The sequence below is a fragment of the Mahella australiensis 50-1 BON genome (genome assembly GCF_000213255.1).
Lineage (GTDB): Bacteria > Bacillota > Clostridia > Mahellales > Mahellaceae > Mahella > Mahella australiensis.
In genome coordinates, this window is sequence record NC_015520.1 from 2,705,851 (window position 1) to 2,763,521 (window position 57,671).

Genomic DNA, 57,671 nt, shown 5'->3' on the forward strand with positions numbered 1-57,671 from the left:
CCTTTATTATCTCATTAACGGCATTTTTCACGCTAAAAACAGCCAACTCTTTATCTATATCCTCCATACACTCTATATCATCGATCTCGATTGCCATCACTACAAAATTACTGAAATCCGCCTTTATGCCGTAGGAACGCAGGCTATTGTTTATATCTGTTATCATAGTATTTTTACCCTTCAATATATCCAATAGCATCTTTTCTTTTACCACAGGCCAAACATTTTTCCATTGTTGTTCCAAATCATTGTTGCGTTGCTGCAACTCACTAAGATAATTTCCTATAGCCGAATATTCATCAGAATGGGAATCTATCGCTCTTATACCCTGCCAAGACGACACTATAGACTTTACTGGTCTATATAGTCTCCGACTTATCAACACCGAGGCAGCAATACCTACCAATATAAGAAATATACTCATAGCTATAATACCGCGCTGTATGGCTGTACTGCCGGCCATTAACGATTGCATGGGCGTTATAACAACGTACTTCCAATTCTGAACACTAGATGGTAAAAAAGAGACAAGACTGGCCTGCCCGTTTATATCATCTCTGAATTCATAGCCTTGTTTATTATTTAACACCTGCGATATATAAGGGTATATGCTCAAATCCTTGCCTATAAATTCTTTATCGGCATCGGCTATAACTATGCCTTCTGAATCCAGCAAATATATTTTCTGCCTCTCATATCCACTGCTGTAAGATGCCATAACAGAACTCAGACTATGCAAATTTATGTTAACCACAAAAGCAGCCCTTTTATAGCTTGGCAAAACGGGCAATTGCCTTACATATGACATGACAGGTATCGTTCCGCCTGAACGAGTACTTTTGACTTGCCTGGGACCGAGCCACAGAACATTGTCATTAACACCCTTCAAATGCCGCGCTATCGGTTCATCCTTAAAGCCCTCTTCGCTGAATCTTCCATTAGGTGTAACGAATACCCCGGCTTGTTTATAGTATATCATGGCGTCGTCCACAACATCGCTATTTGTATTTAAATGGGTAACAAAATCATTGATGTTCATAAGTTTCCTTTGGGATAAATAGTCACCATATGACTCTGGTAGATTTATACCATCGAAAGTCTCTATAACCAAACCATTCTGTATAAAGGAAGTATCTATATCCATCAATATACCATCTATATTCTGCTTAAATACATTAAGCAATGTTTGATTATTTTTTACAGCCTCTTCCTCTATAGATGACAGTGATCTATTATAGGCAAATATGCCGAATATCATAACGGGTATAATTATAACTACCAAAAATGAAACAAATAATCGATAATATGCTCTTCCCATACAGATTTCCTCTCGGTAATTTATATGCATATTCTAATATATTCTATTACAAAAAGCAAACACCCGCCCACCATCATTTTCTTTCGACCAAATTAAAAAATAATGACTCGGCGCGCAGCATATACTCACCGAGCCATTATCCGCAAGCTCATCAGCCTCGCATTTCACGTTATTTTACCAGCGAATAGCACCATCCGCCATTAATTGCTCCCTCAATGCCCGGACATCTATCTGCGACGGCTGCGTGCCCGCTTTTATAGCCATAGCTGCAGCTGTGCCGGCCGCCTGCCCCATAGCCGTACATGCCGGCATGACCCTCAAAGATGAATGGGCTTCATGCGTACTGGATATAGGCCGCCCTGCTACTAATAGATTATCTACATTTAACGGCAAAAGGCATCTGTAAGGTATACCATAATAATCCCCTTCATTCAATGACTTGAGCACCGTTCCGGTTCCGGAGGGATTGTGTATGTCTATATTATAGGCAAAATAGCATATTGAGTCATCGAATTTACGGCCGCTTAATACATCATCTTCGTTCAGCACATACCGGCCCACTATCCGCCGGGATTCCCTTACCCCTATCTGCGGTGCCGATACCTGAAAATATGAATTCTCAAAACCTGGAACATACCGCTTTAAGAAATAAAACATCTCCCAGCATTGTTCCCTGACCTCCATTTCAGCCTGGGTTAGTTGCTTTGCATCGGTGGCATCTTTCATCACTATGCGCGTCGTGTTGAAGTGTATCACATCAGGCTGCATGGTATCGAAGAACAATACATCTTCGCGAGGATTGTGTATCTCTCCTCCGGCAACGGCCTCTTTATAAAGCCTATTTATTTCATTGTTGGAGGGCATTTTATAACGATCCACATTTGCCACCCTGAAGCACATGGTCATCGGCTGGGCAAAGCCATCTTCATCTCTCCCTTTATTGCAAGGTACGCCTGCCATATAGGCTACATCGGCATCACCCGTACAATCGATAAATACACGCCCTTCTATATTATACACACCGGATTTATTAGCGACACGTATGCTTTCTATAGAGCTTTCACCGCTCTTATTCACGCCTTCTATAAAGGTATGCAGCAGTACCTCTACGCCTGCTCTTTGTATCATGCGGTTTAGCACAAGTTTCATAACCTCAGCATCGAATACCGCTTTATTTTTTAGCCCTCCCAATTTATCCAGCTCATCGAGTATCTCTTGAAATATACCGAATATAAGCTGATTTTCCTCGGTATAGGGCTTTTTAGCCTTAAAATAGGTCATAAACGGATTAACCAGGCCTGCCGTGGCCATACCGCCTAAAAAGCCGTAGCGCTCTACAAGCAGCACATCCTGCACGCCGTGACGCTTAGCAGCCACTGCCGCCGCTACGCCGGTCAATCCTCCGCCGGCCACCACCAGATCATAACACTCTTTCATATCCATCACCTTCCTGATTATTCATAAGTATTATAGCATATGTCTGGGAAAGGGTAGTGAAAAGTCAGCTCTTCCCCTATAACCTGCCATCGGCCTTCAGGCTATCGATGATCTCTTTATTTATATCATCGACGTGATAGGTATCTTTCGTGGTCTTTATATATTCATCCCACTTGCTCAGGGGTTCCTCACCGGTTATAAATTTCAACAACATTTCACCCTCATAACGGTTTAGGTCAGCGCCATATTGCTTCCACACAGGCCCTGGTGTAAAGCCTTCGGCTACATTGGGCAGATTGGGATTTTCTGTAGCCGAATCCTCCAGAGACGCGGCATATTCCCCATACTTCCCATACCAGAACAACGGATCCCATATATGCCTCATCTTGCCGTATACTTCCAACCACTCGGCTTTACCCGCTTCGGTGAATTCTATGCTGCCATCCGGCTTTTTATTGTAATGCATACCTTCTATACCATAATGCGTTAGCTCGTAGCCTTTACCATCTATAAGGTAATCCAGGAATTGTATAAGCCTTTTGGGATCTTTTGCTTTTGATGATATAAGGAACACACCATCCATAGAGCGCCTATCACTTTCTAGATAGGCATAACCATCCGGCCCCTGAGGAGGATTGGTAGGGACCCATTTCGCTTTCGGGTCTAGCTGCTTCATATTATATTGCGTATCTAATATAAAATGCAGATTCCAGTTATAAAATGCCATGCCGGTCGAACCTTGGGCTGCCTTATTATTAACCTGCTCGGTTTTGTTTGTCACTATCTCCGGATCTATGAGCCCCTCGGCATAGAGTTTATGCACCCACTCAAGCGCTTGCTTCATGCGCGAATGTTGCATTACCCGTATAATTTCTCCATTTTCTTCTACATAATGATCGCTGGCCGGCACTACGCCAAAAGCCCCAAACAGTGGGCTTAATGCCCATACACCGCTACCGGTATATGTTGCGTTTTTATTTCGCTTAAAAGCTTGAAGCACGCTATAAAAGTCGTCTACGGTCTTAAAGTTCTCAGACCCAAGTTTGTCTTCCCAGCCATCGCCAATGCCCAATTCCTCTATCCAGTCCTGGCGCACCCATAGCTGTTGAGGGTTCAGCACGTTCAAAAGTGGTACGCCCCATACCTGGCCGCTCATCTTAACTAAATCCCAATTTTCTTTGGGTATGATTTTTTGCAGATTGGGACCATACTGAAGCAGATCATCTATCGGTATAAAGGCCCCTTGGTCAGCTAATGTTTTCCAGTCCATACCTGGCATAAATTGTATCAATTCAGGATAATCACCGCCCGCCACTGTGACTTGTACCTTCTCGGCATATTCGTTCATCGGCGGAATGATGACATTAATTTTGGTATTGGTATCTTTTTCGATGATTGGCTTTATAGGGTCATTTTCTGGTGGGAATTCTCTGCCCCAGCTATACATCCAGTCAAACTCGTAAACCTCTTGGCTGGTTTGTACCTCATCGCCTGCTTGTTCTGAAGTCCCCTGCGCCGGTGCCTGTTCATTGCCTGGCTGTCCTCCATTTGAAGAGCAGCCGGCAAATACGGCTAACATCAGACCGATGGCCATCGCCAATGCCAAAAACCTTAAACTCTTCTTCATAAAACATACCTCCATTTTCATTATTTATTCTTTTACTGAACCCAGAAGGATGCCCTGGGTAAAATACCTCTGTAAGAACGGGTACACAACTAATATCGGGACTGTGGTTACCACTATAGTAGCCATGCGCACCGCCAGGCTGGATGCCTTGGTAGTTTCAACTATGTTAAAGACTTGATCAGACGATGCGCTGAACAGTATCTGCCTTAGTACCACTTGTAATGGATAAAGTCGCTGGTTGTTTATATAGATTATGGCATTGAAGAAGGCATTCCAGTAACCTACCATATAAAACAGCGCTATTGTGGCCAACATTGGCAAAGATAAAGGCAGTATTATGCGAAACAATATCAAAAAGTCATTGGCCCCGTCCAATTTGGCTGATTCCTCTAAACTGTCTGGTATTGTAAGGAAATAATTCTTCATTATTATCAGGTTGAATGCGCTTACCGTACTTGGCAGTATAAGCGCCCACACGCTGTCCAACAGCTTCAGGCTTCTCACCACCATATAGGTTGGTATCAAACCTCCACCGAACAGCATGGTAAAGGTTATTATAAAAAGCAATATACTTCTTCCCGGCAGTCTCCTGCGCGATAACGGATAAGCCGTTAGTACGGTCACGAGTAGGCTCAACACCGTACCAACCACAGTAACAAATATGCTTATCTTATAGGCTTGCGGTATAGTATCGGTCTCAAATATTTGCTTATAAGCCAGAAAGTCCAGAGACTTTGGCACATAAAGTATACCTTTGCCAACGTTGACCAACTCCGAAGCCGGCGTTACAGATACCAGTATCACGTAAACAAAAGGGAATAATGTTATTATCGCCAAAAGTATCAATATGACATAATTCATTATGCTAAATACCCTCTCTCCGGCCGTCTGTTTTATCATCCCGCTTCGCCTCCTTTACCATATACCTGATTCTCCCATACGATGTGTGACCCAGTTGGCCGCGACTACTAAAACAAGTCCTATGAGCGATTTAAATAAGCCCACGGCAGTAGCTAGGCTGTATTGCATACCTTGAAGGCCGATCCTGTACACCCATGTATCTATGATATCCGACACTTCATAAACCGCCGAATTATACATTATGAATATCTGTTCAAAGCCAGCATTTAATATATTACCCAGTCTGAGTATAAGCAATATGGCTATAGTGCCTCTTATGCCGGGCAATGTTATGTGCCATGTCTGCTGCCATCGATTGGCACCATCTATTTGCGATGCCTCATACAATTGCGGATCTATGCCAGACAAGGCTGCCAGATATATGATGGAACCCCAGCCTACCTCTTTCCATATGTCTGATGCCACCAGCACCGTCCTAAACCATTCTTTGGATGCCATAAAATATATGGGCTCCCCACCGAACATCTTTATGATATTATTGACCACACCGGTCTGAGGCGAAAGCATATCGGTCAATATGCCGCCTATAACTACCCACGATAAAAAGTGTGGCAGGTAGCTTATGGTCTGTATAGTGCGTTTAAATATCGAGTTTTTTACTTCATTAAGCAATAAGGCCAATATTATGGGTGCCGGAAAGCCCCACAAAAGCTTATAGACACTGATTATAAAGGTGTTCCACAACGTCTGCGCGAAAAACGGCGACTCAAAGGCTTGCTTAAAATACTTAAGCCCGACCCACGGGCTGTCTATTATACCCTGCATGATCTTAAAGTCCTTAAACGCTATCGTCACACCATACATGGGTATATAATGAAAGACAACGAAATACGTTATGCCCGGTATAAGCATAATATATAGATATTTGAATTCTGACAAACGCTTAAAAGCCGTTGCCACACTATTCGGTTTTTTGCGCAAAGCAACCGTTTGTTGTTCTATCAATCATTCTCTCCTCCTCTCAGCTTTCATTCTAACAACCATTGTATTATAAAGTAAATGCTTAGTATTTCTCTTTTAAAAAAACAAGAGGATTGCCTCAAAATCGGCAATCCTCCGTTACATATTCATTATATTCTCATATTTTGACTATCATATTTTCACCTTTTACGCTCACATACTTCGGCTACATTCAGGCCATCTCACCTTCCGCGGGTGCAATTATTGCAATTTGCAAAAGCTTCTTTATAAGTCAGAGCGACTGATAACGCCATAGACCAGATGCACAATACCACCGATGAGCAGCGAAATTCCAATAATAATCGATATTGAGAACCAGGCTATAAACGGATTGAGCAATAGCAACGCTCCTACAATCAAAAGCAGTATATCCATTACAATGGCCGCAGTATACAAATTGGAACTTGCGGTCTTATAGGCCTTTGCATCGATAATACGCCGTATAGCATCTATAATAAACCAGATACCGATAATATACACGAACACATTAATAGCAAAGTCGGGCTGGCTCACCAGTATAATGCCGAAAATAATCACTAACACGCTCAAAACCAGATGAAAGGTAGTCATGTTGTTTTGCTCATGTCTGATATTTTCCGCAAGAGAAACAACACCGCCTATAATTACCGCAATGCCGACCAGCAATGCTATGGCCCTTACGGTGCCGGTAGGATTAGCAAACACAATGATGCTGGCAATTATCATAACGATCCCGATAGCAATGACCAACCACTTTATATCCTTCATGTAAACTACCCCCTTAAAATTTTTGTACTTCCATTTTCATATTATTACAAATTAAGCTATATGTCAATCTCTTTATAGGCATTTATCGCAATTTTTTTATTTTTCGTCTCTTTTTCATGCCGTTTTGCCTTTTTTCGCATGCCCAAAAAACATTATCCTGTTTTAGACCAAACGGCCGTCGGTAATTAAAATATAATCATCGCGCGATGATAAGGCCGGCCTGTTAAATATAACAGGAGGTAGCTATCATGGATTATCAGTTAAAATCGTTGGTAGAAAGAGCAAAAGCAGGGGATAACGACGCTATAGAGGAAATATTAAAAAAGGTAAAACCCCTTATACTGTCATCGATATCCAAATGTCACAGCATTGCCATGGATGACGATGACCTTTACCAGGAAGCCGCTATAGAGGTTATATACAGCATAAAGGATTTTGACGATGAGCGGAATATACCGTTTCTGGCCTTTCTAAAAAAGCGTATATTCTACAGGCTCAAGAACCTGACCCGTTGCGAACAGCTGCTTCTGTCGCTGGATCAACCTGTCGGAGACGTGGACAGCGCCTGCACCATGGCCGATACAATACCCGATGCTGGTCCATCGGTAGAGGATATAGTACAAGTGGACCAGCAGTACTGGCATTTGCGCATGGCAATGGCTGCTCTGACGCCCAAACAGCGTCGCGTGCTCAAGATGCATTATATGCAGGGTATGTCCATGGCTGATATAGCACGAAAGGATGGGCTCCATTATCAGGCAGTGGTAAAGCTCAAAGAGCGGGCACTTAATAATATGAGAATTTTTATGGAAAACGATATATAACAACAATCGCCTTTTTGCTATCTATATAGAGTAAGGAGGTGATAACATGGCAGTAGAAGTAAGGCCCACCGTAACCCGCCTGCGCATAAATATGGATTACGGCACCGATGCCAACGGCAGAAAGCTTACGCGCAGCAAATCCTTCAACAACGTCAAGCCCGATGCCGCTGACCAAACCATATTTGATGTGGCCATAGCTTTAGCCGACCTACAGGAGCATCCCGTAACCGCTATACGCAAGGTCAGCGAAAGCGATCTGGTAGAAGCATAAGGTAATAGCTCAAACAATACGGAATAAGGAGGTGAGAGCTCGTGGAGAATGTGCTAGAACTGCTCTTTGAAAATGCTGCTGGCCGTGCTTTCCGCATAACGTTAAACGATCCGAAACCGGACTTGACACCGGCCCAGATACAAAGCGCCATGGCGCTGGTGTTGAGCAATGACATATTCGATTTAGAAGCCGGCCCTTATACTATAAGCGGGGCCAATATAATAACCACAGATACCACGCCTATAGAGCTGGCATAAGCAAAAGGGTACCCACTGCGGGTACCCTTTTTTGAAAGGAGATGAATAAAATGGAGCAATGGCTCAGTTCAATAGCCAACCTCGGTTTCCCCATAGTGGTCTCTATATATCTATTAGTGCGAATAGAGGCCAAATTGGAAAACCTCACCGGTAGCATAAATGAATTGGCCCAGGTTCTGATACAGTTCAAACAATAAGGCCGGGCGGCGGCAAAAGTCGCCGCCTTAATATTTGCCTTTAGGCATACCTTCCCTGTATTTGCCTCTCGTTTGCACACCCCCTATGCCTTGAGCCCCCGTTATGGTGGATTCTAAAACATCTTTAACCTGTACTATGGTATTTATATCGGTATAAGCTACTTTTTGACATATAAATACCGGGTCCAACGCATGGATCATAACCCGTCCCGGGGAACTGGCAAAATTGGCACCGGCATGCAGCAAGGCTTCGTAATTGGATTGACACGCCCCCGCAAATATAACCAGTTCATCCAAGGATGGTATATACCGCCTCACCCTTTCAACGGTTTCGACAAAGTAGTTTGAATTCCTGTAATTATTAATATCAGCTATATTCTTCTTGTTTTTCCCCATGGCATCGTGTCCTGTTATAACCAATATATCCGGCAAATAGTCCTTTACCAAAGCCGGCACTGTATCCGGCTGTCTGTTTTCAGGTATCAGCTTAAGCACCGCATCGATTCCCAGCCTTTTATAAGCACCCATACACATATCTATATAATCCTCGTCGCTGTCTATATGCAGCACTCTGCCAGGACGTGCAAAGGTATCGGCGCGCATGGCGCGGAATGCCGAACGCATTCGAGCAGCGCTGCCAGAGATGCACTTTCTCAGATACCTTTCGCATTTCATGCTCATTTCCCTGGTATATCGATTCATCATATCAGGCGTTACCTTTATCAAATCATCCAATGGGGCACTGGCTTCTACGCGCATATCTATGCCTTTTAATAGTGCTGTGGGTACCGGTTTATCCAAGATGGCACATATCTTGAATAAAACATCGAAATTATAAGATCGCCTGGCCACTATATCGCCCACTTCAAATGCCTCGCTCATATTACATCAAACCCCACATAGTAGTATATATCACTATATATACTATGTGAGACGAATATACATTGCTACAAATCGCAAGTTGTGGATCTGCAATTCGTAATATGGCAAGTTTAGCGCATGCAATGATATAAAGCCTACGCCCGCTCATGAAATATTGCTGGCGTACTTACAATTCGTTTCGTTTGAGCAAGCTAACGCCGGTAATTCGCGTCCATGCTCAGTGCCGGCTGGTCGGGCGTCCATGCCCGACCTACGCTTGCTCTACGCTGCACTCATTGAGTACGCCTACGCAATATTTCAAGGCGTTCTCCGGCTTTATATCATTTACATCGCTTTATATCGCCCGTTTCAGTCATATATTACGAATTACAGCTGCGGATAAATGCGTTTGCATTTTTATGCATATAAATGTATAATTATAATATTCTATCGAGAGAGAAGGGATGAAATGATAAGGGTTGGAATAATAGGCGCTACCGGATACGCGGGCATAGAGCTAGTAAGACTGCTGTGTGGCCATCCTGATGCCACCATAACCCAAATAATATCGCAAAGCTTTGTCGGCAAAAAGATATCCGACGTCTACCCGCATCTTAAGGGTATACTGGATATTGAGTGCCGCGAATTGAATACAGACGAGCTACCAGCTCAATGCGATGTGGTATTTACATCGTTGCCTCAAGGAACATCCAGCGAGGTGATACCTCCCCTGTATAGCGCAGGATGTACCATAATAGATCTGAGCGCCGATTTTAGATTCCATGACGCCGCTGTATACGAGCAATGGTATAAAATGCCCCATCCGGCGCCGCAATTGTTACCCGATGCTATATACGGTCTGCCTGAGCTGCATCGCACTGATATAGCCAAAGCGCGCCTGGTCGGCAACCCCGGTTGTTACCCCACTGCCACGCTGCTGGGCCTAGCACCCGCGGTAAAGGTCGGTGCTATTGATACAAACAGCATTATCGTAGATGCCAAGTCAGGTGTAAGCGGTGCTGGACGAGCATCCAGCCTGGAATATAGTTTCTGCGAATGCGACGAGGATATGAAGGCGTACAAAGTCGCACAGCACAGGCATACACCCGAGATAGAGCAGGAGCTGTCGATCCTGGCACAAAACGATGTGGTGATATCCTTCACACCCCATCTTATACCTATGAAACGCGGAATATTGGCCACCATATATGCAACGTTAAAGAATGACCTATCGCTCGAAGGCTTGCTGAATATATACGGAAATTTCTACAAAGACGAGCCTTTTGTGCATATATATGAGAACGGAACGCTGCCGTCCACCAAGGCGGTGGCAGGCTCTAATCATTGCCATATAGGCCTGACTGTTGATCAGCGCACGCATCGCATTATCATAACCTCTGCAATAGATAATCTGGTCAAAGGGGCCGCCGGTCAAGCAGTACAGAATATGAATATCATGCTCAACCTGAGCGAAACCGCAGGACTTGCGTTGCCGGGGTATTATATATGAACGGAGGAACGTTTATGGAAGAGCTCATTAAAAAAGCCGGTATATTGATAGAAGCCCTGCCGTATATACAGCGCCTGTACGGTAAAACCGTCGTCATAAAGTACGGCGGCGCCGCTATGACCGATCAAGTGCTTAAGGCATCGGTAATGGAGGATATAACGCTTTTAAAATACATAGGCGTAAACCCAGTAGTGGTACACGGCGGTGGCCCGGATATAAATAAGACATTGGAGCAACTCGATATCACTCCCCAGTTCCACGACGGCCTCAGGATAACCGATGCGCAGACCATGGAAGTAGCGCAGATGGTGCTTATAGGTAAGACCAATAAAGAGATAGTCGCGCTTATAAATAAAGCTGGCGGTAAAGCCATAGGCGTATCGGGTATAGATGGAAATCTCATAGAGGCTGAACAGTACAAGACCGATATAAACGGCAAGCAGTCGGATATAGGTTATGTAGGCAATATCAAGCGCATAAACTCCAAGGTTCTCGAGATTATAGCCAAAGACGAGTATATACCTGTGGTAGCACCCATAGGCATAGGAGATGACGGACACAGCTATAATATAAATGCCGATACGGTAGCTGGCGAGATAGCCTCTGCGCTCAAGGCTGAAAAGCTCATGCTGCTGACCGACGTAGAGGGCATAAAACCGTCAAAATCAGCTGATAACATAGCGCCGGTGCTCACAGCGGCCGAGGTGTATGATCTAATAGAAAACGGCATTATAGACGGTGGCATGATACCCAAAGTGCTGGGCTGCATAAAAGCTCTGGATAGCGGTGTATCGAGGACACATATATTGGACGGACGCATACCCCACTGCATACTGCTGGAGATATTTACTGACCGCGGTATAGGCACCATGATAACAAAAGGCAGCGTGTGATCACGCTGTCTTTGTATCACCAGCCGCTGCTAATTGCGGGGTTTCTTGTTCTAGCAAAGTGTGCAGATATGCTCTGAAATCATCGGCTATGTCCTCGCGCTTTAGCGCAAACTCGACGGTAGCCTGCAGGAATCCGAGCTTATCGCCCACGTCGTAACGTTTGCCTTCGAATTCGTATGCATACATCGCTTCACATTTAAGCAATTCCTGTAGAGCATCGGTAAGCTGTATCTCGCCGCCCGCGCCCGGCTGTGTATGCTCAAGTATATCGAATATCTGAGGTGTTATAATGTATCGGCCCAATATGGCCACATTAGACGGTGCTTGCTCGCGAGACGGTTTTTCGACCAGTTCTTTAACCTTATATATACCCGGCTCTATCTGCATATACTTCAAGATGCCGTATCTGTTCACTTTATCCCATGGCACCTGCTGCACGCCCAGTACCGTTGTCTTATACTCGTTGTAGACGTCTATGAGCTGTTTCAAACACGGCGTCTTGGAATCTATGACATCGTCGCCCAGCAGCACTGCAAACGGCTCATTGCCTATAAACGAGCGGGCACAGTATATAGCATGTCCCAGCCCTCGCGGTTCTTTTTGCCGTATATAATGTATATCAACCATATTGGATATATCCTCTACAAGATGAAGCAGTTCCTCTTTGCCCTGACGCTTGAGTTCCATTTCAAGCTCTACCGATTTGTCAAAATGGTCCTCTATGGCCCGTTTGCCGCGGCCGGTAACGATTATTATATCCTCTATGCCGGAAGCTATGGCTTCTTCTACAATATATTGAATAGTAGGCTTATCAACTATAGGTAGCATTTCCTTAGGCTGAGCTTTTGTGGCCGGTAAAAATCGCGTGCCCAATCCCGCGGCTGGTATTATAGCCTTTCTGACTCGCATATATACGCCTCCTTTAGCTTTGGTTTGTTACATTAAATTTACGCCTTTTCTCAGCTTTTGTCAAACCAATTATTTTTGCAAACATGCGTGCCGGTTTATAAATCGTCGCTTTAGCAATATATTTACCCATGAGCGACATTTTTAGACCATAACAGGGCTTGCAGCTTATAAAAAATATGCTATGATAGAGTATAAGAAACGAATGATGGATAAAATAACATGCAGAGATGGAAGGTAAAGGAATATGGCTATAGAAAAGCGTAGTTCGGATACTATGGGTTTTACTCCCGTACAGAATAATTTCATAGATAATTATATAAAGGATGTCGATGGAGACTACGTAAAGGTATACCTCTGCATGTTGAGGCAATACCTTATAAGCGGTAACATGCCTGATATTAGCGTTATAGCTGATTTATCCGGCTTAAGCAGGGATAAGGTGCGCCAAGCTCAGCGCTACTGGTGCCAGGCCGGCTTTTTCAGCGCTCCCTCGAAAGCGCCGTCGGTGCAAAGCGATATATCGCTCGATGACAGGCCGTCTTACACGCCCACCGAGATAAATGCCAGCATACAAAGCAGCAATGAGATAGCTCTGCTGTTCAAAATAGCTGAAGAAAAGCTAGAGCGCCTGCTAAGCACAAATGATATACAGGTTATATACAGCTTGTACGACTGGCTGGGGTTACCCGTAGAGGTTATAATAATGTTGCTGGAGCACTGCCGATGCTTGGGCAAGCGCAATATAAGGTACATAGAGAAAGTAGCTGTGGAATGGGCGCAAAACGGCATAGACAGCATAGAAAAAGCCGAACAACACCTGCGCAGATTCGAAAAGCGCAATATCGACCACAAGAAGGTGTGCGAGCAGCTCGGTATATATGGTAATCCTACCAAACGTCAAGCTGAGTATATAGATAAATGGTTATACGAGTGGAATATGCCGCTGGATGTTGTGCTGTTGGCCTGTGACCAGACCGTAAATACGCGCGAACCGAGCTTTGCGTATATAGACGCCATACTGGAGCGCTGGCACAACGAGGGAGTATGTACGGTAGCCGATGCCGAGAAGGCGATACAGCGCTTTATAGAATCCAAAAAAGCAAAAACATCCGGTAACAAAAAACCAACGCAGACGCAAACAAAAAATAGTTTCCATAACTTCCCTCAGCGGGATTATGATTTCAAACAATTAGAACATCAGATACAGGAAAATAATTTGAAACGCTTTAAAGGTTAGAGGAGGTATATTATTGGCCAGCGCCAGGGATTATTACGACATATTTCAGCAATATCAACAGCGTAGGGACCGTGCCGAAAGGCTGCTCATAGAACGCAAGGATGAGATCTATAGGCTTATACCGGAAATAGCCAAAATAGACGACGAGATACGCCAACTCGGCATGAGCATATCCAAGGCTATGCTCAACCACGAGATAAATAGTCAACAAGCAGTCGATGAGCTTGAACATAAGCTGGAAGAGCTGCGCGACAGAAAACGTCGCCTGCTCATAAGCGCTGGCTACAGCGAGGACTATCTTTCTCCTCAATATATTTGCAAAGATTGCCAAGATACTGGCTATATAGGTGCCCAAAAATGTCATTGTCTGAGGCAGGCATTGATAGATCGGGCTTATGCACAGTCCAACCTTGGCCACATGCTTCAGGCGCAGACATTCGATACATTCGATATAACTCGCTATTCTGATCAGCCGGTAGATGGTGAGGCCATGACACCGCGCGAAAATATGGAGATGATATACGCGGCATGCCTGGCTTTTGTAGAGGATTTTGACCGTTCACCTGAAAACCTCCTTTTCTACGGCCCCACCGGTTTAGGCAAGACCTTTTTGTCCAGCTGCATAGCGCGTGAATTACTTGATCGAGGCAAGACGGTATTATATCAAACCGCTTTCAGCATATTCGAGATATTACGCGAGTATAAATTCAGCCTCAACAAATCGGACTATATACCCCAGCAATTCGATATGCTGTTAGACGTCGACCTTTTAATCATAGATGACCTCGGCACTGAGCTTAACAATAGCTTTATAAGCTCCGAGCTGTTCAATGTGCTGAATTCGCGCCTGTTAGCCGGTAAAAAGACCATAATATCCACTAATTTAACGTTATCCCAGCTCAACGACGCCTATTCCGAGCGCATTATATCGCGTATAATAGGCCATTATACGATACTGAAGTTCTACGGCGACGACATAAGAAAGCAATTGGCATAGGGCTTTCAAAGGCTCTTGAAGTCGGCATATCTGTCCTGAGCTTCCGTGAGATGGCCGCTTAAATCCGCGAGCTTTATAGGTGGTACGGCAAAGGCACAAACTCATTATTTACTTGGCTATTCAGTATTCAGCTGTTGATAGCGGTGAGATAAGATGGGGAGGCTCGACTGCATATTCAAGCAACTTATTAATCGTTGCGGTAGTAATAGTTGGTATTATGAATTGGAAAAAATGGCCGATGAATGATATAACGTTTACTGCTGACGCATGTGAAGAACCTATTTAAAGCTGGGTAAACATACAAAGATTAGAATAGGAATTTGGGTACAATTTAGCTATTGCTCAATACAAAAAGGCCCGGACGTTTAATAATTATCCGAGCCCATTTTTTCTATATGCACCAATTAGCTAAGATACTTATCCAATTTCGATAGAGCATCGATATCAAAAATATCTTCTGTTATAGCGTCAAGTTGCTCTTTAGATGCCTCGGATATCCTCTTTTCATATTCCGGCGGCAATCCATTCAGTTTCTTGCGCAATTGTTTTATAAGCGTCTGTGCTGCTCCTTTTTCAATACCCTTCTCAATGCCCTTCTCAATGCCCTTTTCAATGCCTTCGTCAAGTATTATTTTATAAGTTTCCGATTCCTGCAAGTTTAACATCTTGTCCACCTCCTTAAAAACCCTTTCTATTACGTCCTTGTTAAATACCAACCCGGAAAATATCTCGGCCTTGAATGCTATCTCTTTCTTCCTGCTTAATTCCATAGGCGCTGCTACTATAGCGTCCGTACACATTCTCAAATATTCGTCCTTCCTCATCCTGCGGCTATCCCTATCCATCAGTGGAAGCAAGGCATATAGATCATAGTATTTGGTTTTTATTACATCTTCAAATTTCGTTGCTCCTATATCTATCAGTCTATACTTATAGTTAAGTTTATTTTCTTCACCAAGCTTATATGTTATGCCGCTGTCCATATTTATTCGGTCCTTGCCCATATATATTACGGCCTGATAAATCGGCAAGCCGTACTTTTCGATAATTTCTAACGCATATCTGAGCATCCTATACGGCATCTTTTTATCATTATCCGATTGAAACTCAAGATGCACCGCCACGTCATTTCCTTCTAGCGCGCACCTGTAGACCATATCGCCGCTCCTTCGCTCAACATGCGTAAATTCTATATTGAGTTCTTCCGCGTTATTAAGCTCTACGCCTATGAAATAGGCCATCATGTCGTCTGTAATGTCTGCAAAAATATTTTTTACGGCTATATCATACGATTGATCCGGCATTTTTCCTCTCCTTATATCAATACTTAAATTATAACGTGAGTAGCGTAGCATGTCAAACAATAATCGCATAAGGGGCGCATAAAGTTATGGTTGCCTAACGAGCTTTTATAACAGTATTGCTCTTCCACTTATCGCCCTTCAGCCTACTGTAATATAAAGCACCTCTCACGAGCCAATCCACAAACATGCCTATCCATATCCCTACTACGCCCATTTTCAAAGGTATACAAAAAACGTATCCCAACACAACCCTAAATGCCCACATACCGATCATAGAAGTAAGCAGGGTATATTTTGCATCGCCTGCGCCTTTCAAACCGGCCGGCAGCACAAAAGCCGCCGGCCACAATATCGGTGTGCTGATTGAACATAGCCTCACAAGCAGCGCGGACAAGTTTATCACATCGGCATCGCGTGAGTATATGGCAACGAGTGGCCTGGCAAATATGAATGAAATGACGCACAATGCCAGCATACATAGCATAGAAACTTTTGTCAAATATAAGAGCGTGTCCCGTGCCTCATCGCTATCACCCTTGCCCATGCTCCGGCCTACCATGGTAGTCGCCGCTATACTGAGCGCATTGCCCGGAATATTGACCAAAGAAAATATTGAATTGGCTATGGAGTTAGAAGCTATGGCCACAGTCCCTAGTCCTACGATAAAAATCTGCGTGATAAGCTTTCCGCCGTTGAAGAGCAGTGATTCAATACCTGCCGGCAAACCTACCGAGAATATGGATCGCTGCATGTAACTATCGATCTTAAACTGCTTGAGGCCGGTCAATTTTATTATTTTGGAACCGTTAAACAATATAAACATTATGATCCCTGTCCCTATGGCACGCGCTATGGCTATGCCCAGCGCCGCTCCCATTACTTCCAAGCGAGGGATAGACAGGTCAATGGAAAAAATATTTATCCTCAAGCCATAGATCAAAACATAGCTTAAAATTATATTGACGATGTTCATAAAGACAGTGACGACCATCGGCGTTTTAGTATCACTCGCCCCGCGCAAAACGCCGCACGCTATAGCTGTCAACGATATTAATGGATATGTGAATAGTGTTATGCCAAGATATGTATATGAATACTGCATAACCCTTTCATCAGCTGCACCGAATAGGAAGTTTATAAGCGGTACTTGAAATATCCATAAAGCCACCGTAACTATGATAGACAGTAAGAGGCCGGAAAATAGAGCCTGCTTGACGGTTTCATTGGCTTCGCGTATCTTTCCTTGACCGGCATACTGCGCCACCACTACCGTACTGCCCACCGCAAGGGATGAGAAAAAGGCTATCAGTATGTTGTTGATTGAATCCACCATCCCTATGGCCGATACCGCCTCTTTGCCTATACGGCTGGCTAATACGGTATTCACTACCCCCATAGACATCACGAAGATCTGCTCCGTAATGATAGGTATAGTGAGCCTGAATACATCGCTGCGTATAACTATTTTACTCATCCCCATGCTTCCTCCCGGCCTGCATAAGCAATAAATGAATGACCTGCCTATATGAATCTTTTGGGCAGGCTATTTTATTATGCTAATACATATCACCACGAAATGCAAGAAAAAGATTCGGCATGAGCATGCTGTTTCTGTGGATCGGCATAAAACTGCCTTCTATCTCTCCTTCCCCAACATATACCACTATTATGGCTATAACATCTGCTTTATTGATAACGTTACATAGAATATTATCTTTATTTAATAAGCATCTCGGTTCAATTTAAAATCTTGAGACGCAGATGTAAATATAGAAAACTGCATATATATAATACATAAAGGAACGTTTTATTAACATGTACTTTGTGGAGTAATTATATTAAAGTAGTTTAAAGGGGCTTTTAACCCCTTCCTTCATAGCTTAGCGCATAAATTAATAAGATAAATGTCTTAAATACGTGGTAACAATACCACATGTGGCATATCATAATATTATCCTTTAATTGCACCTGCAAGTCCCTCAACAAAAGTGTTCTGGAAACAAATATATACAATCAATACTGGAACTATGCTAATCAACGCTCCGGCGGTCAATAGACCATAGTTAGTGCTGTACTGGCCTATAAAACTGGCTAAGCCAGCCGGTACTGTTCGCATAGTATCATCTGTGAGAAAAACTGATGCAAGCAAATATTCATTCCAGGTAGACAAGAAATCCATGATCATTAAAGTTCCTAAAGCTGGTTTACTTAGTGGCAGTATTATATTCCAAAAGAGCCGTGCAGTAGAACATCCATCTATTAATGCGGCTTCATCCAATTCTTTAGGTATTGTCCTCATAAAACCTCTTAACACTAATATGCCGAACGGTATGCCAAACCCTAAATATACGATAAAAATACCTAGATATGTGTTAATTAAATTCAAACGACTCAATGCTATGTTAAGAGGAATTAAAGTAACCTGCATAGGTATCATCATTCCTATAAGAAAAAAGATAAATATCCTGGTACCGCTATTTTTATTGCTAAGCCTAGTAATATAGAATGCTGCCAAAGCTTCAATCAATATACCTAAAGGAACTTTTATTATAGAAATTATGAAACTATTTTTCATATATACGCCCAAATTGCCGTTTATCCAAGCTTTTACAAAATTTCCCCATTGTAAAGTTTGTGGCAAAGAAAATATTGGTCTGCTATAAAAATCTTGATTGCTCTTTAAGGCAGTAATCAAAATAAAAAATATGGGCACAAGCCAGACTATGGATATTAATGTCATAAATATATAAAAAATCACTTCTCCAACGCGCTTTTTGCTCATTGCTATATTACCTCCCTCTAGTCTCTAGCCATATATAATACATATGGTATTATTACGATCATTAAAACAACAACCATTACCCATGCAATTGCCGAACCTATTCCCAATTTAGAGAACATAAAGGACTGTTGATACATCCATGTTGCTAATACCTGAGTACTATTACCGGGCCCTCCGTTAGTCATAACAGAAATTATATCATAAACTTTCAATGAGTTTATAATTTGAGTTGCAAAAACGATCACAAAAGTTTCTCTTAATAACGGTATAATTATGCTAAAAAATGTCCTAAACTTGCCTGCACCATCGATTAAAGCAGCTTCCAAATAATCTTTTGAAATAGTCTGAAGGCCGGAAAGGAACAAAACCATGGGTGCTCCCAACCCTTGCCAGAGCGCTGCCACATATACTGCATATAAGGCTATTTGTGGATCTGACAGCCATGCCTTCGTAAGCCCATGAAGCCCTAAAACTTCTAACAAGCCATTTATCAAACCAAGTTGCGGATGATACATCCAAGTCCATATTAAAGCAACAACAACGCCACTTAAAGTATAAGGGAAATAAATTATTCCTCTATATGCGACTCTGCCTTTAAATTCTCTATTTAGTGCAACGGCTATTAATAATGCTATGCTGACTGTAAAAACTACTGTCAATATAGTCCAAATTATATTGTTTTTTAAAGATATTTGGAAAACATTATCTTTTAAAAAAAGATATACATAATTATCAAAGCCGACAAATTTCATTTTGCCGACACCATCCCAATTATAAAAGCTAATAAATAATGAATATATGGATGGCACTACTATCACAAACAAGTATATAAGCAAGGCTGGTAAAATAAACCAAAATTTACCCTTTCCTGCATTTTCTTTCATTATAGCAGCTCCTTTCTGAAAATATTACCATTTAGGTACTCGCGAAATATAGCTGGCATTGCAATGCCAGCTATATTTTAGTAAATAATTAATGTTTACTGGATAATATAAAGTAAACTAATTATTTGAATTTTTATATTCTTCTACAGCTTGTTGCATAAACTGTGCCGCTTGCTCAGATGTCATCTTAGCAAGGCCTATAGAATCTAATGCTTCAAATAATTTGTTTACAACTTCCTGAGGAAGCGCCTGATCCGTTATGGTAAAAGTACCATATTCATTCATTGAGTCAACAACTTGTGGTACCAATACTAAATTATCGGGCAACTTATTATCTTTATATGGTAAAGGTTGCTGCAACTGATATTTCTCTACAGTCTCAGGAGAATACATAAATTCCACGAAATTCATGCATTGATCCAATTTTTCATCAGACAAATCCGCATTAAATTGTATCATTTCTATAAAAGCACTCATTCTGTTGGCCTCTGCTGTCAATGGCATTTTAAAGAAACCATATTTAGAAACATCTTGTCCATCAGCTATAAGCGAATTAGTTTCAAACCACGGTCCTTCTATATCCATTGCCGCTTTATCTTGATAAAGTAACAACTTAGTATCATTTGGATCTGCAGTAAGGTACCCTTCTGGAAAATAACCTTTATCTATCCATTCCTTTAATTTTGCAAATGATTTTACAACGCCTTCCTGCGACCAATCAGCATCTAAAGTGAGCAACTTATCATGAGTTTCACTTCCACAATACATTTCAAGTAGCTCTTCCCAAATCCTCATAACATGCCATCCATATTTGCCTGCAGTAGATATGGGGGTTATGCCATTGCTTTTTAAAGTAGCTAAAGCTTTTTCAAAATCATCAAAAGTTTGTGGAATCGCCATATTATATTTTTCAAATATATCTTTTCTATAAAACATTCCTAATGCATTTATAACAAACGGGTAACCAGCAAGTTGACCATCTAATGTTGCTAATTCCAAAGCTGCTGGCATAAACTTGTCTCCCCAATTATGAGCCTTGGCATATTCGGTTAAATCATATGACAAACCATTCTCGGGATAATAAGAACCCAAGCTACCCCCCCAATTGCGCCATATATCCGGTAGGGTCTTAGATGAAGCAGCTATTTTTAAATTCTTTTTTTGATCGTCTGTGCTGTTGAAACTAACTTTTATCTTTACATTTGGATTCTGCTGTTCATACTCTTTGATCACAGAAGAAATCGCATCTTGATTACTAGTTAATGTCATAAAACTTATAGTAGTTTTAGCATCACTCTGTGTACCATCCTCTTGCTCATTCGTTGTACCAGTATCAGACGTGTCATTTTGGGTTTGTGTACCTGTGTTCCCGCAACCAGCCATTATTGTAACGATCAAAGTCATCATAACCACACATGCCAATATTTTTCTTAACTTATTATTCATCTTCATACCTCCAAAATAATCATTTATTTCTACCTAGTCATGGTAGATACCGGAACAAGAAATCTTTGTATATCATTAATTCATTCCCAACATCAGCTACAACAACAAAATAATCACCTCCATGATACATTTATTCGAGCACTTCTCTGTTAACGCGTTCATTATAACATCACATTTTATATTTGTAAATAGTTTTTTAAAAAATTTTATTGACATTACTTCTTAAAACAGCTATTATAAGAGTAAATATTGAATATATGTTTATATAAATATATTTAGATTAATGCTTATATTAATAAATCCGCTAGGCATTATTAAATTTTTTAATAATATTTTAGCAGAAAGGAAGTGTTCTATGGATATCGATAAATTGCAAAATAAGGCTGTGGATATACGCAAAGAACTGCTTACAATGATATATGAAGCAGGAGGAGGCCATGTCGGTGGCTCTTTATCATCTGTGGATATACTGGTAGCATTGCATTATGGCGTGATGAGGCTGGACCCAAGAAATCCTAAATGGGAGCAAAGAGATCGTTTCATACTGAGCAAAGGCCACAGTGTAGAAGGATACTATGCTATACTCTGCGATATAGGGTTTTTCTCCAAAGATGAGCTTAAAACATACAGAAAATTTGATAGCAAGCTGATAGGCCATCCTTCTAACAAAGTCCCCGGTGTAGAGGCCAGCACAGGTGCTCTTGGCCATGGCCTATCCATAGGCATAGGCATGGCTTTAGCAGGAAAAATGGATGCCAAAGATTATAAGGTTTACGTCTTAATGGGCGACGGCGAGCAAGCTGAGGGCTCGCTCTGGGAGGCCGCTATGGCTGCAGGCAACTATAAACTCGATAATCTAATAGGTATTATAGACAGAAATGGGCTGCAGATAAGCGGCTCCACTGAAGATGTTATGAAGCTTGAAAGCCTTAAAGATAAATGGACATCATTTGGCTGGCATATCCAATCCCTCGACGGACATGACATAACAGGCTTAATAAGGGCATTTCAGAGCATACCCGTACAAAAAGGCAAACCCCATCTGATAATTGCAAATACCATAAAGGGCAAAGGCGTACCTTTCATGGAGAATGACCCGGCTTGGCACCACAAAGTGCCTGACAGCCAGCAATTAAACATGGCGCTGCAGGCTTTGGATGCTCAATATAAGGAGGTAAGATGACTATGGCAAATTTGCTCGCTTGCAGAAAGGCTTTTACCGACGCTCTGCTTGAATGCGCAAAAGCAGACAGCAGTATAGTGGCCGTCACATCCGATGCCAGAGGTTCGGTCACCCTGGATAAGTTCGCAGCAGAGCTTCCTCGTCAATTCGTCGAGGTCGGCATCGCCGAACAAAACCTGATAGGTATAGCTTCAGGCTTAGCTTTATCCGGTAAAAAACCGTTTGCATGCAGCCCGGCATGCTTTGTATCCGCAAGAAGCATGGAGCAGGTAAAGCTCGACATCGCATATAACAACAGCAACGTAAAGGTAATAGGCGTAAGCGGAGGTGTAAGCTATGGCCCATTAGGCGCCAGCCATCATTCTTTAAATGACATAGCCGTGATGAGAACTATGCCAGGCTTGACCGTTATACTGCCATGCGATGCGCGTGAAACGTCTCAGATGGTAAAGTCCTTAGCAAAATGGAGCGGCCCTGCCTACGTAAGGATGGGTAGGAATCCTGTACCGGATGTCTACGAGGATGATGATATGCCCTTCGAAATAGGCAAAGCAAATACTTTACTCGACGGCGATGATATCACTATAATAGCTACCGGCGAGATGGTAAGGCACGCCTTAAACGCGGGTATAATGCTTAGGAATAAAGGCATACATGCACGCGTAATAGATATGCATACCATAAAGCCGTTAGATGAAGATGCAATACTAAAAGCGGCACAGGAAACCGGCAATGTTATAACTGTGGAAGAACATTATGCTTATGGAGGACTGGGCTCGGCCATAACGGAGTTAACAGCTCAGCGCTGCCCTATCCCAGTTAGTATAATGGCTTTTCCGGATGAGTACGCAATAACTGGCGAGCAGGACCAGGTCCTGAACTATTACGGCCTAACAGCCGATGGAATATATAATACGGCGTTGAATATGCTGGAACAATAAAGGAGAATAATATGATGACTGAACGCTGGGGAATATTCGAATTAACACTAAACGGCCCGCAAACAGGCAACCCTTTTGTAGACGTAACTTTTGGCGCACTATTCAAGCATCAAAACAGGGTTATTCATACGGATGGATTCTACGATGGCGATGGAATATACAAGGTCAGATTCATGCCCGATAAGGAAGGAACATGGGCATATTCCACGTTTAGCAACTGCAGCGAATTGGACGGAATGATAGGAGAATTCGAATGCATAATGCCTTCGGCGCAAAACCACGGACCTGTACGCGTAAAGGATGAGTATCACTTCGCATACGAGGACGGCACGCCTTACCTCCCCTTTGGCACGACATGTTACGCTTGGATTCACCAAGGCGATGAGATGGAAGAAAAAACGCTGGCCACACTGGCCGATGCCCCTTTCAATAAAATGCGTATGTGCGTTTTCCCTAAACATTACGATTATAACACCAACGAACCGGTGTATTATCCATTTGAAGGCTCGTTGGAAGAGGGCTGGGATTTCACCAGATTTAATGTTGAATTCTTCAGGCATATGGAAAAAAGGATAGGCGAGCTTCTGGCATTGGGTATAGAGGCCGATCTGATATTATTCCACCCATATGACCGCTGGGGCTATTCAACCATGGACTGCGAAAGCGACGAGCGCTATCTGCGCTACATAACGGCGAGGTTATCGGCATACCGAAATATATGGTGGTCAATGGCCAACGAATATGACCTTATGCAAGCCAAAAATTTGATGGATTGGGACAGGTTTTTTAAGCTTATACAGCAATGCGATCCATACCAGCACCTGCGTTCGGTACACAATTGCCACACCTTTTATGATCATGGTAAGCCATGGGTGACCCACTGCAGCATACAGCATTCGGACCTAACAAAGGTTACCGAGTGGCATAAACTCTATAAAAAGCCCGTAGTAGTCGATGAATGCTGCTATGAAGGCAATATAGCGCACAATTGGGGTAATATAACGGCGCAGGAAATGGTACACCGTATATGGGAAGGCACTATACGCGGCGGATACGTGGGCCACGGCGAAACCTATGTCGATCCCAATGATATTTTATGGTGGTCAAAAGGCGGGATCCTACATGGTCAAAGCCCGGAAAGACTATCTTTTTTACGTCAGCTTCTGGAACAAAGCCCTCAAGACTTAATGCCCATCGATATAGGATACAGTTATGATGTTTTATATGCTCTAAGCAAGAATGATGAATACTTCCTGGCCTATTGTGGCAGTGGGCAATCCGCTTACAAGGACATAGCATTGTCCGATCAAAGCAGCTATACCATAGAGGTCATAGATGCATGGGATATGACCGTGACACCGTTAGATGGGGTTTTCAGAGGCAAATGTAGAGTTAAGTTACCTGCCAAGCCTTATATAGGCCTGCGCATACGAAAGGTCGAATAACAATGCAGCAAGATAGGCTTATATTGTCAATAGATCAGAGCACATCGGGCACCAAGGCGATATTATATGATAAAAAAGGCAACATTGTGGAAAACAGCTATACCCTACATAGCCAGATTTATCCCAGGCCGGGCTGGGTAGAGCACGACGCTGAAGAAATCTATGATAAAGCTATCGAAGCCATAAAGGACGTATGCGATAAAGCCGGCATAACGAACGACGATATAGCTGCCCTTGCCATAACCAACCAGAGGGAAACCATCGTAGCATGGGACAAATACACCGGCCAACCCATATACAACGCTGTGGTCTGGCAATGCCAGAGGGCAACCGAGATATGCGCAGAGCTGGAAGGCAAAGGCTATGGAGATATTATCAATAAAAAGACAGGGCTGCCGCTTTCACCCTATTTTTCTGCATCAAAACTGAAATGGATGTTGGAAAATATAGATGGCGCCATGGATAAAGCCAAATCCGGCAGGCTATTATGCGGTACCATAGATGCTTGGCTCATATGGAAGCTTACGGACGGTCGCGTTCATGCAACCGACTACTCCAACGCCTGTCGCACGCAATTATTCAATATACAGGGCCTTTCATGGGACCGTGAACTTCTCGACATATTCGGCATACCCGAATCCATGCTCCCCGAGGTCAAATCGTCTGATGAGATATTTGGGTATGCCGATAATATACCTATAACCGGCGTCATGGGCGATTCCCATGCAGCGCTATTTGGACAACGCTGTTGGCAAAAAGGCATGGCCAAGGCCACCTATGGAACCGGCTCTTCTGTTATGTTAAATACCGGAAATCAGCCTGTTTATTCACAAAAAGGCTTGGCCACATCTATTGCATGGAAGAGTACTCAGGGATTATACTATGTATTAGAAGGCAATATAAATTGCACCGGGGCAACGATAAAGTGGCTGGTAGAGCGCCTAGGTATATTGTCCAGCTCAAAAGAAAGCGGCGTTATTGCCGCATCGGTAAAGAACAATGACGGCGTGTATCTGGTACCTGCTTTTGTGGGACTGGGAGCGCCATACTGGAACAGCAACGCAAGAGCTGCTATAACAGGCATGACTATGAGTACCGGTAGAGCCCATATAGTAAGAGCCGCTGAGGAGTCCATAGCGTATCAGATCAAGGATATCCTCGATCTGATGATACAGGATAGTGGTATAAGCCTGCAGGAATTACGCACGGATGGCGGGCCCACTCGCGATGCCTTCCTGATGCAATTTCAAGCCGATATATTAGATATCGACGTTAGGCCCAGCCGTATCGCAGAAATTTCATCGCTCGGATCAGCTTTTATGGCAGGCTTGGCTATAGGTTTCTGGAATATGAACGATATAGCAGCTATAGCTGATTCAGACAAGACATACAAAAGCCGTATGAGCGCACAAGACAGAGAAAGGCTTTATGCCGGCTGGAAAGATGCTGTGTATAAGACATTGTCTAAACAAGAACAACAAGGAGAGGTAAGCTGACATTGAAAGTAAAAGAGATAGCGGAAAAATTGAACGTATCCCCGGCTACTGTATCGTTGGTATTGAATAATAAACCAGGGGTGAGCGAGAAGACACGCCAACGTGTCTTACAGGCCGTAGCCGAGGCCGGCTATGACACCAATATTTTATCCAAACCCGCTTTACGGGATCATAAGGCCATGCGTTTCATCATATATAAAAAGCACGGTCATGTCGTAGGTGATACTCCTTTCTTTTCCGCATTGATGGAAGGTATCGATCTTGAAGCCAGAAAGAAGGGATACAGCGCCGTTATCTCCTATATAAACGATGACCAAAATAAGAATGATATATTGAGGCTCATTAAAGACCATCCGTTAAATGGCATAATTATACTCGCCACCGAGATGGATTGTAATGATTTGCAGCCATTCATAGATATGCCGGTTCCCGTGGTGTTGTTGGATAGCTTTTGTAGAGATATACCGTTGGATAGTGTGGTCATAAACAATGTCCAAGGGGCTTATAATGCAACAAAGCACCTTATAGACAAAGGACATACCGATATAGGCTATCTGCACAGTTCAGTATGGATAAATAATTTTGATGAAAGAACGGATGGCTTTCTAAAGGCATTATCTGACCACAACATTAAATTCAATAAAAAAAATATGTTTTCCCTAGAATCCACTCTGGACGGGGCATACAGGGACATGTTAGAGATACTACAAAGCAACGCAGATCTTCCAACAGCTCTTTTCGCAGATAACGACATAATAGCCTTTGGTGCAATAAAAGCCTTGAAGGAGAAGGGGATCAGCATACCGGATGAGGTATCCATCGTCGGCTTCGATGATATGCCTTTTTGCAACATCATAGACCCGCCACTAACTACCGTAAGGGTGTATAAGCAGGATATCGGCAGGTTGGCTGTACGCAGGCTTATAGAAAAAATACGGTATAATAGCAATATATTCGTGAATATAGAAGTTGGCACTGAACTTGTAGAACGCCAAAGCGTGTTAGACAAAACAAGAAAGGATAATAATAGAAATGGAATATAAAATAAAAATAGGCATGGTACCTACGAGAAGAAACATATTCAGCGCGCAGGACGCTATAAAATACAAGCGCTTAATACAGGATAAGCTCGATAGCTTGAACATAGATTATATAGATATAGACGATATAAACGAGGAAGGCCTCTTATTTAACGAAGATGATGTCGACAAAATCATAGACAAATTCAGGGCGGCCAAAATAGACGCTCTTTTCTTTCCCCATTGTAATTTCGGATCCGAAGCGCTCGTATGCAAAGTGGCCGACGCCTTCAAGTTGCCCATACTCTTATGGGGTCCGAGGGATGAAAGCCCTCTACCCGACGGCTCAAGGCTCCGCGATACGCAATGCGGCTTGTTTGCTACAGGTAAGATATTAAGGCGCTTCGGTTTACCGTTTACATATATGCCGAATTGTCGCTTAGAAGACCCTGTATTCGAGCGTGGCCTCAGCAATTTCATAGCTGCCGCCAATGTAGTGAAAGAGTTCAGGAATATGCGCATACTTCAGATATCGACCAGACCGGCCGATTTCTGGACCATGATGTGCAATGAAGGTGAATTATTAGAGAAATTCGGCATAGAGATACATCCTATCTCCTTAAACGAGTTAACCGATATGGTAGTTGAGCTTGCACAAAATAAGGACCATGAGGTAATGCAAACCGTCGGCTTTATAAAGGATAATATGGAAGTCTGCATACCCGAAGAGGATGCTATACGCGTCGCTGCCTTAAAAGTAGCCATGAGCCGCCTGAGCAAAAAATTCAAATGCAAGGCCATAGCTATACAGTGCTGGGACGCGTTGCAGCAGGCAATACACATCATGCCCTGCGCCGCCAACTCCTTGCTAACCGACGAAGGTATGCCCGTGGCCTGCGAGACCGATATACACGGCGCCATAACGGCAGTAATGGCGCAAGCCGCATGTATGAGCAAAACGCCGCCATTCTTCGCCGACTGGACCGTAAGGCACCCAACCAATGACAACGGCGAATTGCTGCAGCATTGCGGACCATGGCCGATATCGCTGGCTAAAAAAGGAACCCGTGCGAAATTAGATCGCCCATTCGTTTTCCCAGAGCACTGCTCAGGGTCGGTGTCTGCTGAGATAAAAGGCGGCGAGCTATCCATCATGCGTTTTGACGGTGACAACGGCAAATATTCCGTATTATTAGGCAAAGCCCATGGCATAGAAGGCCCTTACTGTGCTGGCACATACCTCTGGATAGAAGTTGACAACTGGGTAAGGCTAGAGGAAAAACTGGTAACCGGTCCTTACGTGCATCACTGCGTGGGCGTGCATGCAGACATATTGCCTGTAATATATGAAGCGTGCAAGTATATACCGGGATTGCAGCCGGATTTTTATGATCCTGTAGAAGAAGACGTGAAAGCTTGGCTAAGAGGAGAGGTATAAGTCGGCTTTTTCAATAAGCCTTGAAGCATCATCAACGCTCATAACAGGAAAAAGCAGATATAGTCCATCGCTGCCGTAACGTTTTACCAGCTTATCCGCTTTTATTATCCACTCATCGACATCACCCTGCTCAATGCTTACCCACAAAGATTTACCGGCAGCTCTTACTTTATCATATATCGGGTACCAGAGCTCGCTGCCGCCGTCTTGCTTGCCCGCGCCCGGCGTCCACTGAAGTGCATCGAGCTCTTCCACCTGCATCAAAGCATCCAAGTGCTTTATAGCATCCATGCCGTCCAGATGATACATCGCGTAGTCCAACCTTTGACATTGATAGCTCAGTGATGGTATGAAAAATTCTTCAAACTGTTTGGGGGACATTATTGCAGAAAAATCACATTGCACCTTAGCTATCCTGCCCGGCCCCCATATATCGAACACCGTATAGCTGCTCCCACCTTCCTCATCTTTGACAATATCATATATGGGATAATAATACATGAAATACAGCTCATCTATTTGTCTTATATACTCTTTCACCACATCCGGCTCATCTATGAGGTCAAAGCAAAACTGCTGTGCTCCGCGCATAGCCGCGAGTATATCTATACTCTCTATTATGTCTGGTATATTCACCAAAAAATCATCGCCGGCAAGCTCTTTGCCACGTTCTATAAGCTCCAAATGCCTCTTCCACCAGTAGTTGTCCGGATCATACTTTAGCTCACCCCATTCCTTCCAATCTGGTTTGACGCATTCGGTATACCAGACTGTATCCCAGGAGAAATTCGGTTCCGAGCCAAGGTATGTAGCCATAGAACCAGGTCCTATATTTATGTCCAACGATGGAAATGACTCCGCCATAAATATATGCGTTTTGCAAAAATTTCTCAGTTCTTTTGCCCGGCGCTCCACATCTAGGTGTAAAGCTTCGGGCGTTTGCGGAGGCTCTATCTCTTCCAACGGCTCTATAGGCTTATCGCGCCGAGCTACCACTTTCATCATAGGGCGGCCTATGCTGCCGTGTGCCCACCACGTTTTAAAATGCTCTTTCGTTTGCACCCAATTGTCTTTATATTTCATCTCTATCCCCTCTTCGCTAAAATCTCATCGTCACTGCATCGCCGTCATATATCATCGTTTTATCCGGCTTATCAGACTTCTCCACGCTTATGCCGCGGCCGACTTCCACAAGCACGACATCGAATTCTATTTCTTCCGGCATTCCCTTATATGTTCCCCGCCGATTGCCAATGGACAATTCTTTCCTGCTGTCATCCCATTTAATAGGTATGATAGAATACTCGCCCTTCTCGTAGTTATAGTTGTCGCCCTCATCCTGATAAATATCAAATTCCCCGTCGCTTCCTGTATAAACCCTAAGCTCTATAGGCGAATTCGCCTCAGTCGCGTACTGCGTTAGCGGGCCCATGGGTACAATGGAACCGGCTTTGACATAAAGAGGCATGATGTCTATAGGCGCGGCGCTCTCTATTAATTGACCGCCGCATAGCTTCTGTCCCGTCCAAAAATCGTACCACATACATCCTTCCGGTAGATATACGCGGCGGCTTTTTTCTATGCCTGTAAGCTCTTTGGAATCCCTCTCGTAATACATGGGTTTTGTTACGGGATTTACTAAAAAAGCTGGGCCGAACATGTATTGGTCTTTGATGTCGTAAACTTGGCCGTCATGGCGGAAGTCGAATGCCAAAGGCCTCATAATTGTATAGTCCTCTAACGTTACTTTACCGGCCAACGAATATATATAAGGCAAAAGACGGTATCTAAGGTTTATGAACTTTACCAGCGTATCATAGAATATCTCCCCTGGTTGGCCGAACCGCCATACTTCCCTTGGTGTATCGGTGCCGTGCGAGCGAAACATCGGCAGAAATGCACCATACTGAAACCACCGGGCATATAGCTCCCTGTACCCCATATCATCGCAACCCTTTTCATACCCGCCATTCCAAAACCATTGCTCTCCATTTTTCACAAAGAAGGCGCCTATATCCAGCGTCCAATAGGGCATACCGGCAGCACAAAAATTGAGCCCGTCGGCGATTTGCTTTCTAAGCGTATCCCATCTCGCCGATATATCGCCTGACCATGTAACAGTGCCATATCTCTGCTGTCCTGCGTATGCCGAACGCGTAAGATTTAGCACGCGCTTTTCCGCCGTAACCCCTCTCTGCCCTTCATAAATCCCTTTGGAATGCTCCAGAGAATAGGCGTTTATATATTCAGGGTCCAGGTATTTTTTCATCTCCTCGGTGTTAATGAACAGACGCTGTTCGGGTTCAGGTTTGACCTTGCCATTCCAGTCGGCTTCAAATGGCTCAGTACAATCACACCACCATGCATCAATGCCATGTGAAAAAATCCCCTCATATGCTTGTTCCCAGTATAGCCTGCGAGCACCCTCGTCGAAAGCATTATAGGTGGCACCGTTACCTAAAAGGTATCCTTTTTCTTTCATTTCCCTGTAGTTCGATCCGTCTCCCCTCATACTAGGCCATATCGAAACCATCAAATGCACGTTCAATTGATGTAATCTTTCCATCATGGCTTTTGGATCGGGAAAACGAGCTGGATCAAAAGACTTCTGCCCCCATAGCCCATCCGGCCAGGACATCCAATCCAGCACCACGCAATCCAGAGGTACATTGCGCCTTCTATATTCTTCTGCCACCAATATAAGCTCGTCCTGTGACTTATATCGTTCCTTTGACTGGATATAGCCATAAGCCCATTTAGGGAGCATTGTTGCTTTTCCCGTTAGCTTACGATAACCCTCTATAATTTGATCCGCTTCAGGGCCGTATATGAAATAATAATCCATTTCATCGTCAATGTCCGTCCATACATACGAACCGTATACATCGTCACGAAAGGTCATTAAGGAATAGCTGTCGATTAAAACGCCATAACCCTTTGTAGAGATAAACATCGGCACCACAGCTTTGAGGTTCTGCTGGTAAAGATACTGATGATGATCTCTGTAATCCAAAATCCCTTCTTCATGAGAACCGAGACCATAAATAGCCTCATTTTCCGACCACACAAAGCTCAGTTTGCTATGGTATGCCACCCTGTCCAACTCTTGTCTCACATCTTTCACCCTGCTCCTCACGCCGTCTACAGTCTGCTCGATTTCAATTTCCGCATTATCACCGAATACAGAGCGCATGACATTTACGACATCTAACACCTTTCCGTCATCGTCCGGCTCTTTGACCAATAGGCCGCCCTCTGCATCGAAGTATGAGAAAGCGCAGGTAGCTTTATCTACCACTATCTTCAATCGCTCAGTCACTAAGCTTATGCTTTTATCGCTATCTTCTATATGCCAGCTGGCATAATCGCGCGCCTGAGGTACTATCATCAAACTTTCTTTAGAGCTGAACGCTGGCTCCAATGTATATGTTATATGAACGATACTATCCGCTAACGGCTCGAGCTTAAATTTCCCTCTATCGGTATTCAAAATCACACTATTCTGATCTTCCTTCGTAACAAACATCAACCTTTCACCGCCCCCGATGTCATCCCTGACACGATTTGATTCTGACCTAACAGGTAAACAATAAAAACCGGCAGACATGTTAATACTATATCAGCAAATACCAGATTCCATTCGGATTCATAACGGCCAAAGAAGCTATAAACGGCCAACGTCATAGGCCACTTGCTCGCGGTATTTAGCATATATAATGGCGTTATAAAATCATTCCATGCACCCATAAACACCAGCAACATGACTGTGACTAATACCGGCTTTAACAAAGGAAATATAATACTGAAAAACATCTTCCATGGCCCTGCGCCGTCAATAACGGCGGCCTCATCTATCTCCCTCGGTATCGTCCCGACAAATCCATAAATGATAAATACGCCGAATGGCACCTGCATGGCGGTATATAATATTATCAACCCAATTCTGGAATTGATAAGGTGCAAAATCTGCATCACCTTCATCAATGCCACAAAATTTAACGGAAGCATGATGCCCAAAATGATGAAGAAATAAATAAATTGATTCAATTTAGTCCGCCTTCTGGCTAACACAAAAGCAGCCATCGAGGTTGCCAATATAGTAAATACCATGGTCCCCGACGCATATAATATGCTATTCAAAAATGATTGTACTAATTTCCCTTTTTGTATAACCGTTATATAATTTTGCCATTGAAATTCTTTGGGAAGTGCAAAATTCATCAAAACCGCTTCCTGTTTGGTTTTGAATGAATTTATTATAACCAACAAGAACGGTATCAGTATAGCCAAGCTCAATATACAAGCTATACCCTGTTTTATTACATTTGATACTGTAATCTTATTTTGGTTCATAACTCCACTTCCCTTCTATTCATTATTCTAACAATGAACAGTCCGATGACCGCCATGAATACAAAAAGCAGTGTAGATAAGGCCGTACCTACGCCGTAAGTGCCATCAGCAAATTCCTTGAATACAGCAGTGTTTATAACTTCGGTCATACGCCCCGGACCACCATTGGTTAACACATATATTATATCGAATACTTTTAAGCCATAGGTAATACCAAAAATTAAATTGATATTGATAGCCGGCATTAACATAGGCAGTGTAATATGCCTTAACTTTTGCATAAAAGTTGCGCCATCTATATCGGCTGCCTCATAGTAATAGTTAGGTATAGATTGCAAACCAGCAAGAAATATGGTCATGACGTAACCTATCCCTCTCCAGGCATCGACGGCATAAATAGAGGGCCAAACCCATTTAGGGTCAACAAGCCATTTTTGCGCCATAAAATCGAGTCCGAATTTCCTTAACATTTCATTAACGAATCCTGTGGTAGGATGCAGCATAGAACGAAAAATCAGGCCAATTACGAGATAAGGCAAAACAGAAGGGAAAAAAAGTATTGCTCTATGAACGTTTTTTGCTTTTAATCCCTCGTTTAATAAAATAGCCAAGAATAATGCCGGTATAATTTTTACTATATTAGAGATTAAAGTAAATTTTAAGGTATTCATAATATACCCCAAATAGTTTTTGTTAGATGTAAAGATGGTCTTATAATTATCAAAACCTACAAAGTTAATCTCGCTGCTATAACGATTCCAGTCAGTAAAGGAATAATAGATTCCCAAAAAGCCAGGAGCAATAAAAAGAACTGCATATAAAATTAAAGCGATATAAGTAAAATATAGCGGATAAATCTTACCTTGATTCACTATCCTCTCCTCTTTCCTTTTTAAGCATAATAGAGGCCGGCCACGATTAACAAGTCTCGTTTATACTGACCGGCCTCTTCGTTAGCTACATATTACTGTGCCCAAGCAGGATCCCCCTGTGCTTTAGCCATTTTAGCCCTGCGCTCGTCAATATTCTCCAATATCTGTTTAGGGGTCATGGCATTCATATACATGCCCTCTATATCCTTGCCAATTTCCATCCATTGTTCATTGGTGTATTTTACAGCGCTTTGCAATACCGTTATATATTTTTCTTTAGGTATTTTATCCATCAGTTCTAATTCTTGAGGCAGCCAATGCTGTTCTATATCCACCGTTACATCCAGGTTTGTCATGCCCGGCGTATTATCCAATTTATACTGAAGATTTTCTTTATTTGTTATATAATTGAAATATTCTTTGATTTCATCAACGTATTTACTATTTTTATAAGCGAACCTTGCGGGCCCGTTGGGATTAAACGGAAACGTCTGATTATCAACAAAAGGTATCAAAAATAAACCAAACTCATCCTTGCAATCCGGATAATCATCCTTGATTTGCTTTATATCGCCCGGATTTGCCGTTAACATCGCTGCTTTCCTGGTAGCCATGCGCTCCTGAGCATCTTCCCCCGTGTTAGCCATATAATCATCGCCATAATAACCCAAATCAGCAAATTCCTTCATTTGTGACAAAGCCAGCTCCATCTCCGGTACATCAGCATATTTAATCTTGTTATTGTTGAGTTCATCATATAAACCAGGATGCAATTCCTCATAGCGTCCACCGATCTGTGCAAACGGCAAGACATGATGCCATCCGGCAGCCACATATTCATAAATAGGTGTAATGCCTTTGTCCAATATAATACCGCAGTCTTTTTTAAATTCCTCATAAGTTGTAGGCGGATTGGTTATACCCAATTCTTCAAAAAGCGTTTTGTTATATACAAAGACGTATTCTGGCGAATTAGGCCACAGCATCAATCCATATACCTTGTCGTTATAGGAGACGGCGGGAAGCCTTGCCAAATTCATAACCCTTACCCACTCTTCATCAGAAAAATCGATGCAATTTTTCTCCGGATCTATTTCTGTCTTGATGGCAAATGGATTGGTCTGTATCCAGAAAATATCCGGTGCTTCTCCCGCATTTAGCTTGGTCTTCAGCAAATCATGATATTGATCCGCCGGTGTAACCTGCCAATCGATAGTAATGCCAGTTTCTTCTGTAAATTTTTTGCTTATAGCTTCATCGGCATCGCTCGTCCATCCCTGAGAAACCATTTGAGAAAGAGTAACATCCTTTTTTGTTCCTCCTGTGCCTTCACCCTGACCAGAGGATTCATTTTCTCCAGTCGATGTATCGGTTCCTCCACAGCCGCTTAGCAAGCCAATAACCAAGAGAACTACCATAACCAAAGGAAACCATCGTTTCATAAATACAACCTCCAATATGAATTACTAAATTAATTTGATTATAACGGCCGGCACAGGAGATTGCTATACACAAACAAGACACGTTTTTGGACTTTTTGTGACTCCATCACTGTTCTTCATGGCGATAATTTAATGGATTTACCCCTGTGATGTTCTTGAAAATCCTGCTAAAGTAACATTGGTCCGAATAACCGACAGCCTCGCCTATCTGTTTGACGGAAAGATTTTTATAGTTTTTAAGCAAATATTTTGCCCTATTAATGCGCAAATCCATAAGGTATTTTGATGGGCTCTCACCAAAATAATGCGAGAACAGTTTGCTTAAATAGCTCGGACTGTAGTTGAGGCTATCGGCAATAACATTAAAGTTAATGTCCGTTGCAAAATTTTCCTTTATATATTCTTGAAGCAATTTGGCAACCTCTTCCGGCGATTTTTGGCCTACCGGTATGTTAAAGCTTCTCTTCAAAGCATCAGCTTCGGATTCCAGTTCAATCCTAATTTTAGCCAAAACCGACAACATCTTTTCCATATCAAATGGTTTGAGCAAATAGTCCTCCACTTCAAACTCTATGGCCCTTTTAGCATAATCGAATTCTGCATAACCGCTAATTATAACCTTTTTTACATAAGGGTATCGAAGATATACGCTCTCTATCAACTCTAGGCCATCCATAACGGGCATGCGTATGTCGGTGAACAGCACATCTGGACTTTCACTTTCAATCAAAGATAAGGCCTGCCTGCCGGTTACAGCTTTGCCAACAACCTTAAACCCCATGCCCGATTGTTCAATTTTTTTAATAATGTTGTTAAGTATAATCTCTTCGTCTTCCGCTACTACTACCGTATATTCCATAACTTAAACCTCCTTAAGCGGTAAAGGCCCTCCTATGGTTACCTCGGCTCCGCCGTCCGGCCTGTTCCTGATTTCAAAGACCATATTTTCTTTATAAGTCAACTTCAAACGGTTAAATGTATTAAGCAAGCCAACACCGCCGGAATTTGAATTGTTTTCAAAATTATTCTGCCATGCCAGCTTTTTCTCGCATTCAAAACTTTCGATTACATCGTCTTCAAAGCCTGGTCCATTGTCGCTCACAGTAATTTGCCAATGATCATCGACAACACCGCCATATACGCCGATATTCCATGGCGGCTCAACGTTTGTACCATGTTTTAGTGCATTTTCCACTAATGGCTGCACAAGCAGCTTCGGTATCTCCGCCCTTGTTATTTCATCGTCCACATCAATAAAATAATGCAAGTTGCTTCCATACCTGAGCTGCATACATTCTAAGTACCTTTGGACATATTCGATTTCCATTTCAATCGGCACCATCGATAATTGACCTGATGAAACATACCTGAGCATAAACGAAACATCATCGCACATCGTTATTATCGATTCATCCATATGCTCCTCTGCCATTATGCCTATAGTGGCCAAAGAATTATACAAAAAGTGCGAATTCATCTGCGACTGCAGAGCAAGCATTTTGGCTTGTAGCTCTTCTTGTTTTGCCATCAAAAGCTCGTCCAGCGATTGTTTAAGCTTATTGTTCATGTTTTGAAACGCCGAATTCAGTTCTTCCAACTCATCGACCGAGCTGTTTAACTCGAAATCATTATTAAATGCTAGATTGCTCAACTCGGTTTTTTGCACTGCTTCATGTATGCGCCTTATCGGATTCGTTAGGCGCCCTGCCGTAAAAAACGATAAGAATAACGATGATACTAACATTATAATCGTTATAATAACCGTCAAAGCTGTGAACTCTTTCACAGGAGCAAGCACTTGTTTAGCTCGCTGCACTACTAATACGGACCAGCCCGTATAATCAGATCGATTATAGGCCACCACTTCATTCTCCTTCATGTTAGGATTATACACTGTGAAAGAACCCGACAAACCGTTTTGGCCGGAGATATTTATCTTATCGAAATAAAAAGCATAGTCTTCCTTATCGATATTGCGGTAAGGAAACATCAATTGCCCGTCTCCATTAAATATAAAAGCGCGCATATTATCAGCGCCGCTATTTAGGACATTGCTTACCTCTCCAAAGACAACGTCACAATCTTGAGCGGTTTCTATAATGGCCACTTTTTGGCCGTATTTATCAAAACACATCCTATATAACGAAATGAAATACCTTTTTTGTTTTAAATTCGTGTCGATAATAAAAAAGCTATTGTTATAAGGAAGCGATATATACTTCAATCCCCCATAGCCCAGCACCGAATTAAACCATGACTTATCATTTAATACTACTTTTACGCTTTGATTCAAAAAGCCGGCTCCCACCATTTGGCCGTCCAGGCCATACATATTGATTTGTTCCACGCTCCTAAGCGGCCCCATCATAGAGATAAGAAGGTCCATAAGGGATTTGGATTTTTCGTATTTGGAGCCATCATCTTCATTTAGGTAATTGATAAAATCCCCTTTTATTAGATTCGAATAGGCTATGTTAAGGGAAACAGTATCCATTTTTCTTATTTCCTGATCCACTTGCGCAGAAATGGAATATGCCAGTTTTTGAAAAGAATCCGATGCTCTTTGCGTAAGTATATTAGAAGTGTAGATATAGAAAAAGAATACGAAAATTAAGATAACCGAGATGATTATCAGAGAAAAATATATAAAAAGGGACTTTTGGATAGTGCGCTTTTTCCTCATCAATATACCTCTCCTTAAAGCATTATCCATCCAGGCAATTATATACCACTTTTTCCTTCAAATCTATAAAGCAAACTTCCATATCGTTTCAACTCAATAATAGATGATGTTATAAAACGTTTTCGTATAAAATTATATATCTTCATCGAGGCGTTGTCAAACAGAATGGACAAAAAGCCGATACAGCAATTAAAGCGCATCGGCCCCTTATGAACGCATAGCCCAATAGCGCCGCATTTGGACGGTTTTTTGACATAGTCGCAGCTGCCAAAGCTAAATGACCTCCTGCTGAAAATCTTAAAACCGCGATCTTGTCTTCGTATATGTGCCACTCCTCCGCTCTGGACCTAATAAGCTCTATGGCCTGCTCATAATCGTTCAATGGATTGGGCCATACCGCATTCTCCTTTATGGAATAACGCAACACGAAAGCATGGTAGCCTGCCCGCAAGTATTCGAAAGCCACTATTTCAGCCTATCGGTCGGAACAGAATTGGTAACCCCCGCCGGGAATTACGATTACCGCCGGTCGTTTATTTATGTAAGTGAATTCGCCGTCTACAGGTTGAATATAAGTCGTGAGCGTAACATTGCGCTCTTTGTTTAGAACTATTGTTTCCGATAACATATTAAACATCCTTCTTTATATAAATCACAAATCTATCGCCAAAATGCAAGCGGAGTATCAAACATGACTATTCTTCTTTCGGGAAGCTGCGGAAATTCAGAATATTGCCATCCGGGTCTTTGAACTGAAATGAGCGCGCTCCCCACGAATGGGTAGTCGGCTGGTTGAGCATCTCCACATTCTGCGCCAACAGCCGCTCATACTCGGCGTCCACATCGTCAACATTAAATCCGACTATCACATTATTTGCTCCACCGCCCTCGACATAGCGAAATACCGATTGCTCTTGCAAATCGGGCGCACGGTCGAAAGTAAATGTCAATCCTGCCAGATACAGCCACGAATGGACTGCATCGCCCTCGGCTTTCACACCGAATACAGCCTCATAGAAGGCTCTAAGCTTTATTACATCGTTCGTGATGTAACAGACATCTATAAACTTCATTATTAGGCACCTCCAAGGTCTATATAAAGCTGTCTACCGAAACCGATACGGTTTCCTCGTTCAAGCTCTCGCCTGTTATCGTAAGGCTAATCATATCGTCGCCATTTGCTAGCACGACTGCTTGCGCCTTTCCATAATAAGTGGTAAACCTGCCTGCGTCATAGTGTTCTTCCGTCCTGGAATTTGCGCTGCCAAAACCCAACAAAGTGCCCCCATCCACCTGCACCGTAAGCAGCCTATCATCATTGCATTCGATAATACCGTTATCTCCAACCAATGCTATATCAAAGTACACTATGTCGCCGTAGCGAACAGCAGTCTCTTCAGGTGCAACGCGTAAGCGAAGCGTACCAGAGGATGAGGCAAGCTGTGCCTTACCCGTCTCATTACCAGCCGTATCGTAGGCAACTGCCATAAGCATTCCAGGCTCATATTTTATTTCGTAAACAGCCTTGCAGTCTCGCACTTTTTTCTTCCCAATGCTCCTGCCGTTTAGAAATAGTTCCACACTAGCTTGATTTGAGTAAACCTCCACAACGGCAGGATTACCATCGCAATTCTTCCATGACCAACTTTCGATGGCGTTTGTCCCGCGCCACATTGCTTTTATCAGGCTCTTCCTCGGACGATTAACTGGCTGTACCCCTATATATGGTTTGTCACGCAGACCCCATACTGTGGCTGCATAAGCCGCTTCGGCTCCAGGATTGCCAAGTATATCGATAGCGCCGGCATCTGCCAACAGCCAAGGATAAGGCTTGCTGAAAGTTTTCGCATCGGGCGTATATGCCCATGCACCGATCCCAACTTCTCCAATATAATCCCAAGCTGTCCACATGAAATCTCCTACAAGATATGGATACTTTTTTACCATAATCCAGTTTCTAGCAATATCTTGTGGGAACGTCTCGCTGCCGAATATAATACGATCGGGATGTTTCTGCCCCTCGATCGGATACCTGCCGGAAGCATAATTATAACCTGCTATATCCAAAGCATCCAAGCAAGGAGTGGTAACTTTGTCCACCGAAGAGCGTTTGGTAAAGCTATTCATCAATCTGCCCATTCTGGAAACCATCATATTGAACATCGTGCTATTGAATTTTGAAGCAGAAGACGCTTGTTTATCTGCTGGATTCTCGCCCTCTTCATTAAATACAGACTTTTTCTTTGAGGCCATGTAGAGTATCATCAAATTTATACCGGCTGTAACAGGACGGCTTTTGTCCAAGCTATGGAAGATCTTCACAAGCTTCCTTTCGAGCTCCAGCCCTTTTCCCTCCGCAGGCTCCCCGACCTCGTTTCCGATGGAATACATTATTATGCTGGGATGGTTGTAATCTCTTGAAACGACGGCCTGAATATCATCTTTATAACAGCTTTCAAAGTCCGAGGCATAATCGTATTTCGTCTTATGCTGATACCACATATCCCACATTTCATCTATCACATACATGCCATATTTATCGCAGGCATCCAGCATTGCCGGCGAAGGCGGATTATGCGCCGAACGGATAGCGTTGTATCCATTTTCTTTTAGTATTCTGACGCGCCGTTCTTCCGACTTAGGCCATGAGCAGGCTCCCAGAATGCCATTATCGTGATGTATGCAGCCGCCACGCAACAATGTCTCATTGCCGTTTATAAAAAGGCCCTTATTGCTCCACTCTATCGTCCTTATACCAAATGTTTCTGTCCATTCGTCAACCGCAGTTCCATTTTTCATCAATATTACATGGCAATTATAGAGATTGGGCGCCTCATCACTCCACAATTTAGCATTAGGCAGCTCTATATCCACACAATCCCCGCTGCCTTGCATAAGGCATTTATCGCCGTCTAGTATTTCAAATTGCACCTCTCCGCCATGGTGAGCTACATCAATATGAATTTTCGGAGGTTTATATGAAATGGTGGTTATGCGCACGCCCTCGGGTTCGATGTATGCATTATCTGAGATATAAAGCCATACTGGTCTGTAAATGCCTGCCCCGGAATACCATCGGCTATTGGGCACTTTTGAATTATCCGCCTCAACTCGGATGCTATTATCCTCGCCATACCGCAAAAATTTGTCCATATCGATGAAAAATGGTATGTAACCATACGGCCTGCCCCCAGCTTCCACGCCATTGACCGTTACTTTTGCATTCCTATATACTCCTTCAAATTGAAGAACTACATGTTTGTCAGCCAATTCTCCTGGCACATGAAAGACCTTTTCATAAATGTATTTGCCACCGGGAAAATAGGCTATGCCTGATCCGCCTATGCTCTTTGGATCGCGCTGCTCATGTATCATAGCATCATGTGGCAATATGACGGGATTTAATTCTTCGCCTTCTTTTGCGAACTTCCAATCTTTGCTAAAATCAATGCGCCGCATACCAAAACCTCCTAAAAAATTTACGTTTGTCGCCTGTTCTACATGTATTATAACAAAAATAACTGCGCTGTGTTATAACATATTAGAATGGGAGAAGGAAACTAAACGATAGGTCATCGTACCTTATGTTCAGTTCCCTTCATGGGATAGACGCTCTTGGGAAGCCAGGAGCGGGACTTATCCCAGCAAATAATATAATCCTCAAACCCACGCTTCTAAAAGCATAAACCCAAGAACAGGCACCGCATTAGATGTCACGAGTACCAATATATCAGCATTCTAAAAAGCTGGAAATAACATTTGTAAAAATTTTTAATTCTATATCAATAGCGCACATACTGTTTGCCGGCACAATGACATCCAGGCTCTCTAAAGCTTCCCTGCTAAGCTGCGATGCTTTGTGCAACTGCTCGAGCTGTTCTGCGTTTATATATTTCGGGCTGCCCATATCGATCCAGCATTGCTTTGGATTGCAATGGTCATTATCTATTCTTTGAATCGAGATGCTTTTCGGCTTTATCCCATTTGAAATCTCGATGTGAACAGCCTCGTCTTTGATTTCAGAGCCGGCCACATTAAAATTATATGCGATGACCCTGATTCCATTCGGTATGCTGAACGCTGCCGCCTCCACCGTTGCATCGGGTTCACTTGAAACTACGCTATAGCGTTTATCTCCTGTTTCGTGGAAGAGCTGAAAGCATCTATAAGCAGGCTTAGCAACGCCGTAATAATTCATAAGCCCGAAACCGCCGTGGGATACGCCGTCTAATTGGCCGCTTTCCTCAAAAATATCAGTGAACGTCCAAAAAGAATAGATATCCACTAACCCGTCGTTGTCAGCCAGTATTTTTGAAATCATGGCGGCCGCGTAGCTCTCGTCATGCTGCGCATCGTTTGTCATGGCAGATGTATTCCATTCCGTATAAAACAAGGGATATTGGCCTGCTTCGGCACGCGCTTTAGTTGTCATTTTCTTTATTATATCGCGATCGTATCTCCCTTTCTGAAGCTCTAAAATGATTTCCTGCATATTGTCCATGGTAGCTAGGTCCGTGCTGCCCCGCTTCCAAAGCGGGTCGTCGGTAGGATAATGATGCGTGGATATGAAATCAAGCGGCACAGAGTTTCCTTCACAGAATTCTATCATATCCCTTATCCATGAATTGACTGAAGTCGCTGGGCCTCCTACTTTGAGCTGGCCGTCATACGACTTTATAGTGCGCGCAGTGTTCGCGTAAAGCTCGAAATACTGTTCTTTTGTACCTGCCCAGAATCCGCAAAGATTCGGCTCATTCCAAACCTCGAAATACCACTGGCGTATTTCCTCCAAGCCGTAACGCTCTCCCAAATGCTCGACAAACGCATAAATAAGGTCATTCCATCTGTTATAATCTGCCGGGGGCGTTATGTTGCCTTTGTAGTGGAAAACCGTTTCCTTGCCGGAGGCCAAGCATTCAGGCATAAACCCTATCTCTATGAAAGGCTTCATCCCGATGCTGAGCAAATAATCATAGATATTATCGATGTTTACGAAGTTATACACTATCGCCTCCTTTGGCGGCAAAGCATCATAATACGCCCGTTTCAAGCATACGCTCATATCATCGTCCAAAAGGCCATGAAATCTCACATATTTAAAGCCCAGTTCCTCATGAGCTCTTTTCAGCTGCGTTCTGTAATCCTCCCGCAGTGCGGTATATGCATGGCAGCTGCCGACGCATTCCTCCCAATAATGCTTGAGCGGCGTAGTTTCATCCATAATAACTGAAAAATTAATCATAAACCGTACTCCTTTATTGCGCTTTATTCGGGATTTGATTGAGTTGCCTATCTATCTCCTCGATCTTTTCCGCTGGCAGATTAGCAAAGCTTAATGCGGTCCGAAGCGTTACATTGGAAAATATGGATGGTATATCCCCACTATCGCCAAGCAGCGGATCTTTTTTTACCATGTCTCCTATTATCGGCCCTAATACTTCCTGGGCCCGCGGCTGCTTCATTAAATAGCTCATCCTGCAGTCAACGGATAAAAACTCATCGTCGTCCGCATATATTTTCTTGCGGCACCTTGGCCTAGTCATGTTGCCGTCCGTTGAGAAGTCACCGAAAATGTCCTTTAGCCATTCTATGCTGTCATCCACCCAATGAGGCACCCTATTGCAAAAAGAACTGCCAGGAGCCTGAACGGCAGATTTGCACGTGGAAAAGCCATGGGGCCCGTATCCGTAAATATGACTTTCAAAGGCAATGCCGGCTTTATCAAGCGCTTCCATAAATTTAATGGAGTTTGCAATCGGCACGACTTCATCGGTACGCGTGGCAAAGATGAAGCACGGGCATGTATCCTTATCCACTTTATCCCACGTCGGCGGTGCCGTCGGCGAGCAGCCGTGGACATCGTCCGTTATGACCGCATAGCCCAACAGCGCCGCATTGGGTCTATTTTTAGACATGGTCGCCGCTGCTGAAGCTAAATGACCTCCTGCTGAAAATCCTAAAACCGCGATCTTGTCTTCGTATATGTGCCACTCCTCCGCTCTGGACCTAATAAGCTCCATGGCCTGCTCATAATCGTTCAATGGATTGGGCCATACCGCATTCTCCTTTATGGAATAACGCAACACGAAAGCATGGTAGCCTGCCCGCAAGTATTCGAAAGCCACTATTTCAGCCTCTCTGTCTGAGCAGAATTGCTAGCCTCCACCGGGAATTACGATTATCGCCGGCCTTTTGTTTATGTAAGTGAATTCGCCGCCTACAGGCTGGATATAAGTCGTGAGCGTGACATTGCGCTCCTTGTTCAGCACTATTGTTTCCGATAACATATTAAACATCCCCCTTTAAAATCATAAGCCTATCGCTTGTCTTATCTGTATTATAGCAGAAATAATCACAAAGCGTCACAATTTATTAGGTATAAATACGATTTTTTATTTAAAAACCATATTTATTTATATCGCCAAGGCATCTAAGGCTTCTCTTCGGATACCTGCTTTGCGTTGTCCTGTCCACCGCAACAAGGCCAAACTTTTGTTCATACCCCATTTCCCATTCAAAATTATCCAGAAGCGACCAATGCATGTAGCCTATAACCTCTATGCCTTCTTCTATGCACTGATATAATCCCTTTAAAGCATGCTCGATAAAATCTACCCTGTCGGCGTCATTATCCGTCGATACGCCATTTTCGGTTACCATAATGGGTTTTTGCCAATGCTTCGATACAAGCCTCACAACTCCGGCTAACGCTTCAGGATAATATTTATATCCCATCAAAATTTAAAAAGGAGATAGGATACAGCATAAATGATTACATTAAAAATGCCAAAATCGAATATGCTAAAATGCTGCTCTCATCCTCAACGCAAAGTGTACAGAATATCAGCGATTCTTTAAATTTTTGTTCCAGAAGCTATTTTGCGGATGTCTTTCAAAAAATCGTAGGTACATCACCAAATGAATATAGGGTAATGAACTTTAAAGTATAAGCCTAAAGATGCCTGCAATCCGCTGTACTAGTGGGATTGCAGGCTTTGATAAATTAGGCAGATTATCTTTTTATTTCAAAGGCATAACATCCTGAGCCTATTTCAAAAGCATAATACTCCTCGTTGTTATCATGGCGTATATCGAGCGCATCGGCATCGACAGCCCGGCCATTCATGGCCACTGTGCCACCTTCTATATCCAGCTTGGGCAGCATCACGCACGCTGCCGTATTGACCGGTATCTCTACCTCGAGCTTAAATGAGCTATCATAGCGTTGCCATCTAGAGCTTATAGCACCGTATATGCTCTTTACTGTAGCCGAGGCATAGTTTAGGCCTTCCGGTACAACTGGTTTTATGGTTATCTTCTTAAAGCCGGAACTATCGGGCAGTATGCCTGCCAGCGCTTTGTAGAACCACGCATCCACTGTGCCGAACATTATGTGGTTGTGCGAGTTCATGCCCTTGTTGGTCAGCTTCTCCCAACGCTCCCATATGGTAGTGCCTCCTTCTCTTATCATGTAGCCAAAGCTCGGGTAATCCTGCTGCGTCATCATCTTGTACGCAACGTCTTTGTAGCCGTATTCGTCCAGTGTGTCCAGTATATATTTTGTGCCTATTATGCCTGTGTCAAAGTGGTAATCGGCATCTACTACTATGAGCTTTATGAGCTTGTTTATTACGTCTTGTTCTGTGCCTTCAGGGGCTAGATTGTATTGAAGCCCTAATACGTTGCATGTCTGGCTGGTCGATGAGTAGTTGTTGCTCTCGTTGGCAAAGAATGTCCCGCCTTTTTCATTGAAGAATTTTTTGTTGAAGGCGCTTTTTATCTCGGCTGCCAGCCTGGCATAGTTATCGGCGTCTTCGTTTTCGCCAAGTAGTTTTGCTATTTCGGATAATACCAGGGCATCGTGATAGTAGTAGAAGGCTGAGGTTATCTCCCATGGCATATTCTTTGGCGGCACGCTGCCAGGAGCACACCATTCACCGTAGTGGTAATAGTTTACTAAGCCGATCTCGTCGGTATGGGCTGTCAGGAAATCTACCCAGCGCTTCATGTTATCGTAGTGTTCTTCGAACACCGTTGTATCGCCATAGAATTTGTACAGCTCCCATGCTATGGATATATAGGCTGTGCCCCATGCCGGGTCGGCTGGATAGATCGGCCAGTATGCGGGTACTACGTCGGATAGGCTGCCGTCTTCTTTCTGACAGTCTTTTATGTCATTGAGGTATTTCTTCCAAAATGCCGCCATGTCAAAGTTGTATCCGGCTTCTTCTGCCACAAGCTGAGCATCGCCCATCCACCCCATGCGTTCGTCGCGCTGCGGGCAGTCGGTGGGTATGCTCATTATGTTGCTCAGTTGGCCGTAGATGATGTTTTTGTGTATGTTGTTGATAAGCTGGTTAGAACACTCAAAGCTGCCTTTTGGTTCTACTGCCGTGTGTATGAAACGCCCTTCTAATGTATCCAGCGATGGTGTGCCGGGGTATCCTGTCATCTCTACAAATCTGAAGCCATGGTATGTAAAGCGCGGTTCGTATTCTTCTATTCCTTCGCCTTTTAGTATATAGGTATCGGTGGCTTCTGCATTTCGGTTAACGTTTGTGTTGAGCGTGCCGTCATCGTAAAGTAGTTCGGAGAACTTGAGCTTTACCTGGGTACCGGCAGGCCCTTCTGCTTTTAGCCTGACCCAGCCTGTGAAGTTTTGGCCAAAGTCGTATATATACACGCCTGGTTTAGGGTTGGTCAGTTTTACCGCTGGGAATGTCTTTGTGATTTTTATGGGCGGCATGGCCTGGGATATCAGTTTGCCTCCGGGGGCTGCTACTTTTTCTGCGCCAGCCCAGTCCGCATCGTTTAGGCCGGGCATATCCCATCCTTCTATTTCCATGCGCGCGTCGTATGTTTCGCCATAGTATATGCCGTTTTCGCGTATGGGTGAGGCATGGGTTTTCCATGTCTCATCGGTCGTTATTACGTCCATGCTCCCGTCTTGATAGTATATGTGCATCTGTGCTATGAGGCGCGGGAAGTCATAGCCGTAGTCTTTGACATAGCGGCCGTTGCCCAGTATTACACCTATAGCGTTTGCTCCGTCGTTAATGTATGGGGTTATGTCATATGTCGAGTAGAGGACGGTCTTTTTGTAGTCGGTTTGACCGGGTTCAAGTACCCTGTCGCCTACTTTTTGGCCGTTTATGCGCAGCTCATAGTAGCCTATGCCGGATATATATGCTCTGGCGCGTGCTATTTTGCCTTTGGGCTTGAATTCTTTTCTAAACAGACTGCCCATGTAAAGCACAAAGCCTTTGCCGGCATTCATGCCGTCGCCACCCGGCAACACGACTTGCTGGCGACTTTTGTCGCCTATCCACTTAGCCTGCCAATTGGCATCGCCCATAAGGCCGGTTTCAAAGGTTGCTATCTGGCTGTATGGGCTTATCTGCCTGTTTTTGTCCTGCCAGCACGCCTTCCAGAAGTATTGCGTGTATGGTTTAAGCGGCGCTCCGCCGTATACCACGCAGGTTGAGTTATCCGATGGAACAAGACCGCTATCCCAGATATTGCCTTCGTCGTTGTTTATGGCTTCGATGTTGTCGGCCACTATTAGGCGATATGCCGTTTGGGACTGATTGGGCTGGTCATGTTTTAGTCCCCATGAGAATATAGGCTTGGTATTGTCTATGCCCAGAAAGTCAGCCATATAATCGCATCTTAAGTCCATGGGCGCATATAGGTTGGTTGACATAATTATCTTTCACTCCTCTAATTAAACAAATTTATACTTTTTATGCTTTTAACGAGCCAGCCGTCATGCCGCCTACTATCTGTTTGTTAAAGAATATAAACAATATAAGCGGCGGTATAATGATCAACACGACATCCGCAAAAAGCAGATTCCAGGACGTTAAAAACTGCCCCATAAAATTATACAGCGTAAGTTGGACAGTTGCATTCTTTGCCCCCGGCAAGAAATACAGTGGATTGACAAAGTCATTAAATATTCCGACTGCAGACGTTACTGTTATAGTGGCCGTAACAGGTTGCAATAATGGAAATACTATATTAAAGAACAACTTAAGCCCGCTTGCACCGTCTATAATTGCACTTTCATCGATTTCCCTGGGTATAGTGGCCATAAATTGCCTGTATAGCATTGTGCAGAACGGGAAGTTCAACGCTGCTTCAATAAGTATTATACCAGGGAGCGTTTTAAACAAACGCAGGCCTTGAAGCACCCAAATGGTAGGCACTATAGCCGGCGGTATCATAAGGCCCGCCAGTACCATAAAGTCTATAAAAGATGATGCCCTGCTCGAACGCCGTTGCATAACGAATCCCGCCATGGAACATATCAATATAAGCAGGACAATTGATATAGCAGTTATAATGGTGCTATTATAAAAAGCCCTTATAACAATGCCATTCTGCGTTTCCAAAACCTTTTTATAATTTTCTATTATATGCAATTCCTTAGGCCAGCTTATGCTGAGCTCTGCCGATTCAGACTGTGTTTTAAAGGAATTTACAAGGACGAAATAAAAAGGAACTCCGAATATTACAATAGCCAACATAACGGCTACTATTTCCACAATAAGCCTAATGCTTTTTTTGCTCATATGTCCACCTCGCTTTTCATCAAGAATCTATATAGCGGTATGGCCAATAATGAAACCACTAAAAACAATATGACATTGCCTGCTGTAGCCAAACCATAGAAACCTGCTGCATACTGTTTGTATATTACCGAGGCAAGAAGATCTGTGGCAAAGCCAGGTCCGCCTTTTGTCATGGTCCATACCAAATCGAAGGTGCGTAAGCCTCCTATGAAAGAAAGGATTATTACAGAATTCATGGCCGGCCGACACAGAGGCAACGTTATGTGCCAGAGTGCATCCCATGAGCTGCCGCCATCTATTGTAAGGGCTTCGTAATATTGTTTTGGTATAGAAACTATTCCGGCTATATAGATGACCGTAGCCATACCCACGCCCTTCCATAAATCGACCAGTGCCACTGAGAAAAGGGCAAGTTCCCTATTGCCCAGCCAATCCGGCCCCTCTATACCGATCAATGCAAGCGCTTTATTTATAAGGCCTTGTGTGGGGTGCATCATAGTGCTAAAAGTAATACCTACGGCAACCGTGCTTATAAGCGTCGGGAAGAATACCATGGAACGAAGAAAATCCCTGGTCTTTACCTGCTGCGAACTCAGAAAAGAAGCCAGTAAAAAGCCAAACACCACCTTTGAGCCTGATGTCACCACTGCATATACGAGCGTATTCCTAAAACTTGTGCTGAGCGAAACATCGGAGAAAAAGTCTATATAATTCTCTATCCCTATAAATTCCCAATCGATCAACGTCCAGTGTGTCATGCTAAAAAAGAAAGACATGAGCACCGGCAAAAGAAAGAATATAAAATAAATAATACCTGCCGGCAAAAGGAACATATATGAATAAGTTCTTTTTTCGATCAACTAATATGCCTCCTTATTTAATCAGCTCTGCATGCTCATGCAGAGCTGATCCACATAATTTTGTTTATTACCAGCCGGGGAGATTAAGCTGTTTAGCCTGTTTTTCCAAATCCTTATCATACTCCTGTGCACCTTCAAGTGGCGTTTTGAATCCGGCGCCCACTTCTACGCAAATCTGCGGCGAATTCGGGCCTTTGACAGGCGTCAGGAATTCTAATGCAGGTGCTATTTTGCCAGTATCAACATAAGCTTGCTCATCTTTAACTGCTGGATATATGTCATCAGGCAATACAGCACCTTTTATAACGAGGGGGCCATCCGGTTTTTGTTTGGCCATGTAAGTATTAACGCCTTCTTGAGAAACGAAATATTCCAACCATTTTTTCGCAGCATCGATATTTTTGCTTTTATTGTATATAGATGCCGCTCCTGGCATCCACACTGTAGCACCGTTTATATCCGGGCTATCGCTGGGTTGTGCAAAAAAGCCTATATCGTTTATTTTATCGGGATAATTTATCGCTATAGCAGTTATGCCTTGACTCAACATTGGATAATGTGCCCCTTCTCCATCTGCAAGCATTTTTAACGCTTGATCATAGGTCGTGGATAAGAAATCTTTATTCATAAATCCTCTTTTATATGGCTCAGCTATCTTTTCGAAGCTTCTCAGCGCTGCCGGCGTTGTAGCAAACTTCGCCTTACCGGCTGTCAGTTGTTCAGCAAAATCCGGCACCTGTGCTTGTACATTATAATAATCACCAAGAAGTATAAGCTGTGCTGTCCAGCTATCTTTATACGATCCTATTACAGCAGTTTTGCCAGCTGCCTTGATTTTTTCACAATTATTCATAAGCTCTTCCCATGTCTTAGGCACCGAGAGGCCTAAATCAGCATATATCTTTTTATTATATAGCCAATTCCCCGTAGCCATATTAGGATTAGCCGGAGCAGCATATACTTTACCATTTACGCTAACGACTTTCTTAAACTGATCGTCTAAGCTTTCCATATAGGGCTCATTCGTAAGGTCTACAAAATTGCTTTCGGGATTTAATGTAAAGAATAATGCTCCAGAATTAAATAAATTTAAATCTGTCATCTCACCGCTGGCCAATCTTGTACGCACGATATTCTCACCTTCGTCGCCACCCGGCCGTAATTCAATCTCAGTAGCTATATTATACTTTTCTTCTATAGCCTCTATCACCGCATTTAAGCCATCTTTAGGACTCTGATTGTCTGTAAGCAGCGTTAATGTCACTTTCTCTGAGCTGGTTTGAGAATCATCGGTATCACTCGAAGATTGACCACTGCTATTCGATGAACCAGCGTTATTGCTCTCATCGGACGCGCTTTGGTCTCCGCCGCAGCCCATAAACAGGACCATCACCATAGCCGCGCAAAGCAAAACAGACATGATCTTTTTTAACCTATTGTTCATTATAACATCCTCCTCTGCAATATTTTTTGGATTTATATACATAATATCATCGCGGAAAGCAGGGGTACATAGATTAAACAAAACAGATAAATGTAAAATTCAACACAAGGCAACAAAAATATATGCTAATATTTTCCTTATCCTTTATCGAATTCTGTGTTTGACAGATATTTTGATGGCGGCACGCCGGTTATTGACCTGAATACATGGCTAAAATAAAATGGATCATTATACCCCACTAGTTCTGCTACGTCTTTTAAAAGCATATCGGGATGCTCTGAAATTATTTTTTTGGCTTCTTCTATTCTACTAAAGGTCATATATTCATTAAAAGACATATTCTTATATTTTCGGAATAGTCTGCTCAAATAGGTCTGCGATATGCCAAATCTCGCGCAAACCGACTTAAGCGAAAGCGGCTGTGAAAGGTTTTGTTTTAGGTAATTTTCTATAGAATAGAAAAATAAAGGGCTGTCAATTTTATTAACATTAGGTTTCGCCGGGCCCGTTATTCTATCCAACATATCCCACAAATTGGCTTTCAATTCATCATAATCAGTCGCATAGCATACAGCTTCGTTCAGCAAAAATTCTATATCGTAGTCAGTATTAACTGAACATTTATCGATACGATAGAATATCTGCCGAAGCATCGTTTCAACCCATAGCTGCGTACAGTGCTGCTCTCCCCATAAAGCGAGCAGCTTCTCGATTTCACGCTTAAGTTCGTCATACATGCCGTTAGCTAAAAGAAAGTCTATCCTTTTTACTATTGTTTCATCCAGAACAGCATTACTATTTGAGATATTCGGACGCGCTCCAATATCACGAATAATCTGAGAAAAGCCTAAAATAACATTGCAATCCAATGTCCTATAAAGCGCTGAAACCACATCTTTACAATCTTGAAGTTCAAAAGGCTCCGAAGCAAAAACCAGAGTATAATAGCCTGCTTCCAGTTTTGCCGCTATATCGGATATGGCTGTTTCAAAACCACCGCTGTCCATAACATAAGGACTAGAGAAGAACAACGTCTCAAATTCGTCCCTTCCCTGAAGCGCCCATATATTATCGCCGGTCGAAATATTCGGAAAGGCGATAATATCATATAAGCCTACAGGACGTTCCGCAGGAAAACGCGAAGGCAGGCCGTTGACCCGGAGAATAGCCGCACAATAAGTTTTAAATGGCAAATACTTATTTAAACGCCACGCTTCTATGGCAGCACCAGAAAAAGCTTGTTTGAATAAAAGCAATCTCCTTTCGTAATAGTCTTCTTCTAACCGCCGGTGTATTGAATTGAGCAGGGTCTTTAACTGCGCGATGTTCACCGGCTTCAATAAATAGTCCACTACTCCCGATTTTATGGCACCTCTGGCGTACTCAAAATCCTGATACCCACTGATTATTATCGAATATATAAAAGGCAATTCGTCTTTTAAATGCGATGTCAGCTCAATACCATTCATCCCAGGCATCTTGATATCAGTTATTACGACATCGGGTTTTAACGCTCTGGCCTTTTCCAATCCATCAATACCGTTTTCGACGGTATCTACTATCTCAAATCCCTCGCATTTACATTCTATTATAGACCTTAAATAGCGCATAGCTGAAGGTTCATCTTCAACCAGAATAATCTTCATCATATAAACCACCTTCCTCACTATCTTTCATAGTCCCTCCGATCGTTACTTTAGCACCACCGGTTTCAATATTTTCTACCTTGAATTCAAACTCACCGTTATAGAATAACGCCATTCTGGCATAGGTATTGACCAAACCCAATCCGCCTATCTCATAGCCGCTGCTGTATCGAGCATTTAAAATAGCCTCTTTTACCATTTTAAAGCTTTCATTTAATTTAGCCAGAACATCCTGGCTAAACCCCTCGCCATTGTCGGCAATTTCGATATACCACCAACCCCGTGATTCATAGCTCCTTATACAGATATGCATAACCTTCTGCACATTTTCAAATCCATGATTTATAGAATTCTCTACAATGGGCTGTAGCACTAATTTAGGCATGGGCTGGCTTAATATGTCGCTGTCGATATTAACTTCAAATTCCAGTCGGTGCTCGAATCGCTTTTTCATAAGAACCAGATAATTTTTCACATGCTCGAGTTCATCACCGACAGTCGCCAAATGCTGCAATGTTGAAGTAGAGTAGCGAAGCATAGCCGCAATGCTGTCGCATATCTCACATATTTCTTCATCGCCGTCCTCTAGCCCTTTGTTTGACAGGACATTGAGAATGTTATATATAAAATGAGGATTTATCTGCGCTTGGAGCGAATCAAAATTCGCCTGCATTTGAAAAAGCCTGGATTTAATTTCATTATCTATGGCCTCATTAAGCCTTTCGCGTAAATGTTCAAAAGAATCATTGAGTGCTTTTATCTCATCATTGGAGCTCTCGACGGTTATAGTCTTGGATAGGTTCTCCAATTCGGTCTTTTCCATTTCATATTTCAGATGGCGTATCGGCTTTGCCAATTGCTTTGAAAAAAGATAAATATATACAAATGAAAGAGCGACTATAATTATTCCTATTATCACGGTCATATTGCCTGCCAGCACGATAGGACCTAGAATGGCGGATTTGTCCTGTGCCAATATGATTTTTACGCCCGTATACTCCGAAGATGCCCTAGCTATCACTTCTTCCGCATTGGTCACAGGGTTCTTTATGATGCGCCGAATATTACCATCAGAAAGAGCCAACTGAGAATAATATTTTAGCAGAGAAACAGTGGCAACATTATTATTATAGAATATCTCTCCGGAATCCGTAACAGCCACGACATTTATATTGCTGCTTCGCGGTACGCTGAATATGTTCTCTAACTTATCGTATGAATCTTGAACCTCTATATAACCCATTTTGCCTTTTGGACCCTCTATGCATCTTACCAGTGAAAAGACCTTCATTTTGTCGTTCGAAGCCCAAGGGTCTATATAAGGTGTTAGCAATACCATGCGCCCTCCAGCGCTGTCAGCTTTATCGAGCCAGCCGATACTATCAATCAGTTCCTGTATATTCCCCAGTGGGCTATCGTCCATAAAGTCGCTAGATAAAAAGTACCCCTTCCTATTAAAAACATTTACCTTATAAAAGTTTTTACTTATCGAATATCCTACTAAGACGCTCCTTATATTGCGATATCCCTCATTGACATAGATAAGATTCTCCGGATTTCTATCATCGAGATTAGATAGACTTGCCATCGAAGACATAAAAGTTTCATCCGAGATAAGGTACGATGCCAAAAAATCCATTGGTTTGATTATCCCATCGAGTTGCTGTGACATTTTATCAGCCAACGCATCGATGTTGAAGTAAGCTTTGTCCTCCAATATATCGGCATTGTATTGATAGAAAACCACACCAATGATAACGACGATAGCTATAATCAGCAAAGAATAAGTAACTAATAATCTTGTTTGAAAACTCATATCTTGTTCCTCCGCCAACGGTTAAAAGATAGTGGTTAGTCTGTACACGATTATTCTAGTTTATTTTCATCATTTTGTCCACATCGTCTCAATAGTCGGTCGTATGTTTTAAAGAGGTGTTGAAAAGGCTGCAGAACACGTTTAAAATAGAGATAAAATAGAAAGGATGTACAGCGATATGAGCACACATGAGCGCATAAGATGGCTGACTTTAACGGCAGTATTGCTTGCTATAACACTAGCAGTGCAAATGATAGGGCTACCGCAGCCAATAACAGGCCCGGCTGTAAACGCCATGCTTATACTATCCGCAGCTTTCGCGGGACCGATAAGCGGTATAATCATAGGGCTTTTAACCCCGCTAATAGCTTTCATGAGAGGTATATTGGCAGCGCCTCTGGCACCTATGATACCTTTCATAATGATCGGAAATGGTACACTGGTGCTTTTATTCTGGCTTGGATGCCGGCTTATAAAGAATCTAATGGGATCTGTAGCCGGCATAGTCACCGGTTCTGTAATAAAGTTCTTAATACTTTCCGCAGCAGTAAATCTTATAGTATCGGTGCCCGAACCGGTAGCACAGGCTATGCAACTACCTCAGCTATTCAACGCTTTGATAGGCGGGGTCATAGCTCTGATAGTTGAAAGAGCTATAAAAGCCGCATTGAACAGCAGAAACTAGTATCATTCTAGCACTACCTGCGCTATGGCATAGTCTCCATCGTGCGACATGGACACCCACACTCTTTCGGCACCGCATTCTTGCATTCTCAATAAGGCTGCATTATAGGCCAGTAAGGACGGCTTGCCTATATCATTCAATATAACTTCGACATCTGTCCAACTCACGCCATAACGCAGGCCAGTACCCAGCGCCTTAAAGAAAGCCTCCTTAGCTGCAAAACGGGCGGCATACCTTTCAAATGGGCTTTTAGCCATATTGCAATATTCCTGCTCCTTATGCGTAAATATCCTATCGAGAAACGGTTGGCCGCTCCTCGATATGGCATCCTCCATGCGGCTTACGCTGACTATATCTATACCTATACCTTTTATCATCATATTTGCCTCCTTTATTACATAGGCGTACGCTGACGCTCCAAATTGGCAAACTTGGTGAATTGCCCCAGCCACACCAGCTCCACTATGCCCGTAGGGCCGTTGCGCTGTTTGGCTATTATGACTTCGGCAATATTCTTTTTATCGGTATCAGGATTGTAATATTCGTCCCTGTACAAGAACGCCACCACGTCTGCATCCTGCTCCATCGCTCCGGATTCTCTCAAATCGCTCAGTATGGGGCGGTGGTCGGTGCGGGCCTCCGGCGCACGCGAAAGCTGCGATAGCGCTATTACAGGGACATTGAGCTCACGCGCAAGGGCTTTGAGCGATCGCGATATCTCGGATATTTCCTGCTGACGGTTCTCAGCATTTTGCCTGCCCTGCATAAGCTGCAGATAATCAATTATTATAAGGCCTAATCCTTTCTCCATCTTAAGCCGGCGGGCCTTGGAACGTAGCTCCAGCGCTGATATGGCCGGCGTATCATCTATATACAGCGGCGCTTCAGATAACGGTGCCAACGCAGCAGCCAGACGCGGCCAATCCTCTTCATCGAGGTTACCGGTACGCAGCTTATGGCTATCCACATTGGCTTCGGCGCATAACAAGCGATTAACCAACTGTTCTTTGGACATTTCTAGACTGAATATTGCCGTCGGCACTTTGGCCTTGACAGAAGCATATTGAGCGATATTCAGCGCAAAGGCTGTTTTACCCATGCTGGGCCGGGCGGCTATAAGTATGAGATCAGAAGGCTGGAATCCCGCCGTCTTGTAATCCAAATCCACAAACCCCGTCGGTATACCGGTTATATGCCCTTTATTTTTATAGAGCTCCTCTATGTGATCGAATGCCTCTATAAGCGCCTGGCTTATGGGTACAAATCCACCGTGGTGGCGCTTCTGAGATATGTCGAATATACCTTTTTCGGCCTGGTCGATTATATCCTCTACAGGTTTGGCCGCCTCGTAGCTATCCTTGGTTATAAGGCTGCACGTTTGTATCAGGCGCCTTAATATGGCCTTTTCTTCCACTATACGTATATAATAATCTACATTAGCCGTAGTGGGTACCGATGCAGAAAGCGCCGTAACATAGCTTAAGCCGCCCACGGCTTCCAGCGTGTTGCGCTTGCGCAGTTGCTCGGTTACCGTTACCAGGTCCACCGGCTGCCCTGCCTCATACAGCGATACCATAGCGTCGTACAGCTCTTTATTGGCTTCGCTATAGAAATCATCTTTATGCAGTACCTCAGTAGCCGCAGCCACCGCTTCTTTATCCAGCAGCATAGCCCCTAGCACCGATTGCTCGGCTTCTATATTATGAGGTGGTATACGATCGATAGCAGGTTCCATGTACGATCACTCCAAGCCTTCCACTACCACAGTTATAGATGCATCTACACCGGGAAAAAGCCTCACCTTAGCCTTAAATCTCCCTATATTTTTTATGGGCTCGTCCAATTCCACTTTCTTTTTATCCACCTTAATACCCATTTGTCTCTCCATTTCGTCGGCAATCTCCTTGCTGGTAACCGAACCAAATAGCTTGCCGTTTTCACCGCATTTCACTTTGATGACAAGTTGTTTCTCCTCTATTATCTTGGCCTGTTTTAAAGCGCGCTCCCTTTCTCTTTGCAGCTTTGTATCTTCAGCCTGTTTTTGAGCTCTCACCGCTTTAATAACACCTTCGTCGGCCTGTACGGCTAGCCCGCGAGGTAAAAGATAGTTGCGCGCATAACCATCGCTTACATTTACCACTTCGCCTTTTTTACCTATGGACTTTATATCTTCTTTTAATAATACTTTCATTTTTTTGCGCTATCCTCCTTCAAATACTCTTTTATAGCATTGACGAGCATCTCCTTGGCCTCGTTTATATCCACGCTTGTAAGCTGCGCCCCAGCCATGGTCAAGTGGCCACCACCACCCAATTTCTCCAATATAAGCTGTACGTTTACATCGCCCATTGAACGCCCGCTTATATACACCGCATCGTTTACAGGCATCAAT

The 57,671-nt window shown here is 43.2% G+C and carries 54 protein-coding genes (2 of these 54 only partly in view); 16 read left to right on the top strand and 38 right to left on the bottom strand.

The genetic code is table 11. From position 1 onward, the window contains the following. The 6 genes from MAHAU_RS12780 to MAHAU_RS12805 all read right to left on the bottom strand — a co-directional run. Window positions 1–1,318, bottom strand: the 5' portion of a protein-coding gene (locus tag MAHAU_RS12780) for an AraC family transcriptional regulator (RefSeq protein ID WP_013782138.1). Its footprint begins 953 nt before the window's first position; 1,318 of the gene's 2,271 nt are visible here — the first part of the coding sequence; the start codon lies at window positions 1,316–1,318; the stop codon falls past the left edge of the window. 174 nt (window positions 1,319–1,492) lie between these two features. After that, window positions 1,493–2,755 (bottom strand): FAD-dependent oxidoreductase, encoded by a 1,263-nt coding sequence (locus tag MAHAU_RS12785; protein WP_041644151.1) that lies wholly within the window; start codon window positions 2,753–2,755, stop codon window positions 1,493–1,495. Between the two features lie 76 nt (window positions 2,756–2,831). Next, window positions 2,832–4,382 carry an extracellular solute-binding protein gene (locus tag MAHAU_RS12790; RefSeq protein ID WP_013782140.1) on the bottom strand — a complete coding sequence of 517 codons (1,551 nt, stop codon included), beginning with the start codon at window positions 4,380–4,382 and terminating at the stop codon, window positions 2,832–2,834. A gap of 24 nt (window positions 4,383–4,406) precedes the next feature. Next, a complete protein-coding gene (locus tag MAHAU_RS12795) occupies window positions 4,407–5,282 on the bottom strand; it encodes a carbohydrate ABC transporter permease (protein WP_013782141.1) in 876 nt (291 codons plus the stop codon). Window positions 5,283–5,297: 15 nt separating this feature from the next. Further along, the gene (locus tag MAHAU_RS12800) at window positions 5,298–6,248 is read right to left on the bottom strand and encodes an ABC transporter permease (protein ID WP_013782142.1); all 951 of its coding nucleotides are present in this window, start codon (window positions 6,246–6,248) and stop codon (window positions 5,298–5,300) included. A 240-nt stretch (window positions 6,249–6,488) separates the two neighbouring features. Further along, window positions 6,489–7,010, bottom strand: coding sequence for an HdeD family acid-resistance protein (locus MAHAU_RS12805; protein ID WP_013782143.1), 522 nt, complete (start codon window positions 7,008–7,010; stop codon window positions 6,489–6,491). A gap of 248 nt (window positions 7,011–7,258) precedes the next feature. Between MAHAU_RS12805 and MAHAU_RS12810 the strand changes: the two genes are divergently transcribed. Genes MAHAU_RS12810 through MAHAU_RS15450 form a run of 4 tightly spaced genes read left to right on the top strand, consistent with a single transcriptional unit; the run spans window position 7,259 to window position 8,559 of the window. Then, window positions 7,259–7,834 carry an RNA polymerase sigma factor gene (locus MAHAU_RS12810; protein WP_013782144.1) on the top strand — a complete coding sequence of 192 codons (576 nt, stop codon included), beginning with the start codon at window positions 7,259–7,261 and terminating at the stop codon, window positions 7,832–7,834. A 46-nt stretch (window positions 7,835–7,880) separates the two neighbouring features. Continuing rightward, window positions 7,881–8,105, top strand: coding sequence for a DUF1659 domain-containing protein (locus MAHAU_RS12815; RefSeq protein ID WP_013782145.1), 225 nt, complete (start codon window positions 7,881–7,883; stop codon window positions 8,103–8,105). Between the two features lie 41 nt (window positions 8,106–8,146). After that, window positions 8,147–8,362, top strand: coding sequence for a DUF2922 domain-containing protein (locus MAHAU_RS12820; protein WP_013782146.1), 216 nt, complete (start codon window positions 8,147–8,149; stop codon window positions 8,360–8,362). Between the two features lie 50 nt (window positions 8,363–8,412). Beyond that, on the top strand, window positions 8,413–8,559 hold the full coding sequence (locus tag MAHAU_RS15450; protein WP_013782147.1) for a YvrJ family protein: 147 nt from the start codon (window positions 8,413–8,415) through the stop codon (window positions 8,557–8,559). A gap of 27 nt (window positions 8,560–8,586) precedes the next feature. Here the strand turns inward: MAHAU_RS15450 and yabG are convergent, their stop codons facing one another. Beyond that, on the bottom strand, window positions 8,587–9,441 hold the full coding sequence (gene yabG / locus MAHAU_RS12825) for a sporulation peptidase YabG (protein WP_041644153.1): 855 nt from the start codon (window positions 9,439–9,441) through the stop codon (window positions 8,587–8,589). Between the two features lie 448 nt (window positions 9,442–9,889). Here yabG and argC point away from each other — a divergent pair, with 448 nt between their 5' ends. Next, window positions 9,890–10,930: an N-acetyl-gamma-glutamyl-phosphate reductase gene (argC, locus tag MAHAU_RS12830; protein ID WP_013782149.1), complete on the top strand. Its 1,041-nt coding sequence runs from the start codon at window positions 9,890–9,892 to the stop codon at window positions 10,928–10,930. Window positions 10,931–10,944: 14 nt separating this feature from the next. After that, window positions 10,945–11,823: an acetylglutamate kinase gene (gene argB / locus MAHAU_RS12835; protein WP_013782150.1), complete on the top strand. Its 879-nt coding sequence runs from the start codon at window positions 10,945–10,947 to the stop codon at window positions 11,821–11,823. On the opposite strand, the gene galU is transcribed toward argB, so the two are convergent. Beyond that, window positions 11,824–12,732 (bottom strand): UTP--glucose-1-phosphate uridylyltransferase GalU, encoded by a 909-nt coding sequence (galU, locus tag MAHAU_RS12840; protein WP_013782151.1) that lies wholly within the window; start codon window positions 12,730–12,732, stop codon window positions 11,824–11,826. Between the two features lie 244 nt (window positions 12,733–12,976). On the opposite strand from galU, the gene MAHAU_RS12845 reads away from it, so the two are divergent. Beyond that, on the top strand, window positions 12,977–13,969 hold the full coding sequence (locus MAHAU_RS12845) for a DnaD domain protein (RefSeq protein ID WP_013782152.1): 993 nt from the start codon (window positions 12,977–12,979) through the stop codon (window positions 13,967–13,969). A gap of 13 nt (window positions 13,970–13,982) precedes the next feature. Next, window positions 13,983–14,966, top strand: a complete 984-nt coding sequence (locus tag MAHAU_RS12850) for an ATP-binding protein (protein WP_013782153.1) — start codon at window positions 13,983–13,985, stop codon at window positions 14,964–14,966. Window positions 14,967–15,370: 404 nt separating this feature from the next. On the opposite strand, the gene MAHAU_RS12855 is transcribed toward MAHAU_RS12850, so the two are convergent. The 5 genes from MAHAU_RS12855 to MAHAU_RS12875 form a co-directional block, all read right to left on the bottom strand. Further along, a complete protein-coding gene (locus tag MAHAU_RS12855; protein ID WP_013782154.1) occupies window positions 15,371–16,270 on the bottom strand; it encodes a DUF4351 domain-containing protein in 900 nt (299 codons plus the stop codon). Between the two features lie 94 nt (window positions 16,271–16,364). Then, window positions 16,365–17,744 carry an MATE family efflux transporter gene (locus MAHAU_RS12860; RefSeq protein WP_013782155.1) on the bottom strand — a complete coding sequence of 460 codons (1,380 nt, stop codon included), beginning with the start codon at window positions 17,742–17,744 and terminating at the stop codon, window positions 16,365–16,367. Between the two features lie 477 nt (window positions 17,745–18,221). After that, window positions 18,222–19,052 (bottom strand): carbohydrate ABC transporter permease, encoded by an 831-nt coding sequence (locus tag MAHAU_RS12865; protein WP_013782156.1) that lies wholly within the window; start codon window positions 19,050–19,052, stop codon window positions 18,222–18,224. Window positions 19,053–19,069: 17 nt separating this feature from the next. Then, window positions 19,070–19,936, bottom strand: a complete 867-nt coding sequence (locus tag MAHAU_RS12870; RefSeq protein WP_013782157.1) for a carbohydrate ABC transporter permease — start codon at window positions 19,934–19,936, stop codon at window positions 19,070–19,072. A gap of 117 nt (window positions 19,937–20,053) precedes the next feature. Then, a complete protein-coding gene (locus MAHAU_RS12875; protein WP_013782158.1) occupies window positions 20,054–21,382 on the bottom strand; it encodes an ABC transporter substrate-binding protein in 1,329 nt (442 codons plus the stop codon). A gap of 355 nt (window positions 21,383–21,737) precedes the next feature. On the opposite strand from MAHAU_RS12875, the gene MAHAU_RS12880 reads away from it, so the two are divergent. Genes MAHAU_RS12880 through MAHAU_RS12905 form a run of 6 tightly spaced genes read left to right on the top strand, consistent with a single transcriptional unit; the run spans window position 21,738 to window position 28,904 of the window. After that, the gene (locus tag MAHAU_RS12880; protein WP_013782159.1) at window positions 21,738–22,565 is read left to right on the top strand and encodes a transketolase; all 828 of its coding nucleotides are present in this window, start codon (window positions 21,738–21,740) and stop codon (window positions 22,563–22,565) included. Between the two features lie 2 nt (window positions 22,566–22,567). Further along, on the top strand, window positions 22,568–23,506 hold the full coding sequence (locus tag MAHAU_RS12885; protein WP_013782160.1) for a transketolase family protein: 939 nt from the start codon (window positions 22,568–22,570) through the stop codon (window positions 23,504–23,506). A gap of 11 nt (window positions 23,507–23,517) precedes the next feature. After that, window positions 23,518–24,951 (top strand): DUF5060 domain-containing protein, encoded by a 1,434-nt coding sequence (locus tag MAHAU_RS12890; RefSeq protein ID WP_013782161.1) that lies wholly within the window; start codon window positions 23,518–23,520, stop codon window positions 24,949–24,951. Window positions 24,952–24,953: 2 nt separating this feature from the next. Beyond that, window positions 24,954–26,447, top strand: a complete 1,494-nt coding sequence (gene glpK / locus MAHAU_RS12895) for a glycerol kinase GlpK (RefSeq protein ID WP_013782162.1) — start codon at window positions 24,954–24,956, stop codon at window positions 26,445–26,447. Between the two features lie 2 nt (window positions 26,448–26,449). Beyond that, on the top strand, window positions 26,450–27,490 hold the full coding sequence (locus MAHAU_RS12900; protein WP_013782163.1) for a LacI family DNA-binding transcriptional regulator: 1,041 nt from the start codon (window positions 26,450–26,452) through the stop codon (window positions 27,488–27,490). Then, window positions 27,480–28,904 carry an L-fucose/L-arabinose isomerase family protein gene (locus MAHAU_RS12905; protein WP_013782164.1) on the top strand — a complete coding sequence of 475 codons (1,425 nt, stop codon included), beginning with the start codon at window positions 27,480–27,482 and terminating at the stop codon, window positions 28,902–28,904. The genes MAHAU_RS12900 and MAHAU_RS12905 overlap by 11 nt, the downstream gene beginning before the upstream one ends. Here MAHAU_RS12905 and MAHAU_RS12910 read toward each other — a convergent pair. The 15 genes from MAHAU_RS12910 to MAHAU_RS12970 form a co-directional block, all read right to left on the bottom strand. Then, entirely contained in the window at window positions 28,887–29,987 is a 1,101-nt protein-coding gene (locus tag MAHAU_RS12910) for a uroporphyrinogen decarboxylase/cobalamine-independent methonine synthase family protein (protein ID WP_013782165.1), read from the bottom strand. The genes MAHAU_RS12905 and MAHAU_RS12910 overlap by 18 nt on opposite strands. A gap of 16 nt (window positions 29,988–30,003) precedes the next feature. After that, window positions 30,004–32,430, bottom strand: coding sequence for a glycoside hydrolase family 31 protein (locus MAHAU_RS12915; protein WP_013782166.1), 2,427 nt, complete (start codon window positions 32,428–32,430; stop codon window positions 30,004–30,006). Continuing rightward, window positions 32,430–33,257 carry a carbohydrate ABC transporter permease gene (locus MAHAU_RS12920; RefSeq protein ID WP_013782167.1) on the bottom strand — a complete coding sequence of 276 codons (828 nt, stop codon included), beginning with the start codon at window positions 33,255–33,257 and terminating at the stop codon, window positions 32,430–32,432. The genes MAHAU_RS12915 and MAHAU_RS12920 overlap by 1 nt, the downstream gene beginning before the upstream one ends. Next, the gene (locus MAHAU_RS12925) at window positions 33,254–34,129 is read right to left on the bottom strand and encodes a carbohydrate ABC transporter permease (RefSeq protein WP_013782168.1); all 876 of its coding nucleotides are present in this window, start codon (window positions 34,127–34,129) and stop codon (window positions 33,254–33,256) included. The genes MAHAU_RS12920 and MAHAU_RS12925 overlap by 4 nt, the downstream gene beginning before the upstream one ends. A gap of 92 nt (window positions 34,130–34,221) precedes the next feature. Next, entirely contained in the window at window positions 34,222–35,571 is a 1,350-nt protein-coding gene (locus tag MAHAU_RS12930; protein ID WP_013782169.1) for an ABC transporter substrate-binding protein, read from the bottom strand. A 106-nt stretch (window positions 35,572–35,677) separates the two neighbouring features. Continuing rightward, the gene (locus MAHAU_RS12935; RefSeq protein WP_013782170.1) at window positions 35,678–36,430 is read right to left on the bottom strand and encodes a response regulator transcription factor; all 753 of its coding nucleotides are present in this window, start codon (window positions 36,428–36,430) and stop codon (window positions 35,678–35,680) included. A 3-nt stretch (window positions 36,431–36,433) separates the two neighbouring features. Beyond that, the gene (locus tag MAHAU_RS12940) at window positions 36,434–38,065 is read right to left on the bottom strand and encodes a sensor histidine kinase (protein ID WP_171804986.1); all 1,632 of its coding nucleotides are present in this window, start codon (window positions 38,063–38,065) and stop codon (window positions 36,434–36,436) included. Window positions 38,066–38,396: 331 nt separating this feature from the next. Beyond that, window positions 38,397–38,720: an alpha/beta hydrolase fold domain-containing protein gene (locus tag MAHAU_RS15190; protein ID WP_049783368.1), complete on the bottom strand. Its 324-nt coding sequence runs from the start codon at window positions 38,718–38,720 to the stop codon at window positions 38,397–38,399. Between the two features lie 9 nt (window positions 38,721–38,729). Beyond that, window positions 38,730–38,882 carry a hypothetical protein gene (locus tag MAHAU_RS15790; protein ID WP_171804987.1) on the bottom strand — a complete coding sequence of 51 codons (153 nt, stop codon included), beginning with the start codon at window positions 38,880–38,882 and terminating at the stop codon, window positions 38,730–38,732. A 67-nt stretch (window positions 38,883–38,949) separates the two neighbouring features. Beyond that, complete coding sequence (locus MAHAU_RS12950; protein ID WP_013782172.1) at window positions 38,950–39,327, bottom strand: VOC family protein; 378 nt, start codon at window positions 39,325–39,327, stop codon at window positions 38,950–38,952. Window positions 39,328–39,346: 19 nt separating this feature from the next. Beyond that, window positions 39,347–41,713 carry a glycoside hydrolase family 2 TIM barrel-domain containing protein gene (locus MAHAU_RS12955; RefSeq protein ID WP_013782173.1) on the bottom strand — a complete coding sequence of 789 codons (2,367 nt, stop codon included), beginning with the start codon at window positions 41,711–41,713 and terminating at the stop codon, window positions 39,347–39,349. Window positions 41,714–41,984: 271 nt separating this feature from the next. Next, window positions 41,985–43,496, bottom strand: a complete 1,512-nt coding sequence (locus MAHAU_RS12960) for a GH39 family glycosyl hydrolase (RefSeq protein ID WP_013782174.1) — start codon at window positions 43,494–43,496, stop codon at window positions 41,985–41,987. Between the two features lie 13 nt (window positions 43,497–43,509). After that, entirely contained in the window at window positions 43,510–44,379 is an 870-nt protein-coding gene (locus MAHAU_RS15195; protein WP_049783369.1) for an alpha/beta hydrolase, read from the bottom strand. A gap of 30 nt (window positions 44,380–44,409) precedes the next feature. Further along, a complete protein-coding gene (locus MAHAU_RS16060; protein ID WP_281004386.1) occupies window positions 44,410–44,541 on the bottom strand; it encodes a hypothetical protein in 132 nt (43 codons plus the stop codon). Between the two features lie 109 nt (window positions 44,542–44,650). Continuing rightward, window positions 44,651–44,989 carry a family 1 glycosylhydrolase gene (locus MAHAU_RS12970; RefSeq protein WP_083809919.1) on the bottom strand — a complete coding sequence of 113 codons (339 nt, stop codon included), beginning with the start codon at window positions 44,987–44,989 and terminating at the stop codon, window positions 44,651–44,653. Here MAHAU_RS12970 and MAHAU_RS16185 point away from each other — a divergent pair. After that, window positions 44,983–45,204: a helix-turn-helix domain-containing protein gene (locus MAHAU_RS16185; protein WP_425357410.1), complete on the top strand. Its 222-nt coding sequence runs from the start codon at window positions 44,983–44,985 to the stop codon at window positions 45,202–45,204. The two genes, MAHAU_RS12970 and MAHAU_RS16185, sit on opposite strands and share 7 nt — an antisense overlap. 62 nt (window positions 45,205–45,266) lie before the next feature. Here the strand turns inward: MAHAU_RS16185 and MAHAU_RS12975 are convergent, their stop codons facing one another. The 6 genes from MAHAU_RS12975 to MAHAU_RS13000 form a co-directional block, all read right to left on the bottom strand. Then, window positions 45,267–47,957, bottom strand: a complete 2,691-nt coding sequence (locus tag MAHAU_RS12975) for an alpha-L-rhamnosidase (RefSeq protein ID WP_013782175.1) — start codon at window positions 47,955–47,957, stop codon at window positions 45,267–45,269. 40 nt (window positions 47,958–47,997) lie between these two features. Then, window positions 47,998–48,828 (bottom strand): carbohydrate ABC transporter permease, encoded by an 831-nt coding sequence (locus MAHAU_RS12980; protein ID WP_013782176.1) that lies wholly within the window; start codon window positions 48,826–48,828, stop codon window positions 47,998–48,000. After that, window positions 48,825–49,661: a carbohydrate ABC transporter permease gene (locus MAHAU_RS12985; RefSeq protein ID WP_041644704.1), complete on the bottom strand. Its 837-nt coding sequence runs from the start codon at window positions 49,659–49,661 to the stop codon at window positions 48,825–48,827. Before MAHAU_RS12985 ends, MAHAU_RS12980 begins: the two co-directional genes overlap by 4 nt. Before the next feature lie 94 nt (window positions 49,662–49,755). After that, window positions 49,756–51,132: an ABC transporter substrate-binding protein gene (locus tag MAHAU_RS12990; RefSeq protein WP_013782178.1), complete on the bottom strand. Its 1,377-nt coding sequence runs from the start codon at window positions 51,130–51,132 to the stop codon at window positions 49,756–49,758. Window positions 51,133–51,269: 137 nt separating this feature from the next. Further along, window positions 51,270–52,781 (bottom strand): response regulator transcription factor, encoded by a 1,512-nt coding sequence (locus MAHAU_RS12995; RefSeq protein WP_013782179.1) that lies wholly within the window; start codon window positions 52,779–52,781, stop codon window positions 51,270–51,272. Beyond that, window positions 52,759–54,594, bottom strand: coding sequence for a sensor histidine kinase (locus MAHAU_RS13000; protein ID WP_013782180.1), 1,836 nt, complete (start codon window positions 54,592–54,594; stop codon window positions 52,759–52,761). Before MAHAU_RS13000 ends, MAHAU_RS12995 begins: the two co-directional genes overlap by 23 nt. A gap of 178 nt (window positions 54,595–54,772) precedes the next feature. Between MAHAU_RS13000 and MAHAU_RS13005 the strand changes: the two genes are divergently transcribed. Next, window positions 54,773–55,279: an ECF transporter S component gene (locus tag MAHAU_RS13005; protein WP_013782181.1), complete on the top strand. Its 507-nt coding sequence runs from the start codon at window positions 54,773–54,775 to the stop codon at window positions 55,277–55,279. A gap of 2 nt (window positions 55,280–55,281) precedes the next feature. Here MAHAU_RS13005 and acpS read toward each other — a convergent pair whose 3' ends face one another. The 4 genes in view from acpS to MAHAU_RS13025 are tightly spaced (at most 14 nt apart) and all read right to left on the bottom strand, a layout consistent with a single transcriptional unit that may run on beyond the window. Next, a complete protein-coding gene (acpS, locus tag MAHAU_RS13010; RefSeq protein ID WP_013782182.1) occupies window positions 55,282–55,659 on the bottom strand; it encodes a holo-ACP synthase in 378 nt (125 codons plus the stop codon). 14 nt (window positions 55,660–55,673) lie between these two features. After that, a complete protein-coding gene (dnaB, locus tag MAHAU_RS13015; RefSeq protein WP_013782183.1) occupies window positions 55,674–57,014 on the bottom strand; it encodes a replicative DNA helicase in 1,341 nt (446 codons plus the stop codon). A gap of 6 nt (window positions 57,015–57,020) precedes the next feature. After that, window positions 57,021–57,470: a 50S ribosomal protein L9 gene (gene rplI, locus MAHAU_RS13020; protein ID WP_013782184.1), complete on the bottom strand. Its 450-nt coding sequence runs from the start codon at window positions 57,468–57,470 to the stop codon at window positions 57,021–57,023. Then, window positions 57,467–57,671, bottom strand: the 3' end of a protein-coding gene (locus MAHAU_RS13025; RefSeq protein WP_013782185.1) for a DHH family phosphoesterase. Its footprint extends 1,802 nt past the window's final position; the window shows 205 of its 2,007 coding nt (coding positions 1,803–2,007); its start codon lies off the right edge, out of view; it ends in the stop codon at window positions 57,467–57,469. Before MAHAU_RS13025 ends, rplI begins: the two co-directional genes overlap by 4 nt.

Coding starts and splice junctions, on each gene's coding strand:
- MAHAU_RS12785 (WP_041644151.1), bottom strand. CDS start 2,755: ATGAAAGAGTGTTATGATCTGGTGGTGGCCGGCGGAGGATTGACCGGC.
- MAHAU_RS12790 (WP_013782140.1), bottom strand. CDS start 4,382: ATGAAGAAGAGTTTAAGGTTTTTGGCATTGGCGATGGCCATCGGTCTG.
- MAHAU_RS12795 (WP_013782141.1), bottom strand. CDS start 5,282: ATGATAAAACAGACGGCCGGAGAGAGGGTATTTAGCATAATGAATTAT.
- MAHAU_RS12805 (WP_013782143.1), bottom strand. CDS start 7,010: ATGAAGGATATAAAGTGGTTGGTCATTGCTATCGGGATCGTTATGATA.
- MAHAU_RS12810 (WP_013782144.1), top strand. CDS start 7,259: ATGGATTATCAGTTAAAATCGTTGGTAGAAAGAGCAAAAGCAGGGGAT.
- MAHAU_RS12815 (WP_013782145.1), top strand. CDS start 7,881: ATGGCAGTAGAAGTAAGGCCCACCGTAACCCGCCTGCGCATAAATATG.
- MAHAU_RS15450 (WP_013782147.1), top strand. CDS start 8,413: ATGGAGCAATGGCTCAGTTCAATAGCCAACCTCGGTTTCCCCATAGTG.
- yabG (WP_041644153.1), bottom strand. CDS start 9,441: ATGAGCGAGGCATTTGAAGTGGGCGATATAGTGGCCAGGCGATCTTAT.
- argC (WP_013782149.1), top strand. CDS start 9,890: ATGATAAGGGTTGGAATAATAGGCGCTACCGGATACGCGGGCATAGAG.
- argB (WP_013782150.1), top strand. CDS start 10,945: ATGGAAGAGCTCATTAAAAAAGCCGGTATATTGATAGAAGCCCTGCCG.
- galU (WP_013782151.1), bottom strand. CDS start 12,732: ATGCGAGTCAGAAAGGCTATAATACCAGCCGCGGGATTGGGCACGCGA.
- MAHAU_RS12845 (WP_013782152.1), top strand. CDS start 12,977: ATGGCTATAGAAAAGCGTAGTTCGGATACTATGGGTTTTACTCCCGTA.
- MAHAU_RS12855 (WP_013782154.1), bottom strand. CDS start 16,270: ATGCCGGATCAATCGTATGATATAGCCGTAAAAAATATTTTTGCAGAC.
- MAHAU_RS12860 (WP_013782155.1), bottom strand. CDS start 17,744: ATGAGTAAAATAGTTATACGCAGCGATGTATTCAGGCTCACTATACCT.
- MAHAU_RS12865 (WP_013782156.1), bottom strand. CDS start 19,052: ATGAGCAAAAAGCGCGTTGGAGAAGTGATTTTTTATATATTTATGACA.
- MAHAU_RS12870 (WP_013782157.1), bottom strand. CDS start 19,936: ATGAAAGAAAATGCAGGAAAGGGTAAATTTTGGTTTATTTTACCAGCC.
- MAHAU_RS12875 (WP_013782158.1), bottom strand. CDS start 21,382: ATGAATAATAAGTTAAGAAAAATATTGGCATGTGTGGTTATGATGACT.
- MAHAU_RS12880 (WP_013782159.1), top strand. CDS start 21,738: ATGGATATCGATAAATTGCAAAATAAGGCTGTGGATATACGCAAAGAA.
- MAHAU_RS12885 (WP_013782160.1), top strand. CDS start 22,568: ATGGCAAATTTGCTCGCTTGCAGAAAGGCTTTTACCGACGCTCTGCTT.
- MAHAU_RS12890 (WP_013782161.1), top strand. CDS start 23,518: ATGATGACTGAACGCTGGGGAATATTCGAATTAACACTAAACGGCCCG.
- glpK (WP_013782162.1), top strand. CDS start 24,954: ATGCAGCAAGATAGGCTTATATTGTCAATAGATCAGAGCACATCGGGC.
- MAHAU_RS12905 (WP_013782164.1), top strand. CDS start 27,480: ATGGAATATAAAATAAAAATAGGCATGGTACCTACGAGAAGAAACATA.
- MAHAU_RS12910 (WP_013782165.1), bottom strand. CDS start 29,987: ATGAAATATAAAGACAATTGGGTGCAAACGAAAGAGCATTTTAAAACG.
- MAHAU_RS12915 (WP_013782166.1), bottom strand. CDS start 32,430: ATGTTTGTTACGAAGGAAGATCAGAATAGTGTGATTTTGAATACCGAT.
- MAHAU_RS12920 (WP_013782167.1), bottom strand. CDS start 33,257: ATGAACCAAAATAAGATTACAGTATCAAATGTAATAAAACAGGGTATA.
- MAHAU_RS12930 (WP_013782169.1), bottom strand. CDS start 35,571: ATGAAACGATGGTTTCCTTTGGTTATGGTAGTTCTCTTGGTTATTGGC.
- MAHAU_RS12935 (WP_013782170.1), bottom strand. CDS start 36,430: ATGGAATATACGGTAGTAGTAGCGGAAGACGAAGAGATTATACTTAAC.
- MAHAU_RS12940 (WP_171804986.1), bottom strand. CDS start 38,065: ATGGATACTGTTTCCCTTAACATAGCCTATTCGAATCTAATAAAAGGG.
- MAHAU_RS15790 (WP_171804987.1), bottom strand. CDS start 38,882: ATGTTATCGGAAACAATAGTTCTAAACAAAGAGCGCAATGTTACGCTC.
- MAHAU_RS12950 (WP_013782172.1), bottom strand. CDS start 39,327: ATGAAGTTTATAGATGTCTGTTACATCACGAACGATGTAATAAAGCTT.
- MAHAU_RS12955 (WP_013782173.1), bottom strand. CDS start 41,713: ATGCGGCGCATTGATTTTAGCAAAGATTGGAAGTTCGCAAAAGAAGGC.
- MAHAU_RS12960 (WP_013782174.1), bottom strand. CDS start 43,496: ATGATTAATTTTTCAGTTATTATGGATGAAACTACGCCGCTCAAGCAT.
- MAHAU_RS16060 (WP_281004386.1), bottom strand. CDS start 44,541: ATGTTATCGGAAACAATAGTGCTGAACAAGGAGCGCAATGTCACGCTC.
- MAHAU_RS12970 (WP_083809919.1), bottom strand. CDS start 44,989: ATGGGATATAAATATTATCCTGAAGCGTTAGCCGGAGTTGTGAGGCTT.
- MAHAU_RS12975 (WP_013782175.1), bottom strand. CDS start 47,957: ATGTCAACCAACCTATATGCGCCCATGGACTTAAGATGCGATTATATG.
- MAHAU_RS12980 (WP_013782176.1), bottom strand. CDS start 48,828: ATGAGCAAAAAAAGCATTAGGCTTATTGTGGAAATAGTAGCCGTTATG.
- MAHAU_RS12985 (WP_041644704.1), bottom strand. CDS start 49,661: ATGTTCCTTTTGCCGGCAGGTATTATTTATTTTATATTCTTTCTTTTG.
- MAHAU_RS12990 (WP_013782178.1), bottom strand. CDS start 51,132: ATGAACAATAGGTTAAAAAAGATCATGTCTGTTTTGCTTTGCGCGGCT.
- MAHAU_RS12995 (WP_013782179.1), bottom strand. CDS start 52,781: ATGATGAAGATTATTCTGGTTGAAGATGAACCTTCAGCTATGCGCTAT.
- MAHAU_RS13000 (WP_013782180.1), bottom strand. CDS start 54,594: ATGAGTTTTCAAACAAGATTATTAGTTACTTATTCTTTGCTGATTATA.
- MAHAU_RS13005 (WP_013782181.1), top strand. CDS start 54,773: ATGAGCACACATGAGCGCATAAGATGGCTGACTTTAACGGCAGTATTG.
- acpS (WP_013782182.1), bottom strand. CDS start 55,659: ATGATGATAAAAGGTATAGGTATAGATATAGTCAGCGTAAGCCGCATG.
- dnaB (WP_013782183.1), bottom strand. CDS start 57,014: ATGGAACCTGCTATCGATCGTATACCACCTCATAATATAGAAGCCGAG.
- rplI (WP_013782184.1), bottom strand. CDS start 57,470: ATGAAAGTATTATTAAAAGAAGATATAAAGTCCATAGGTAAAAAAGGC.